We start from the raw sequence: 57671 nt of genomic DNA, 5'->3' as shown, positions 1-57671 counted from the left end.
CATCGAAGGCCTGATGGCATTCTTCATGGAATCGACGTTCGTCGGCCTCATGGCCTTTGGCTGGGAGCGGCTTTCGAAAGGCAAGCATCTCGCCGTCACCTATCTCGTCGCACTCGGCTCGAATCTCTCGGCGCTCTGGATTCTCGTGGCCAACGGTTTCATGCAGAACCCGCAAGGGGCCGCCTTCAATCCCGTGACGATGCGCATGGAACTGCAAAGCTTCAGTGCGTTGATTTTCAGCGAAGATGCGCAAACCAAGTTCGTGCATACGAGCATTGCCGGCTACGTGACCGCCGCCATCTTCGTGACGGGCATCAGCGCCTACTACATGCTGCGCGGCCGGCATATGGAGCTCGCCAAGCGCTCGTTTCGGATGGCCAGTCTGTTCGGTGTGCTCTCGGTAGCCGGCGTCATTACGCTCGGCGATGCGCTAGGCTTCGTGGGCGGCCATGCCCAACCATCGAAGCTGGCGGCAATGGAAGCGCTCTGGCAAACCGAGCCCGCACCGGCGCCTTTCAACGTCGCGGCATGGCCGCTGAACAGCGAGCGCCGCAACGCCTGGAGTCTGCAGATCCCGTATGTGCTCACGCCACTTCTCACGCACACGTTCGATACGACGGTGCCGGGCGTGGACCGCATCGAAGCCGATGCGGTGAAACGGATCAGAAACGGCATTCCCGCTGTCGCCGCATTGAAGGTGTTGAGCGCCGATCCGACCAACGCCGCTGCGCTCGCGCAGTTCGAGGCACACAAGGCCGATCTCGGCTATGGGTTTCTCGTGAAGCGCTATGCGGCTGGCCAGGACGTCGAGCGAGCGACCGAAGCCGATATCGCGAAGGCCTCGAAAGACACGGTACCGAACGTATTCCTGATGTTCTGGATGTTTCGCATCATGGTGGCCTGCGGCATTTCGATGCTGGCCTACTTCGTGATCGCCGTCATCTTGTCATTGCGCGGGGACGTCCATCGCCGGCGCCGGTTTCTCACGCTCGCACCATGGATGATCCCGGTTCCGTTCATCGCGTGCGAAACCGGCTGGATCACCGCCGAGGTCGGACGCCAGCCATGGTCGGTCTATGGTGTGTTACCCACCTGGATGTCGGCGTCCAGCCACAGCGTCGGATACATGATCTTTTCGCTCGCCGGCTTCTTGCTGCTCTATTCGGTATTCATCGTCATCGAGGCGTTCCTGATGGTGAGAGCGATCCGCCAAGGTCCCGACGCGCCACATGGCAGCGATACGGCACCCGCCATCACGGAGCCGGCGGCGGTTCGAACCGGCGCAACCGCTGCGCCGGCACGATAAAAAGGACTGCGAGATGGAACTCTATCTAGTCTTCAAGGTGCTCTGGTGGTTGGTGCTCGGCGTGCTGCTGATGGGGCTCGGCATCATGGTGGGCATGGACATGGGCGTCGGCGCGCTGCTGCGCTATGTCGGGCGCACCGACACCGAACGGCGCATCGCGCTCAATATCGTTGCGCCACACTGGGACGGCAACCAGGTCTGGTTCGTTCTCGGCGGCGGGGCGGTTTTCGCCGCATTCCCGCTGCTCTATGCGACTGCGTTCTCGGGCCTTTACATCGTCATGCTGTTGCTGCTCTGGACGATGATCCTGCGGCCGCTCGGCTTCGAGTACCGCAGCAAACTGCCGACGGCTGCCTGGCGCAACGTGTGGGACTGGGCGCTCGTCGTGAGCGGCACGGTGCCGATGATCGTCTACGGCGCGGGTGTCGGCAATATGCTGCGGGGCGTGCCCTTTCATTTCGACTGGGATCTCACGTCGCACTACACCGGCAGCTTCGTCTCGCTGCTGAATCCGTTCGCGGTGATGTGCGGCATTCTTTCGCTCTCGCTTGCCGTCTATATGGGCGGCGTGATGCTCACAGGACGCTCGGAGCCCGGGCCCCTGCAAGCGCGTGCGCGCCGCGCCGCCACGGTCGGCATTGCGATCGCATTCACGCTGTTCACGATCGGCGGATGGTGGATGATCCATCTGAACGGCTATCGGCTCGTACAGGCACCGGCGCCCGGCTTGGCGCAAACCCCGCTGCAACAAACCGCGGTGCTCGTCAGCGCGGGCTGGTTCGATAACTACCGCGCCGTTCCCGCGCTTTGGTTCGTACCGGCACTCGCGTACTTCGGCATGACGCTGGGCTTTTTTGCGCTGCGCGCGCGCCGCGCGACACTCGCCTGGTGGTGCGGCGCGCTCGCATGGATCGGCGTCATCGGCACGGTCGGCGTCAGCATGTTTCCGTTCCTCTTGCCGTCATCGAGCCACCCGTCGCAGAGCCTCACGGTCTGGAACTCGGTGTCGAGCCGCCATACGCTGATCTGGATGGCGGGCTGGGCCGCTATTTTCGTCCCGGCCATTGTCGCCTATACCAGTTGGGCGTTTTACATCATGCGCGGCAAGGTGAAGGCAGAACATGTCGAAGCCGATCCGCACGCTTATTAATGGGGTAAATCATGAAGACGTTTTTGCAATTCGCCGTGATGCTGGCCGCCGTCGTCGCGGCGATCGTGATCGGTGTCATCGTGGGCAATTATGGCGCGTGGTACTTCTCGTGGATCGTCGGCACGATCATGATCGTGCTCTTCTCCGCCGCGGGCGGTGTATTGCTCGATACTCAGGAGCACGAACGATCGGCAGCCCGACGCTGATCTATGCTTCGTAAAGTTCGAGCGGCAAGCCGTCCGGATCGCTGAAGAACACGAAGCGCTTGCCGGTCAGCTCGTCGAGCCTGACCGGCTCCACCGCTACACCCGCCGCGGTGAGCGACGAGACGCACGCATCGAGATCGTCTGTCGCAAAAGCGAGATGGCGCAATCCCCGGGCCTCGGGATACGACGGCCTCGGCGGAGCCTCTGGAAACGAAAACAACTCGATCTGGCCATACTCGCCGACTTCGAGATCGAGTTTCCACGAACGGCGTTCCCCCCGCCATGTTTCGCGAATGACGCGCAACCCCAACGTCTGCGTGTAAAAACGCTTCGACCGCTCATAGTCCGAGCAAATAATCGCAACGTGGTGAATGCGGGAAAGGGGCAGCGCAGCGGGCGTCATCGCATCTCCTATGGCACCGATGTTTATACACCGTCCGCGCGATACGCTCAATGCGCACGATCGACCGACCCCGTAGCTCAGCGAATAAAAACTTATTAAAAAAGGATCGCGAGCGCATCGGAGCATCCCGCGGTCATGGCGCGAGGACATCGTCCGCCAAAGCATCGGTCGTTCCCTGTCACGACCATGACATAGACATTCTGCGAAATAGCGCTAATTCGATTTGCATGAATCGTACAAACTTTTCGAATAGCCGCTACAAAGAAACTTTATGGATCAGACATTTCGTTTTCTCTCGCAGATTGCAATTCGCCCTTTAGCCGATGAGCGCGTGCACGCGCGCTTTTTGACCGACCGCGACTTACCCGCGCTGCTCGAGTTGGAGCAGGAAAAGTGGACCGATGTGCAGGCTGCGTCGCGCGCCCAACTCCAGGCGCGAATCGACGCGCATCCCGATCTGGCCGTCGGCGCCTTTTGCTCGCGATCCGGCCGACTGCTCGCCTCGCTGTTCATGCGGCCCGTCGCCGACGACTTCCACCGCTGTGTCACGAGCTGGGAAGACTGCACATTACTGCCCTCCCCTGCCACAGGGACGACGCTATTCGGCATCAGCCTCACGAGCCGCGATCAAGCCGGTGTCACTGCATTACTGAAATTTTTTTGGCCCTACGCACTCAAGCGCGGCTGGCGGTACATCTATCTCGGCTCTCCGGTGCCCGGTCTGCGCGACTGGATGGCGGCTCATCCCGAAGGGCACGTCGAAGACTACGTCCATGCCCGGCGCCGCGGCCTGCCCCTCGATCCGCAGTTGCGCTACTACGCCTCGCGCGGCTTCGACAGGATCGTCTCGATCAAGCGGGACTATTTCCCGCATGAGCGATCGCTCGATTACGGGGTGCTCCTGCGAGGAACGGTTCCTTTGTCGATACTGCGTCCGGTTTGGTCTGCGCTTGCGCTGCCTACGATACAACGCATCGCCCACCCGCTCGCCGCATTGCTATGACTCGATCCGCCACGCACTCCACGACCGGACGCGTTCGGCCGCGCACGTACAGCGATTGGCCCAGCGCATTGTTTTTGTCGTCCGTCCTCGTCAATACGATTCTGATTTCGATCTGCACCAACCCGTGGTTCCTCGCTCCGCTGATGCTGCTCCAAGGGCTCCTGCTGACCGGGTGTCAAGAAGCCAAGCATCTGTGCGCGCACGGGACGTTCATCGGTAATCGCAACGTGAGCGACGCGATAGGCACCGCATGCGCGGCGCTGGTCGGGCAGAACTTTTTTGCCTTCCGTTACTTTCATCTGGCACACCATCCCCTCCCCTGCACCGAGGCCGATCCCGAAGGGCCGCTCTATGCTCGAAGCTGGCGCACGCGCTGGATCTGGCTGCTGGCCCCGCTCGAGGTGCCTTGGGTCGCCTGGCATCTGACGCGAACGGGATGGTCGATGGTGCCGCGGGCCAAACGCGCCCGGCGCAACGCAGCCTTCGTCTGGTGGGTCGTATTTGCGCTATCGATTGTGGTCGGGCTGCGCTACGCGCCACGCACCATCGCTGTCGCTTATCTGATTCCGCTCGCACTGTCGGCATGGTTCGATTTCATCCTCACGCAGGCCGAGCACTATGGCGTGGCGATTGCCCCCGCCTCGTGCCGGCGTCCGCAGGGCTCGATCGCGAACGACATTGCGCTTCCGTTCGGCCTCGGCTGGGTCCTGCTGCACCGGTCGCTGCACCGAACGCACCACTGCGAACCTGCCTTGCGATGGTTCGAGGTGGCGCGTCGGCTCGAAACGGATCCCACCGCGGCGCCAATCGGCTATATCGCGTTCGTGCGCCGTTGGCTAACGGACGGCCCCAGGTTGTGGCTGACGGATCGAGGCTCCCGCGCGAACGCGAACGTGCCGATTCGCGCACAACCGGGACGCCGGACATGACGCCGACTTACGATGCTTCCGCCCGCCGCGGCAAACCGCTGTTCTGGAATGGCACACTCGTGCGCAGCCGGTTCTTCGACGCGCTTTCGTTGATCCTCCCCGCCGGCGAGGCCTTTCTCATCGACACGCTCGAAACGTGGCGTACGCGTTGTCCCGCGCCTATCGACACCAGGCTGCACAGCGAAGTCGAGCGTTTCGTTCGCGAAGAGCGCGCGCATCGGCAAGCGCACGTGCGTTACAACGATGCGCTGATTGGGGGCCTGCCAGGCGCGCAGGCCGTCGCCGAGCGGGCAAACCGCGTGACGGCTGAACTCGAGCGGCTCGATTTGCCGATGAAGATAGCGCTCGTCGCCGCATTCGAGCACTTGACCGCCGTACTCTCCGAAGAGGTCGTCTCTCACGGCACCTTGCTGATCGATGGGCAATCGCACGCGGCGAAGCTGTGGCGCTGGCATGCGCGCGAGGAACTCGGGCATCGCGATGTTGCTATCGATGTCGCCGCGCACGCGGGACTGAACCGATGGACGCTGAGGTTGGCCTTGCTCCTCGCTACGGGATATCTTTTGGTCGACGAGTTGCGCTATACGTTCGCGTTGTGCCGCTGCGATATCCGCTCGGGTGCGCTGAGCTGGCGCGCCGCATCGATCGATGCCGCCCGGTTCGCGTTCGGCAGCCTGCCCTCGCTCGTCCGCATGGTGCGGGGATGGTGGCGTTATTTCCGCTCACCGTTGACGAGCGCACGCTGAATATCGATTTCGCTGTCGGGCACGGCGTTTCGCCGCGGCCACCGGAATTGCAATATCACTTTCCTAGCATGGGTCGCGAATCCCCCCCTGCATCGCCAACATGAAATCCGCCCTGCGCCGCATCCTCCCGTCACCCACCTCTCCCACTGCTGCTCCCGCGGCGGAGATCCGGCCACCGCAATCCGCCCGGCAGCCGGAAGGATCGGCAGCGGCGCACCCCGCGCGCGGCAGCGTGCGGGGCCGCCTCGGGCAATTGTTCGACATGAAGAAGGTTCCCTTCGAGCCGGCTGTCAGCGTCGAGCGCTGGGACGAGACGACGACGCTCGGCATCTGCGAACGCTGGACCGAAGGGCAGCGCAAGCAGCCGTCGATCGTCGGACTGGCTCGCCTGACGGCGCTGAACTTCGAGCGCGCACGACCGGATTCGATCCCCGCGGAGATGAGAGATCAGCGCTTGTTGCCGGAAGGATCGAAAGACGAGGACTATTACCGCGAGATGATCGCGACATTCCTTGAAACGGTAGGGCTCGACGACACCGACGCAGTCATCGACAGCTTCAAAAAGACCGGTACCGGTGCGTTGCATCGTCAGCGCCTGACCGTCTCCTCGACTGTCAACGGGGCGGTAAGCGCCGCGCAATTGGCGGCTTCGGCTCATCTGCCGGCGAAGACGGCGCTCTCCGGCGTGCAACTGCTGCTGACGTTGCTTTCGACGCAGTTGGCATTCGATTCGGCCAACATCCGGTTCCGGAATTCGGGTACCGAGGAAATCATGCCGCTTGGCAAGGCCGATGCGACGCCGAGCGCGAAGACAGGTCCGAATGTCATGCGTGCATCGGCACGCCTTGCGTTGGAACTGCGAAAAATCGGCAACGCCGTGCGAAAAATGGAGCGTGCGCAAGCCGATCTCGACGACGCGCGTACTCGGCTGGCGAATCCGAATGCCGCACCGCAAGCGCGCGAGCAGGCCGATCGCGACATGCGTGCCGCCGGCACCGCACTCAGCGTCGCTTATGCGCGGTTTTGCATGCGCATGGAGTTGAAATCCGATTACAAAACCGCGGCCGAAAGCGCAAAGATCGAGTATCACGGCAACAAGCGCGCGTTCGGCGTCAGTGTCGCGTCGGGTGCGGCAACTTATACGGCGACGCTGCTCGGCATCCTCACGCCCGTCGTCATCTCGTCGTTTGCCGCCACCGCCGGCGCGACGGCGGGCGCTGTCGCGCTCGTGGCCGCGCTTTATGTCGGCTACCAGCTCGGTTCGGGTCCAAGCAAGGACGGCGAGGCCAAAGCGAAACGCGCGATCGTGGCGCTTGCCAAGTCGACGGACCTGCTGGCCGGCAACGCCGCCAAGCAGCAAACCGAACGCGCCGAAGCCTATCGCACCTACATCGCCGAAAAACGCGTGACGAACAATCCCGAGGTGCGCAAGCAGGCCAAGGCCAAACTCATTGCCACGCTCGAAGAGATCGCGCGCCGCGATTCGACGAAAGACGATCTCGATCCAGTCAGGAACTGGACCGATTACGCGGCGCTGCGTCGCGGGATCGCCAATGCGGGTACCGATGAAACCGCCGTGAAAGCGCTCGAAGACTCGTTCGCTGAAACACACGCGAGTCAATTCAAAGCGTCGACCGTCTCCGATGCATGGAAAACGCCCGATCGCATGCGCTTCGACAGCATGGGACGGCTGCTGCTGGGCCGCGTGAGCGAATCGCTCGCGTCGCTGCACGACTTCAACACCGAGGTCGAACGGACCGGCGCCCGCGATTCGCGGCGCAAGGCCGCGGCGCGCAACACGTTGCGTGCCGGCCGTCGTGCCGAGGTCAAGGCCTGCTTGCGCGACTGGCTTCATTTCGAACTCGCGCAGTCGCGGATGAAGGCAGCCGTTGCCGAGACCGATCCGGTTCAGGCGCGCAACACCCTGCGAGCAGCAGCCCAGGCGCTCGCGGCCATCGAAAGCGCCGATGCCCGCGCACTGTTCAGCACCGATGCGCGCAAGCAGGTGGATGCGACCAAGCTCGCCAAATCGATGGCGATCGGCGAGCGTGAACGCTATACGGTGACGAACGCCGGAGCGGCCGCATTGGCCGCCGCGGTCAATATCTCCGGCTCGGCGGCGAGCCTGGGGCTCAATATTCACAAGGCCGAGTTGGCCAGTCATGGGGTTCATCAAAAGCCGGCGTTCGGCGATCAGAACGACGCGCGTCTGGTGGCGCAAGGCACCGCGCCCGTTACCGCGCCCTATTCCGCGGGCGAACGCGCGCGGTTCCAGAAGACCAGCATGGCCAAGCTCGTCGAGACGCTCGCAAGAGACGGCGAACCCGTCGTGACGAAGCTCGACTTGCCGGCGACGAATGCCATGCTCGTCGATCTGGGCGATCGACACAGCGACGCGTCGCTCGACCGGTTGCTCGCGAGCATCGAGGCAGCACGGGACATTCCCGACGAAATCACGGTTTCGGTCGGCGGGGCGAAGCTCAGTTCAGGCAAACTGAGCGGCACGACCGGGTATTACAACTGGCGCTATCGACACGCACCGCTTGCGACCCAGGCGAAGTTCAGAACGCGTCAAATGGCGATGCTCGCCGATAGCCTTGCCATCTCGGTCGCCACACCCATCGCTCACGCAGTGGCCCAAGTGCCATTGTCGAAAACGCGCAAGGCGGCCGATCTCGGCAAAAGCCTGAGCCCGGGCGTACGCGAACGGCTGACGAGCCTCGCGATTCAGCCGCCGCCATCCGAGGCACCGCCCCCGACGGACGCGCCGCACAGGAGCGATACGGTTGTAGAACGAGTCGAATCGGCGTTGCCGCCGCCCGAAACGCCGCTTCCTGAAACGCAAACGGGATCGCCCCCAGCGAACGACTTCATCGCTTCGGCCGACGCGGATGCGCACGGGCTGGCAGGCTCATTCGATGCGCAAGCCGCCGCACTCGCACTGCGTGCTATCCCGGAGCTCGGCGGCAGCGCGCGCGTCACGCATCCGGACGTGCCTGCGGCGCGCCCGGAGAACGTGTTCGTGCCGCGTCCCGAGCAAGCGGCGATACCGGTAGCCGAACGCCATGAACCGCTCGAACTCGAGCGGCAGCGCGACATGATGATGGGCGCGGGGCGCGACGAGACGCTGCGATGGTTCGCGCAGCACGGGATTCGCGCCGCCGACAACAGCGGTCATGCCTCGATGGACTGCCTGATCATTTCACTGCTTCAGCACGCGACGGGCCGCTATGACGCTCAATCCGAGCCGCTGCTCGCGGCTCAGGCATCGCGTTACCGCGAAGCGATGGCGCGCGAGTATCCCGAGATCGAAGGCGGCGACCGCATGCTCTACGACGACGAGCCGGCGATCGCGGCGCTGATGCAGCGGATCAACCGCGATTACGGCGCCAGTATGAATCTGCAATTGATCATGCCCAGCATCGACGGTCCTATTCGCTTTCAAGCGTCGCGGCTCGGAACCGATCCCGTCGGCATCGTCATGTTCGGCAATCACTTTCAGGCCGTTCATATGGCGGGCGACATCAGTGAAGAGCACATCGTCGACGAACCTTCGGACACGTCGACATCGTCGAGCGAACAACCGGTCGCCTCGGTGTCGTTGACGCAAGCCACGCTGCCGGCCGACGTCGAACCCGTCAGCAGCCGGCTCGAGGCGTGGTTGTCCGCCATGCCGACCGACCCGCGGACCCTCGGCGCGCTCAGGCGGGCAGCGGAATCGACACAACCCACACCGCGCGGCATCGATGCCGTGCAGGATTCGACGCTTCGTTCGCCGTCCCTCGATAGGCAGGATTCGTTCGCCGGAACGACGGCCGCCGTCGTCGGCGCCGATTCGCGCCGCTGGACGGTGGCCGGGCGGCGCGTCCGGTTCGATGACGATGCCAAGACGAACGACGGCCCAACCCGGCGGGCCAGATCGAATAAACCGGGACGGGAATGAGTCAGCGTCGGCGGTGACGAGCGGGCATCGATCGAACGCCGATGCGGCAGTTACTGCGCCGCGAGCCCATGACGAATCGAATAGCGGAACAACTCCGCGTTGTTACTCACGCCGAGTTTCTGCATCAAACGCCGCTTATGCGTGCTGATCGTTTTGGCGCTCAGCGAAAAGGCCTCGGCGATCTCGTTGATGCTGCGCCCGCTCGCGAGCAGACGCAGCACCTCGAATTCCCGATCGGAGAGGATCTCGTGCGGCGGCACGTCGCTCGAATGGCGTTCGAACACCACCGCATCGACGAGCGTCGGATCGATGAAGCGCCCGCCTGTTGCAAGCTTTCGAATGGCCGCCAGCAGCACTTCGGGATCGCTATCTTTCGTGACGTAGCCGCTCGCACCCGCGCGCAAAGCCCTCGAGACGACCTGCGCTTCGTTATGGATGCTCAGAATCAGAATGGGCATGTCCGGATATTCGCCATGAACGCGGCGAATCAGGTCCACGCCGCTGATACCCGGCATCGTGATGTCGAGCATCAGCAAGTCCACCTCACGGCATCGCAGCTTACTGAGCACGTCGGCCCCGCTCGCGGCTTCGTCGACCACCGTCACGTCGGTGGCCGTCGCCATGATCTGTTTCAAGCCGCTGCGGACTACGGCATGATCATCCGCGATCAGAATCTTGATCATCTTCTCTTCCATTCTCGACAGGAATACTGATCGACACCACAGTCCCCGAACCGGGTGCGCTGTCGATCTGTAATGAAGCACCTATGAGCCGTGCACGTTCGCTCATGCCCAGCAGCCCATAGGAATCGCGCGTGCCGGCGGCGGCCGGATCGAAACCGCAGCCATTGTCGCTGACGTTCAGGACGAGCCCACGTGCGTCGCGCATCATCGTGACGTAGACGCGTGTGGCGCGCGCATGACGCGCGATATTCGTCATCGATTCCTGGACGACCCGGAACAGCGCCGTCGCATGCGCGTCGTCGAGCTCGGGCTCGCCGGCATTGAGCACGAGCTGGCATGGAATGCCCGTGCGCTTGCCGAAATCGTCGGCCAGCCATTCGAGTGCCGAAACGAGACCGAAATTCAACGCCGCGGGCCGCAGGTGATTCGCGACATTGCGCACCATCAGAATGGTCTGCTCGACCAGATCGCGCATGCCGTTCACCTTCCCGAGCAGATCGGGCGCGCCACTCAATCGCATTTTGAGCAATGATACGTCCATCTTCAAAGCCGTCAGCAATTGCCCGAGTTCGTCATGAATCTCGAGTGCGATCCGCTTGCGCTCTTCTTCACGTATCGCCTCCATATAGGCGCTCAGTTGACGCAACTGCTCGCGCGATTCGAGCAACGCCTGCTCGATGCGCCTGCGCTCCGTCATGTCGCGTATGCCGATATACATCGCGGGCTCGTCCTGGAACGTCGCGAGCCGGGCCGTCATGGCGCCCCAGAACGTGGTGCCGTCGAGCCGGCGCAGGAGCACGTCGGTGTCGCACGACATCCCCTGGATCCGCGCACGCTCGATGATTCTGCGTCGACCGCTTTGTTCGGCGTAGAGCAGGTTGCAGTCGACATGGCCCTGCTCGGCCTCGCTCACGCCCATCAATTGCCGCCACTGCTCGTTCGCATACAACACGCGCGGTTCGGCGAGCGAGCCGATGCAAAGCGGCACCGGGCTTGCCTCGACGATCTCGCGCAAGCGCGCCTCGCTGACCTTCAGCCGCGCCTGAGCGCGTTCGCGCTCCTCGATTTCGGCGCGCAGATCGTCGTTCGCACGCGCGAGTTGCTCGGTACGGCGCGCCACGCGCAATTCGAGCTCGTCGCGAATGCGCGAAAGCTTGAACTCGGCCTTCTGCCTGACCCTCACCTCCTCCTGCAGTTGCCGGTTCTGCCTGACGAGCGTCATCTGCATTTCGCGCATGGCCAAATGCACGTTCATTCGGGCAACGACTTCGTCGATACGCACGGGCTTGGTCACATAGTCGACACCGCCCGCCATAAAACCTTCGACCATATCCCCCAGGCCATCGGCGACCGTCATGAAAATGACGGGGATGTCGCGCGTGGGTACGTCGGCCTTCAATCGCCGGCAGGTATCGAAGCCGTTTATGCCCGGCATGTTGACATCGAGCAGGATCAGCTCGGGCTGGGAGAATCGCGCGCGCTCGATCGCTTCCGCACTGTCGAGCGCGATCAGCACGCGAAAGCCGCGCTCGCCGAGCGCATCGACCACCACGCCCAGGTTGGCGGGGTTATCGTCGACGATCAGCACGGTCGCGGTGCGCGGCTGGAGATCGGCAAACTGATTCAAGGCGCGCCTCCCGCGTGCAGATGCCGCTCGACGAACGCGAGCAGCGCCTTCGATTGATAGCCGCGCGCAAGCGCGCGCAACGCCGAAGCGAGCGGCGCATAGCGGGTGTCGCGCGCACTCAGCGCATCCGCCCAGCCGCGCACGGCCCGCATATCGCCCATGCGCGCAAGCTCATGCAGCTCGCGCATCGACTCCGCCGGCGGCGTCGGCAGCAGGACGCTCGCGAGTTGCGCGAGATCGAGCGCGCGCCCCGCGGGCTGCGATGAATAAGTCCACTCGAGTCCCAGCAGCGCCGCCATTTCCGCCTGCAATCGTTCGAAGTCGACCGGCTTCGGTAAAAACACATTGGCACCGGCCGCGAGCGTTTTTTCGACATCCGCGGCCGAGGAGCTGGCCGAGAGCGCCACGATCGGCACACTGCGGTATTCGCTCAATGCGCGCACGCGCTCGATGAATTCGAGCCCACTCATGCCGGGCATCACGATATCGGTCAATATCAGCGAAACAGGGCTCCCGCGCCCTTGCGATTGCATCAGCGCGGCGAGGCCGTCGGCGGCCTTCTCGAGGGAGATCACCTCGAAGCCGAGGCTGCCGAGCAGATCGGATACGATCGCGCGGTTGACAGCGATATCGTCGAGCACGAGCACCGTACGGCGCGCCCCGGTATAGCCGGTTGCGACCCGCTCGATTTCGCACGCGATCGCGTGCGTACCCGCCTGGATCGCGGCAGGCAGCTCGAAGCGAAAGACACTGCCTCGGCCGAGTTCGCTCTCGGCGGCAATTTCGCCGCCCATGGCGCGCACGAACTGCTGGCTGATCGCGAGCCCGAGCCCCATGCCGCCATCGTGGCCGCTCCTTTGCCGGCCTTGCTCGAACGGCAGGAAAATGCGCTCGAGCTCGTCGGCGCCGACGCCGCAACCCGTGTCGCGCACCTCGAAGGTGGCGCCGCCCGCGGTGCCGCGCCGCACGCGCAGCTCCACCGTCCCATGCGCCGTGAACTTGATCGCGTTCGTCAGCAAGTTCAACAGCACCTGCCGCAAACGGCGTTCGTCCGCGCGTACACCGAAGGGCACATCGGGCTCAATGTGGCAGACGAATCGAAGCCCCTTGTCGGTGGCCTTGACCACGATCACTTCTCTGATCGCGCTGACGGCCTCCACCAGAGGCACATCCGCGACTTCGACACGCATGCGGCCCGCCTCGATCATCGCGAAGTCGAGCACATCGTGAATCAATGCCAGCAATTGTTCGCCGCAACGCTGAATGACGCCGACGGCCTCGCGTTGCGTCGCGCCGAGCGAGCCGTCGCGGCGAAGAATCTGCGCATAGCCGAGAATGCCGTTCAGCGGCGTGCGCAGTTCGTGACTCATGCTGGCGAGAAACGCGCTCTTGGCGCTGTTCGCGGCTTCGGCCGCGTGCCTTGCCTCGCGCTCGGCCGCGGCGTCGCGCTCGTCGAGATACGCGCCGTAGACGCGCAGCGCCATGGCATTGGTGGCCAATACGACGCGATCGAGTTCGTCCGGTATCGTGCGCTTGCCACGCTCGAGTATCAACGGCACCGGCAGCTCGCGATAATCGTAGCGGGCAACGGCCCGGGCGATCGCGGCCAGATGTCGCGTCACGAGCCGGTTGAGCAGCCACGTGATGAAAAGCGCGACGAGAAACGTACTGGCCGCCTGGTTCACGAGAATCAGCGCCGCCGTTCGCGCGAGCGAACGGTAAAGGCCGGCGAGCGTCGCCTCGACGTGCAGCGTGCCGATCTGCCGTTGCGCCCCGTCCTGCCCCCTGCGCATGATCGGGTAGTCCCGCGCAAGCGTCGCCGTCGCGCCGACGGAATGGCCGGCCGACACGATCAACGGATCGGCGCCGGCCTCCCGCACCTGGACCGCACTGATGTCGTCGAGCCGAAGCATGCCCTCGAGTTCGAGGTTCAGTTGCGACCGGTCGAGTCGCCACAGCGCTTCCGCGAGGCTGTCGCGGTAGATGCGGTCCACTTCGGAGAGGCGGTCTTGCACGTGCTCGACCCCCAGCCAGTAATCGCGGCACAGCTGCGCGGCGGTCAGCGCGAGCGTGACGACGCAACTGAACACGAATACGATGACGAACAACCGCAAGACGACACTGCCGCGCACGCGATCGAGGGGGCGCCACCCGAGAATTGACGCGTTGAGATTCATATCGACTTCAGAAAAACCCTGCCTTCATGCCACCGGCGGCTCAGTTAGCCATCCAGTATTCCCCCGGGATGTCGCGGTCCGCATCCGACAAATACCGATTGTCGAGATGGATGACCGTACGGCGGGCCAGTTCGGCGCGCTCGAGCGCGGATCGGATATCGGGCTGCGAATCGAACAGCCGTTTGTATGAACCATCGCGATAGGCCGCGCGCAAGCCGGTCTCGATCGTGTTGGCGAGCGCATCGTCATGCTTGCTCGTATAGAAAATGAAATCCGAGCGGTAAGCGAGCAACAGATGACGTTCGACGACGAGATCGGGATTGGCTGCCCCACGTGCCGCCAATTCGGTCCACGCTTCGACGACACCGCGCGGGAAATAATCGATGCGACCCGCCTCCGTCATCGGAAACAGCGAATCGTACGTCGACGTTTCGATATTCAGGCCCGCATCGCGCAGAATGCCCGTATCGACCCACCCGAAGCCCTGCCCGCCCGTCAACGTCTTCAGTTGGGCGAGCGAATCGATCTTGTCGAACTCGGCCTGGCGGTCCTTGCGAATCAGCAGGACACGATAGCCGATCAACCCGCGATAGATCGGTATGCGCACCGGGCGCAGCATCGCTTCGTCGCGCGCCGACATGCTGACCCACGCCAGATTGATCGAGCGTCCCGCCGCCAGCTCGCGCAATGCCCGCTCGCGCTGCATTACATCGCTCGAGCGGCGAATCGTGTAATCGGCATGCGCCTCGCGCATCGCAAGATCGAGTACGGCTTTCGCGAACAGCGCGCGCTGATCGTCGATGACCGTGAGCCGCGGATAGACGATGTCGAAGTGCTCGGCGCGCGCAAGGGGCGCGAACAGAGCGGTCAGCACAATCATCGCCGCAGTGACGACAGCGCGACACGAAAGCCGCGTGCCCGGCATCGCCTCGGCATGGCGCCGTAGGCGCGGGAGAAGCGTCTTGGCAGTCCTCAGCGGCACAACGAGACTTTCCGTTCAATATGTGGGACAGATGGAGCGCGCTGGCGACCGTCAGCGGGCCAGAGGCCATGCCGGCATGGACCGGACGACGCTGAGCATCGCACGATTGCCGGGAGTTTGGAAGCAGCCCAAACCCGGTCACCATTGTAAACGTCCTGCCGCCTCGCGGCCGATTCAACGGTCTGACGAAACGCTCGTGCGTCACTGAGCGCTGCGCACTCCGTCGACGGGCTCGACGAAACGCACGCCGCGCGCCGCGCGCAGTGCCGCGACGTCCTTTTCGATGTCGTGGCCTTGGCCGAGCGCGCCCAGCGAGTAGACGCCATCCTCGTTCGGGCCGCCGACGATCTGCAGATTGCGGGGCACGAGCAGCGCCTGGAGTTCGCCGGCAGTCATCGATGCGTCGATGACGAGCCGTATCGATGCCTGCGGCAACAGGGCGTCGGGCGATGACAGCGTGTGGTAGGCGGCCGGCTGATGGGATACGCCAAGCGCGAGGAACCCACCCGCTTCGAGCAGCACCATGGCGGCCAGACCGCAGGCGACCCAGGCCCAGCGGCTGCGGGCCGCGCCACCGGCCGCGGCGGCAACGTGCGGGACCGCGGGCTCGTCCCGCGCCTCGACTTTTCGCATCAATCGGTCGAGCCCGCGCTCGACGGGCAGCTCGACGCCGCCGCCGGCATTCATGCCCGCATGCACACGCCGTTGACGAACGAGTTCCTCGCGACAGTGGATACACTCGCGCAGATGTTCGTCGACCTCGCGTCGAACGGACTCGGAAGCAGTGCCGTTGACGACCCAAGGGAGCAAATCCCACACGCGCAGGTGAGTACGCTCGCAACCGTTGTCGGTCGATGTATTTTTCACTGGTCTTCCTCGGCAAAACCGGCCAACGCCGGCATGACATTGCGCAACTTGACACGGGCATGGAACATCCGGGCCTTCACCGTACTGACTGGCGAGCCCGTCATGTCGGCGATCTCATCGAGCGAATATCCCATCACGTAAGCCATTTCCATCACGAGGCGCTGCTCGGGCGTGAGCCTCGTCAACCCCTTGTTGAGCCAGTCGATCAACTCGTGATCGACACCGGGCTCGCCCGCCAGCGCCTCATGCTCGCCTTCCAACGATTCGGTGGGCAGCAAGCCTTGCCGCAGCGCCTTGAGCGTCACACGATAGGCGATGCCCATGAGCCAGGTCGAGACGCGCGAGTGCCCCTTGAACTCGTGGGCCTTTTGCCAGACGACGAGGAACGTATCGTTGACGACCTCCTCGATCAGGTCCTCCCGCCGCGTGAAGCGCGCCAGGAAACGAACGAGCCGGCGGTGGTACTCGCGGTAGAGCGAGGCCAGCGCGGCCTTGTCGCGCGTGGCGATGCGCGCCAGCAACGCGACGTCGTCGGCGTCGTTGCTGCGCGAGGCCGCCGCCTTGGGCCGCCCGATCGAAATCTCCACGACCGGCAACATGCAGTTCAGAATCCACCCAGTTCGATATTTCACTGTAGGTACCCGCCAGCATGAAAAAAGTTGCGACGTTTCGAATATCGAAAGCCGATGCAGGCCTCACTTTGCCGTCAACGCTCACAGGATTTAGATCGGGAAAGACGGATTCGGCTGTAGGGATTTCCTGATCAAGACGCCCCACGGGCCGCTGGAATCCTTTACGGCCAGCCGTTTCGCGGGGTAAGGAGTTCGGCACGCATACTGTGAAAAGCCGCAAAACGGGCATGAACCTGACGCATCCGAGTTCCCGAGAGCCGGCACTAACGGACAACAAGACTTCATTCATGAAGCCGGGCGCGACGGGAGCGCGTCCTACTTGGAGGTGACACCGCAACAACAAGCGAGCGTCTTATAAACGAAACATCTGTCATGAGAGACCAGTATGTTCACCGTCCGGTCGAACCACGCCGATGCCCCATGGCGCAGTGGCGGCGCCGTTATTACACGAAACGCTTCGTCGACGAAGCGCGCTGAAAGGAGGATAAAGTGCGATTCGCTCTTGTAACCGAGGACCCCCAGCTCACGGCCAGCGTGGCCGACTGTTTCGCCGACGAGGCGATTGCGGTCGACCCGTTCAGCGCCGAGCTGCCGCTCTTTCGCGCAATGCGCACGACGGCGTTCGACGTCGTGCTGATCGATGCGAAGAACAATTCAATGCTCGTCAATTCGCTGCTGTCCTGGCGCAATTGCAACGCCGACTTATGCACGCCGGTCATCGTGCTGACGCCATTCTCGAACTGGTCGGCGATGCTGCGATGGATCAATGCCGGCGCAACCGACGTCGCCAGCCGTTTCGACCTCGAGCAAGTGCGGCTGCGTGTGCACGTCGCCCTGAGCCGCCGGACTCAGGAACGCGTCGACGACGTGATTGCCGTGGGGCCCTATACGTTGCGTCGCGACATCGGCACGCTCACGATCGACGGCGAAGAGATTCCGCTGACGCCGCGCGAGTTCGCCATGGCCTGGCTCTTCTTTTCGAGCCCCGGCAAGTTTCTGAGCCGTGCGCAGATTGCAAGCAGCGTCTGGGGTGCCTGTGAGGACGTCGCGGGTCGTTCGATCGAACAGCACGTCTACAAACTGCGCAGGAAGCTGCGGCTCTCGGGCTGCACGGGCGCCAACCTGAAGACGGTCTACGCGCTCGGCTACAAGCTCGATCTCTCGGCGTCCGACGCGCCGGACGAGGAGCCGATACCCACGCCATCCGATTGCAAACCCCCCGCTTCCGGCTCGTCGGAACTGCCTGGCCGCCGTCTGCTGTCGGCCATGAAAGTGGCCGAGCTCTAAGAGCGCGGCTGCCCGCCTTTTTTCCTTCCGCTGTCCGTTACCGCATCGATCGTCGAAACCGACGATCGATGTTTGCGCATCGGCGCTTGCCGGCCTGCTTCATCGCTGCACGTGTATCGGGCCACGTTCGTTCAGTTCGTTTCGCCGAGGTCCAGTGGAGTTCGCCGCTATCCGCAAGCGGACGGCCGGCCGCCGGGTATCGTCGATTCCGAGCGATGCGCCGTGCCCTTGCGTTCCGAGCCGGAACTCGGGTGGGCGCTTCGTCGCGCGGCGAAACACCCCGCATTGCCGGCAGGCAGTGCGCATCCACCATTCATGACGACGAGGTGACTCATGAGCGTATCGATCGATAATTCATTCGGCTCGGGCATCAATTCACTCGATTTCTCCAGCCCGACGGGCTCGGGCGGCAACAAGGTTCAGCAACTCGAACAAATCCTCGCGGAAGTGCTGCAGATGATCGAGGACCTGCTCCAGCAGGCCATTCAAAAGCAGAACGCGCAAACCGGCATGGATACGAAGGGCGGCGGCGGCAACTCGTCACCCGGTACGGGCGGCGGCGATGCACCGTCGGGCGCGGGCGGCCCCTCGGGCGGAGGCGGCGGACCCTCGGGCGCAGGCGGCCCGTCGGATGCGGGCGGCCCATCCGATGCGGGCGGCCCGTCGGATGCGGGCGGCCCGTCGAATGCCACGGACGGTGGCCAGTCGACGTCGCTCGACTCGATGCTTCAGCAGATTCTCTCGATGCTGCAACAGCTCCAATCGCAAAACGGCCAGTCGGGCAACGGTCAGAACAACGACCAGATGATGCAGATCCTCAGCGAAATCCTGAGCATGCTGAAACAGATGATCGATGGAGCCGGCGGCGCGGGTGGCGGTGGTGGTGGTGGTGGTGGCGGCGGCGGCGGCGGCGGTCCGTCGAGCGCGGGCGGCGGCTCGGGCGGTCCCTCCGGTGCGGGCGGTCCCTCCGGTGCCGGCGGTCCTTCCGATGCGGGCGGTCCTTCCGATGCAGGCGGACCCTCCGATGCGGGCGGACCCTCGGACGCAGGCGGGGGCAACCAGCCGCAATCGATCGAATCGATGCTTGCCGAAATCACGCAGATGCTCCAGCAACTGCAATCGCAAGGCAGCCAATCGGGCGGCAACGGAAACGGAAACGGAAACGGCGGCGGGACGAACCAGGAAGTGCAAATGCTCGGCGAAATCATCCAGATGTTGCAGCAGATCATGCAGCAGCAAAAGGCGTCGGGCGCGAGCGGCATCTGATCCCCGCGGAAGAGGCCGGCGCAACGCCGGCTTTTCACATTTCACAGGCACCGTTCGAAAGGATTTGCCATGAGCATTTTTTCGAAAATCAAGCACGGCTTCGAGCATCTGGGGCACGACATCAAGAACGTCGCGAAAGACGTCGGCCACGGGCTCGAAACGGCAGGTAAAGACATCGCCAAAGTCGGCGAAGGCGTGGTCAAGGGCGCGGAGGACGTGGGCAAGACCATCGGCAAAGACTTCGCGCATGTCGCCGAGCACACGCTGGCGGCAGCGGACGACATGATTCACGGCCACATTCAAAAGGCCTTGAATCAAGCGATGCAGGCCACGCAGGACCTCGCCAAGACCGCTTACGACGCCGGCACGGCCGGCGAACAGGCCACCGTCGATTCGCTCGCTCACATGCACCTGAGCAAGAAGATGGACCACGTGATGGGCAAGGCCGAAAAAGGCATGCAGAAAGTGGGCGAAGGCATCAAGACCGGCGTCGGGATGGTCGGCCAGCAACTCGGGAAAGACGTCAGCACGGTCGGCAAGGACCTCGCGAAGACCGGCGGCGATGTCATTCACGGGCATTGGCAGAAGGCGCTCGACGATACCGTGAAGACCGCGCAGGACGGCTTCAATACGGTAGCCGACGCCAGTACCGCCGTGGGCCAAGCCACCGTCGATTCGCTCGCCAACATGCATTTGAGCAAGGGCATGGACCACGCGATGGGCAAGGTCGAGAAAGGCTACGACACCGTCAAGAACGATGTGAAATCGAGCGTCGATCAGGTCGGTGCCGAGGTGGTCAACGGTACCGAAGGCATGATCAAGGATACCGTTCAGGCCGGCAAGGATGCGGTGCATGGTCATTGGGGCACCGCGTTCGGGGACCTCGGCAAGGCAGGCATGGATGCGATGGAAGTCGCCTCCGATCTGACGCCCGAAGGGGCGATGGCCGCCGTCGGCACGCAAGTGCTGGTCAATGCGCACATCGGCAGCCAACAGCTCGACGAGGCTATCGGCGGTGCGCTGCATGGCAATGTCGCGCAAACGGTGAAAGGTGTCGTCAAGAACGTCTCCGAAATGGAGATCGGCAACCAGGTGCAGGACAAGCTCGGCTCGCTGGAGTCGAAGGTCATGCCCGAAGGCGCTTCGGGCTCCGGCTCGGGCTCGGCCTATGCCGGCGTCGCGGCGGGCGCAGCACTCGGCATCGCCGGCAGCGGCGGATTCTCGATGGGCGGCAAGCGCTCGCATACTTCGTTCGAAGGCAGCGCGGGCGGATCGTCCAAGATGAAATTCAGCGAACGTCTGAGCGCGATGACGGGCCGCGGCGGCGGCAGTTCCGCGCAACGCAACGAAAGCCCTGCCGGGGGACGCGAAACCAAGGAGGAAAAAGAGCAGCGTCGTGCCGATAACGCGCAGAACGCCTCCAGCAACACGGCCAATCAGGCCAACGGCGGCCAGGCCGGCGACAACGGCCAGGAAATGCTCGAGATGTTCCTGCTGCAGGCCGGCATGACGCGGCGCGACGATGCGAAGAAGCGTCGGGCGATGCTGACTGGCGACGCATGAGCGGCGCTCGTTAGCCCTCCCCGCTTCGAGCAGTGCAAAGGACCGGCCCGCCGGTCCTTTTTTATCGATGGCGTTTCGCCCCTGCAACGACAAAGGGACCGGCTCACCGCCCGGTCCCTTGCGCCGACTTGCGTTTTCCTCCCAGCGCTTCGGTCTTATCTCGTTGGCAGTCCTAAAGGTGGGCCAGGCTGCCACGAAGGTGTCGTCGGCTGACCGACGGACGTCATCGGATGGCCGACGGAAGCCGTCGGCTCGCATCCCGCATCGCACGGCGCGGCATCGTCGGGCGAGGCCGATACGACGCGCGGCGTGAGCAGAAACAGCCGTTGAAACTTCTGCCCCTGATGATGCTTGAAGCGAAAGAGGCTCCCGATCACGGGAATCTTCGATAGCACGGGCACGCCCGATTCGCTGCGATCGTCCTGGTTGACGGTATAGCCGGCGATGAGCAGGCTTTGCCCCTGATCGATCAACGCCTGCGTATCGATCGTGCTCTTGCTCACGACAGGTAGATTCCCCACACTCTGTCCTGTCAGATTGCCGTCTTCGATGTGCACGTCGAGCCGGATCTGCGGCTTGCCCTGATCCGAGACGATGCTCGGCAACACCCGCAGCGCCACGCCGGCCGAAACGCTGAAGAGACTCCCCGATTCGAAGCCCTGGACCGGCACGTAAAACGTCTGCTTGTTGTCCATGATCGCTTCCATATTGTCCAGCGTGGCCACCTTCGGGCTGGCTGTGATATGGGCGTTGTCCGTTTGCTCCAGCGCGCTGATGCGGCTCAGCAGATACCGCCCGGTACCGCCGATGACGGCCGTCAACACGCCGCCCACCGGCGTCGCGGCCACCGCGGCGCCCGTTGCGGCCGTGGTCAGCGACCCGATGGTGCCGGGACTGCCCGGCGCGGGGAATCCTTGCGGATTGACCGAACCCGGGAAACCGGTCTGCGTGTTCTGGCCGTTGCCGGTCTCGATGTCGACATGACCCGAGTGCAGGCGCCAATCGACCCCGAGTTCCTTCAACCCCGTCTCGGTGATCTCGATGATGCTCGCGTCGATTTCGAGCACGCCGGGCCGGCGATCGAGCGAAGTGATGAGCTTTTCGAGCGCCGGCATCGCATCGGCGCGAGCGCGCACGAGAATCGCGTTGTTGCGTGCGTCGGCTCGGATGATCGGTTCGTCGGAGTGACCGGGGCTCGACGACGAATCGGCACTCGTCGGACCGGGATCGTTGGGAAGCGGAGATACGACGGTGTTCGCGTCCGTACCGCGCATGTTCGCGGGCAGCGGCGGGTTGATCGCTGTGCGCGCCGAGCCGTTGCCGCCGAACATGTTGGCCATGGGGGGGAACGAACGGTCGCCCGCGCCGTAGCCAGGGTTCGGATTGGCGCCCGAGCCACCGATATCGCGCAGCCGATAGGCATCGTCTCCAGGCGCCGCCGTGGTGTCGGCGGCTCGCGCACCGGGGCTGTCCGGATAGAGACTGCGCAAGGTCGACGCGACACCGGCCACGACGACAGGCTGCCCGTTGATCGTCAACGTGCGATCGGTGGCCCAGGCATAGTGCAGTCTGAACGAGCGCACTTCCGGCGCATCGCTGCGCGCAACGTCATGATCGATCAGACGGGCGACATCGGTCACGAGCTCGACGAGGCGCGGCGGCCCCGAAACAACGGCCGTGCGCATCGCATCGTCGTAGAGCACGGGAAAGCGCGGATCGGTGATACCGAGCCTCGACAACGCGCCGCGCAGATCGCTCGTCGTCGCGTGGACGAGCCCGATCGTGGCGCTGCGCGCCTCGTTCGGCCCCGACACGCGCAACACGGAGCCATCGTAGTACCAGACAAAGCCGAACGAATCGGACAATCGGTCGAGAAAGCGCTGCGGCGTCTCGTCGAACCGCCCCGTGACGACACCGTCCACGTGCGGGGAAATCCAGGTCATGACGTTCTCGCTCGCACCGAGATCGCGCAGGACCTCCTTGATGTCCTTGTGGTCGGCCACGTACTGGAAATGGTTCGACTTCCAAGGAATCGCTCTTGCCGATGCGTCAGGGCTGGCGACCCCCGCGCCGATCAGCATCGCGAAGACGAGCGCTTTCAGGCGCAGCTTGCGTCCGGGCATATTCATCGTTTTTGCGTTCCAGGCGGATAAGGGCTTCAGCGCGTGTGGGTGACGATCGTCTCGGAAGGCGACTCGTTGAAGTGCCGGCGATACCCCTTCGCCAGCGTCGAGCGGCTCTTGAGCCCCCACCGCGCCGCCGTGTCGTAGATCGACGGTGCCGGACCGTTTTCATCGAGCAGCGCCTCGCGAATGCCTTCCATGCGCAGCGACCGGATCAGCCCGCACGGGGTCACGCCGAGCGCGCGTTTGAACACGAGCTGAATCGTGCGCATCGTGACGTTCATCTCCGCCGCGACCTCGCGTGTGGTCAGATCCTCGCGGTCGATGTTTTCGATGATGTATCGATAGGCGCGCCGATATTTGGCGGGCAGCCGGGCGGAGACGTCGTCGTTGATCGTGGCGGCCGCGGCGCGCGGACGTGCCGTCGTCGCGCTGCGCACGGTCGCGGCTTCATTGCGCAGGCAACGCAGCGCTTCGGTCGTGTACTGCGAGTAGAACTTCAGCGCGCGTACGAAATCGCCGCGTTGCGTGGCGACTTTCGCCATGCAGTAGAGGTAGTCGAAGTCGCGCCGCGGCTGGTCGCCGATTGCCGGCAGGTTGTCCATGATTTGCGCGGCGATGTCGTCGAGGCCGCCCGCCAATGCCGCCAGCGCGGTGTCGAGACATCCACGGAAGGTCAGTTGAGCATTCGTGACGCCCCGATTCAAGCGCGCATTGAGCAACGATGCGGGCGTGCCGCGGTCTCCCTGCGCGAGGCGCTCCATGCAGTGAAGCTCCTCCAGGCGCAGCGACAACAGCGCGGGGCTGGCCGCCACGACGCAGGCCGGCTCGATCTGCGCGCGACCTCCGGCCGCCAGCGATACCGTCGTCAATGCCGATTGCCAGAAGGCATTGTCGTCGAGCGCGCGTGAAGCGCGGATCTTCAGGCGTACATCGAACTCCCGGGAAAGCAGCTCGACGATCAGGCGAAAGCGTGGTTCATCGAGATGGTCGGCAATTTCGGCGGCCTCGAGGAGCGCATCGTCGGCGGCCTGCTGCTGGGCCAGTTGATGATGCGAAAGCGCCATGCCGATATGGGCCTCGATACGCTGTTCGGCATGCGCCTCGGCCTCCGAAGCCATACGGGCGAAGCTGCGCTGCGCGACGCTCAGGCGGCCGTGCAGCAGCGAGAGCCAACCCGTGTTTCGGCAAGACTGCACGCGCAGCTGATCGTCGTTTTTCCAAACCATCTTTTGCGCGCGGCGGTAATAGTCTTCGGCTTCCTCCCAATTGCCCAGCACGAGCGATACGTCGGCCAATGCCGTCAGTTCCTCATTGCTGCGGTTACGTGCCTGGGAATGCACGCGCTCGCTCAAATCGGCCGCGTCGTCCACCGCGCAATAGGCGCGCGCGAAGTCCCCGTCGAGGGTGGCGGCGCAATAGCGGGGCAGACTTTTGCGAAATTTCAACGCGGACAACAATGCCAGATAGACGGTCGGATACATTGCTCGACACTCGCTGTGTTCGCCCGAATTTCCACGGCCGATCGGGCGTTAGGCCGCGCACCGCATCGCTCGCGAAACCGTTGAGTCGATGCAGTGCTGACATTGATATTAGCGAGAGCTGTTCCGCGCAATCTCAACAATCTCAGCGCAGTACACAACAATTCTCAATCAGAAAAAACAATCCCTCGCATAAGAAATTCCGATGTTTTAGATCGCGATGCTCATCGCGTTCCATGGCCCGCACCCGGCGCCGCGAGCGCGGCCGCTTCGCGCCCGAACTCGTCGAGTCGCAGCGAACCCAATACCTGCTGCGCGAACACTCCCACCAGGAAAATCAGCATCAACAAACCGATCGCACCGCGCATCGGTTGGCTCAGCGCCGAGGGTTCGAGCTTTTCCGCCGCACGCGCCAGTATGCCGATCGAAAGATCGACCAATATCAGCGCGAGCATGATGGGCGTGCCAAGCTTGACGGTGGCGGACATGATCGAATCGGTGCGCGCGATGATGAAGCTTTGCGCGACATCGGTCATCGATGGCGTCAACGAAACGAGCGGCCACCATTTGAACGATTCGAACATCGCGCCCAGCAAAAATGTCATCCCGCCGCCCACATAGAACAGCGCAACGGCCATTTGCAAAAGCGTATTCGAGACCGGCGTGCTCTGATCGCCCCGCAGCGGGTTGTTCATCTGGACGCTGTTGTAGCCGGCCAGGTCGTCGATCAGCGTGCCGACGCACTGCGCGATGAAGAACACCGTCGAGGCGGCGTAGCCCAGCACCGCGCCCAGAAACATTTCCTTCAGCGAAATCATCAGCAGCTGCGCGGAATTGACCGTATCGAAATAATGTTCCGGTTGCGCGGCGGCCACGAAAAACGCCAGCACATAGATGATGCCGTTGCGTGCGGTACCGGGCAGCATGTCGCCGCTCGTGGGCGGGAAGATCTGGAACGCCACCGCGATCCGGGCGGCGCTGATCGCCAGCGTCATGAAAAAACCTTCGTATTCGCCGAACAAATCGGCAAGCGCACGCCCTACGTGCAATCCATCGACCATCCTAGGCTCCTCGGTGCATACGGGCGGCCGCGGTTTCGCCCGCTTCTTCGTCGTTGCGTTCCTCGACACGGCGTTCGGCCGCCGCAATCGCCTTCTTCAATTGCTCGCGCGCAGCCTCGAGCGACGCATCCGCACGCCGCACGGCAATGCCGAGCTGCTCGACGGCTTGCTGCTGCGCCTCGGCCGCCTCGATCGCGCGCGTGAGTGCGGTGCGCGCCTCGTCCACCGCCTGTCCAAGCGGCTCGCGATAGCGGTCGTGATCGAGATAGGCCAGCGGCGACAATCCGTCGGGACTGCTGAGTAACTGAGCAATCCGTTCTTCGTGCGCGAGCCGTCGGGACTGCGCTCCCTCGAACACCTCGTTGGCCTGCTCCGTGGCTTCGATGAGCTCCTCGCGATGGCGACGCGCATCGGCCAGCTCTTGCTCGAGCCTTTCCTTGGCGCGGGTCTTCGCGGCCACCACGATTTTCCAGACATGCAAGGCGGCCTGGGTCATGATCGGCGCATGTGGGCGTCCTACGCCTGTCCGAAGCCGCTGAGCAGATCGCGGGTCTCGTTCAGATCGGCCAGTTCATCCGTGCGCTGACGCACGAACCCTTCGATGTCGTCGTGCATCGCGATGGCCTCGTCGGCGAGCGGATCGCTGCCGCTCTTGTACTCGCCGATCTGCAGCAGCATCTCGATCTCGTCGTACTTGGCCATCAGACGACGCACGCGCGACGCTCCCGCGCAATGCTCGGGCGAAGCGATTTGCGGCATGACGCGGCTCAGGCTGCCCAACACGTCGATCGCGGGGTAGCGATTGCGCGCGGCGATCTTGCGCGAGAGGATCAGATGGCCGTCCAGAATGCCCCGCACTTCCTCGCTGACCGGGTCGCCCCCCTCCTCGTCGTCGGCCAGCACGGTATAGAGCGCCGTGATCGAGCCCTCCCGTCCCATGCCCGCGCGTTCGAGCAAGCGCGGCAGTTCGGCGAATACCGAGGGCGGAAACCCGCGCCGCGTCGGCGGCTCGCCAGCGGACAGACCGATCTCGCGCTGCGCGCGCGCAAATCGCGTGAGCGAATCCATCATCAGCAAGACGCGCTGCCCGCGGTCGCGAAAGTATTCGGCGATGGCCGTGCCGACGTGCGCGGCCTTCGCGCGCTCGATCGACGATCGGTCGGACGTGGCGCACACCACGACGCTGCGCGCCATGCCCTCTTCGCCAAGGATCAACTCGATGAACTCGCGTACTTCCCGCCCCCGCTCGCCGATCAGCACGATTACGTTGACGTCGCAATCGGTACCGCGTGCGAGCATGCCGAGCAACGTACTCTTGCCGACCCCGGCCGCCGCGAAGATGCCCATGCGCTGTCCTTCGCCGAGTGCCATGAGCCCGTCGATGACCCGCACGCCGGTGCCGAGTTGCGTCTCGATCATGCGCCGCTCGAGCGGATCGGGCGCCGGAGCATAGACCGGCACGCGGCACTGCGCGAGCACGGGCCCGAGCCCGTCCGCCGGTTCGCCGAGCCCGTCGAGCACGCGCCCGAGCAAGCTGGGCCCCACGGGGACCGACAGCGGCTCGCCGCGGCCCGTCACGCGCGTGCTGCGCGACACGCCCGTCATGCTGTCGAACGGTGCAAGCAACGCATGTTGCCGTCCGATACCGACGACTTCCGCCCGCTGCATCAATGTGCCGTCGGGCCGCCAGAGTTCGCACAATTCGCCGAGCTGGGCATCGATCCCGCCCACCTTGATCAACGTACCGACGGCCTCCAGCACCTTGCCGTACCGTTCGAACGAAGCGCTCGCGCCTAGCGCCGTCTCGAGGCGATCGGCGAGGTGGGCGATCGTACTCATATCCTCGCCCCGTTGGCGTCGGGGCCCTCGAACCGGTCGTGGCGGTTCGCACGCGCCGCGTCGTCGCGCGATTCGAGCCGGCCCGCTGCGTCATGGGGGTCACGACTCCCGTGCGAAGTATCGAACTCCCAGTCGTCATCGAGCGCGCCGCCGGCCGGCGGCGCTTTTGCGGCGGTCAAGGCAGCACCGTTGGCCAGCGCGCGTTCGAGACTTGCCAACTGCGCGCGCAGACTCGACTCGACGACGCCGTAGTCCCATTCGCAGACACAGGTGCCCTCGTCCATGTCGTCGTCGACGATGACCTCGAGATTGAGCGGCGGCGAAGCGCCGCGGGCAAGCTCGCCGAACAGCCGCTTCGCACTCTCGGCATCGGCAGGCGCAACGCTCACCGTCAGATGCGTCGCGTCGTCGATCGATCGTGCCACGGCAAGCGCGACGCGCCGCATCAACGCATCGCGGTCCGTCTCGGCGACCACTTGCTCGACCGCTTTCATCACGAGGCGCGCGAGGCGATCGGACGACGCCTGCAGCTCCTCATGCTCGCTACGGGCGCGCGCCGCGAGCCGCGCGTGCGCCTCGGCCAGCGCGCGCCGATGGCCGGCCGCATAGCCGAGCCGCGAGCTGTTGTCGAACTTGCGTCGCGCCGCCTCGACGAAGGCGTCGGCTTCGCGACGGGCCGCTTCGATGAGCTCGCGCGCGTGTTCCGTGGCCTCGCGCATCGTCGCATGCACGACTTCGTCGAGTGCTCCCAGCGCGTCGTTCAATTCGGTCACGCGTGCAAGCTCGTCCGCGCGCACGACATCGGTATCGAAGGCGAGCACTTTCGGTTGTGCTTTCAACCAAATAACCATTGAAACTCCGGGAACAAATCGCCTGCCATGGAAAAGAATCGGCTCGTGTCGCTCTCGCCCGCGGGCGGCTTCGCAGCACTGGCCCGGCTCGCCCCGCCAGCCCTGGCTGTCCGGTCGGCGCCGGGGCGCAGCATCCGTTGCCAGCGCTCGCCTCCCGCGACGCGGGCGAGGCTCAACTCGACGATATTACCGAGCGTTGCGTTGCCGCACGCCCCCTCGCCCGAGATCATTTGCCAGCCGCGATCCGCCAGGATGTCGGGTGCCAGATCGTCGGGCAACGGGTCGGCGCTCGCCATCGCCGCTGGCCGATCCTGCAGCTGGGCAAGTGCTTCATCGCCGAGCGCAAGCGCGAGCGCGCGCCGCCGATCGCGGTCGATGCAACGGCGAATGCCGTCCTGGCAACGGATCAGCGCGCGTGCCGCCAGTACACGGCGCAGCGCTGCGGGCGCCAGAATCGCGATGCGATTGCCCGGCTGCAGGAATGCGTCGAGCGGCACGGGCTCGGAAAACCATAGGCGCCGGCAGGCCGCGATCCTCAGCGCCATTGCGCGCGGCTCCGATGTTCGCGGCTCACTCGCGTCGCCGGCCGTTGACGTTTGCGCGAGCGCCGAGGTCAAGTCCAGCACCCTCGCCTCGAAGCCGGCCAGCATGCGGATGAGCGGATGATCGGCACTGCTCATGATGCGGCCGCGGGCTTCCGGACCTTGCCCTTGACGCGCTGAAGCCAGCGCGCGGGCGCCCCGTTTTTCAGTGCTTTCGGCAGAAAGAACGCGCCGAAAGCGAGCGCACTCGCGAGCGCACCGAGCACGGCCGCGCCGACGGTCCAGACGACAGGCAGTCCGCCCGCCGCACTTCCGCCCGCCGAGTTGCTCGATTGCGGCTCGGAGGCCTGCACCAGCGTGACACTGACATTGTCGTAGGACAGTCCCTCGACGCTGTGAACGACCAGATTCTTGATGCTCGGCACGAGCGCCTGCACATCGGTGCCGGACTGATACTTGATGAATACAGCGGCCGACGAAGGCTTCACGGTACTGGACAGCGGATCGTTATTCGGCAAGACGATCTGCACCTGAGCGAACGCCACGCCGTCGACGCGCGAGAGCGTCTCCGACAGTTGCTGCGACACGCCGTAAATGAAGCGCACGCGCTCTTCGGTCGGCGTGGAGATCAGCCCGTCCTTCTTGAACAGGTCGCCCAGCGACGTGTATTTCTGATGCGGCAAACCGTGTGCTCGCAGCACCTCGGTCGAACGCGCGAAGTCCGCGCCATCGACCGATACCGTCCAGCTCTTGCCTCCATCGGGCGACGATTTGCTCGCATCGATACCAGCCTCGATCAACACGCGCATCAAATCGTTGGCGTCCGGCTCGGACAGCTGCGCATACAACTGCTTGCTGCATCCTGCCAACAATGCGGCAGCCAGCGCCGCAATCGCCAGCGCGCGCACTAGAGTTGGAACACGGCGCATCGCGCTCTCCCGTCATTGATTCTTCATCAGTGTTTGCACAGTGCTCTTGCCGCCTTGCGCGACCGCCGTACCTGTGTAGATCTTCACCATTTGCTCGGTGATTTCGTGCTGAATCTGAAGCGATTGGGCCTCGACTTGCTGCATCGACATCGAGCCGCTCGACGCCTCGAACGCGTCGATCTTTTCCGTCAGGGCACCGAAGGCCTCGTCTTGTGCGGTGACGGCCTCGGATACCATCGACGGGCCTTGTATGTGCGCACCCTGCTCGGGCACGAGCCGCGCCTGCGCGAGCGCGTCGCGAAAGCGGTCTCCGAGGCCGGCTGGGGCCTGCGCGCCCATCGCGGCTTGCGCGGCGCCGGTCACGCCGCCGGCAGGCTCCGCAAACGAAACGGACGGCGGCGGAGCAATGGCTGCAATTGCGGAAGTCATGAGCTGTCTCCTCAGGCGCGCATGTAGCTGAACGACATCGCTTGTCGAAGCAGATCGGCCGCCTCGGTTTTGCTTGCCGTCTGCGTGTCGTCGCGTTCGGTTTTCTCGCGCTTGCCCATCAGCAGGTTCATGAGGCCGACCGATTCGGCGTCCTCGTCGCGCGTGAGCACCTGGTTGGCATAGATCCGCCAGCCCGAATCGCCGAGCGACGAAAGGCACACGGCCAACAGCGCCGTGACGTAGGGACCGAACGGCGGCTGCAGCTCGCGGCCCTCGAGCTGCCGCAGCAGTTGCGCCGCGTCTTCCATGCGATTGCGCCGAATCAGGAGCCATGCATCGTACGCATTGAGCTCGACGAAGTTCGGACGCATCAGGTGTAGCGCCGCCAGCAGGCGGTCCGCCTCGTCCAAGTGCCCCTTGCGTGCCGCCCAGGTCAACAACTCGACCAGTGCAGACACCAGGCGATTGCTGCATGTCGTGAGATTCATCGTCACACCTCGCGAAGTTCAGATTCGTCAATCAGGGCGACAGCCGTGCCGCCCTCATCGGAAGCTGCGCCGCCGACGTCCGTAACGTATCCGGGCCGAACCGGCGCCCTTGACACAGACAGCGAATTCCGTGGCCCGCCAGCGAACCCGGAGCGCGCCAGCGGCACGGCCCACGTGGATTTCGCCGGCCGACGCGCGGTTTCGTCGCAGGTGTCGCCGCCCAAACGCACGCTACGCGAGACTTCGACCATTCCCACTCACCGCGCGCATACGGAGCGTCAGCCGATGTCCGACGAGAAAACCGAAGAGCCAACAGACAAGAAGCTTCGGGACGCGCGTCGCGATGGCGAAACGGTCAAGAGCGCCGATCTGTCGTTTTCGATGCTGTTGATCGCCGCAGCGCTCGGGCTGTCGTTGGCGGGACCGGTCATGGGCCAACATCTGCGAGCCCTCCTGGGCTTCGCGCTCGATATGCGGTTCGCGAGCGGCACGGATGCGGATTTGCGGCGGGCCATGGGCCGCATCGGCATCGAGGCGCTGCTGCTGTCGATACCGGTATGGGTCGCGATGGTGGCCGCGGTGGTCGCCGTCGCGTCGCAGGTGGGTTTTGCGATCTCGTTCAAACCGCTCGAGCCGAAGTTCAATGCGATCAACCCGGCCTCGGGCCTCAAGCGGATGTTTTCGCTGCGTTCGTTCATCGATCTCGCGAAGATGCTCGTCAAGGCGGTCGTGCTGGCCGCGGCGCTCTACAAGACGATGATGGGCCTGGTGCCGCTGATCGTCGGCGTGGCCTATGAACCCGTGCTCGACCTCATCGAAATTTCGTGGTCGGCGCTATGCCGGCTGTTCGCGGTGGGCGGCGTGCTCTATCTCGTGCTCGGCGTAGCCGATTACGGCATTCAAAAATGGCTCTTCATTCGCGATCACCGCATGAGCAAGGAAGAGGTCAAGCGCGAGCACAAGGATTCGGAAGGCGACCCGCATTTGAAAGGTAAGCGCAAGCAGGTGGCCAAGGAAATCGTGGAAGGCAATCCCGAGAAGGCCGTGGCCGGCGCGCAAGCCGTCATCGTGAACCCCACGCACTACGCCGTCGCCGTGCGTTACATGCCCTCGGAGTACGAGCTGCCGCGCATCGTCGCGAAAGGCGTCGACGCCGATGCGCTCGAGATTCGACGGATGGCCGAGCGTCACGGCGTGCCGATCGTCGGCAATCCGCCGCTCGCCCGGGCGCTGTATCTGGTGCCGCTCGACGATGCGATTCCCGAATCGTGCTTCAAGGCCGTTGCCGCCGTACTGGCCTGGGTCGAAGACATGGCTGCGGCAAGGCGCGGCGATGCACCGAACGCACCGCCGGACGCGCCGAATCCGCAAGCTCAACCCCATCGAGGCTTACCGTCATGACCAAGAACGCCACCATGTCGAGCGTGTCGCAGTACAGCGGGGAGGTCGGCATCGCCGGCGTCATCGTCGCTGTCGTCGCGCTGATGATCCTGCCTCTGCCGACGTTTCTGATCGATACGCTCCTCGGGATAAACATTACGACGAGCGTCGTGCTGCTGATGGTGACGATGTACATCCCGAAGGCGACGTCCCTGTCGGCCTTTCCGTCGCTGCTGCTGTTCACGACGCTCTTTCGCCTGTCGCTGAACATCGCCTCGACCAAGTCGATTCTGCTGAACGCCGAGGCCGGTCACATCATCGAAAGCTTCGGCGAGCTCGTCGTCGGGGGCAATCTCGTCGTGGGTCTCGTCGTCTTTCTGATCATCACGACGGTGCAGTTCATCGTGATCGCAAAAGGCTCGGAGCGGGTCGCGGAGGTCGGCGCGCGCTTCACGCTCGACGGCATGCCGGGCAAGCAGATGAGCATCGACGCCGACGTGCGGGCCGGCAACCTGAGCGCCGAGCAGGCGCAAAAGCGCCGCGCGCTGCTCGCGATCGAAAGTCAGCTCCATGGGGGGATGGACGGCGCGATGAAGTTCGTCAAGGGCGATGCGATCGCGGGTCTCGTCATCACGATGGTCAATATTCTCGCGGGCATCGTCATTGGCGTCAGCTATCACGGCATGTCGGCCGGCGAAGCGGCGAACCGTTTTTCCGTGCTGTCGATCGGCGATGCGATGGTCTCGCAGATCCCGTCGTTGCTCATTTCGGTCGCGGCCGGCGTGCTCATCACGCGGGTGGCCGACGAAGACAGCAAGCCGCGCTCGCTCGGCGCGGAGATTCTCGAGCAGCTTTCGGGCAATGCGCGCGCCCTGTTCAGCGCCGCGGCACTGCTATGCGGCTTTGCGCTCGTGCCCGGCTTTCCGTCGATGCTGTTCGTCGTGCTCGCGGCTGCGCTGGCGGCTGCGGCGTTCGCGCTGCGTCGCAAGCAACGCAAGGATAACGAGCCGGCCGGCCCCGAGCTGCCCGCGCTCACGCGCGAAGGATCGAAGGAAAACGCGCCCACGATTTCGGCGAAAGCACCGGCGTTCGCGGTGCCGTTGGCGATTCGATTCTCGCCGAAACTCGCCGCCCTCATCGATGCGGCCAAGCTCGACGAAGCGTTCGAACAGGGGCGCCGCGCATTGACCGCCGACCTCGGCCTGCCGTTTCCCCGCACGGCGCTCTGGGTGGACGACGCCTTGCCCGATCACTGCTATCAGCTGCTCGTGCAGGACGTGCCCTCGGTTCCGCTCGACCTTCCGCCGAATCTGAGCGTGGTGCGCAACGTACCTGATGCGTTGCGCGACGCGTTCGAAGTGCGCCGCGATGTCGCCGGGCTCGACGAGAGCTATTGGATCGACACTGCCCGCCTGCCCGCTGAGTTGAGCCGCGACGTGGTGAGCCGCGAAGCGTTGATTGCCGGTCATGCGGTGGCGCGCCTCGGCTCCGACGCAAAGCTTTTCATCGGCCTGCAGGAAACGCAGTGGCTGCTCGAGCGCGCAGGCACCGACTATCCGGGCCTCGTGGCCGAAGTGCAAAAGGCGCTGCCGGCTCAGCGGATCGCCGAGGTCCTGCGCCGCATGCTGGAAGAGCAGGTGCCGATTCGCAACATGCGCGCGATCCTCGAAAGCCTCGTCATCTGGGGCCCCAAGGAAAAGGACCTGCTGATGGTGACCGAATACGTACGCGGCGATCTGGGCCGCTTCATCGCCCACCGGGCGACGGGCGGCACCGGTGAATTGCCCGCGATCGTACTGGACCCGGAAGTCGAGCAGACCATACGCCAGGCCATCAAGCCGACACCGGCCGGCAACTTTCTCGCACTCGAGCCTGCCATCGTCGATACGCTGCTGCGCAATCTCGAAGGCATCTGCGGCGCCGAGCCCGTCAAGCATCTGGCCGTCATCGCGGCGATGGACATTCGCCGTTACGTGCGGCGGATGATCGAGCAGCGGCTGCCCTGGTTGCACGTCTACTCGTTCCAAGAGCTCGGATCGGACGCGCATCTGACGCCGGTCGGGCGCCTGACTTTCTGATTCGGGAGCCGTCATGAGCGAGCGCGTACGCCAACCCCAGGATATTCGCATCGTGCCCGCGGGTGCGGCCGCCGGAAGTGCGATATCGCCACCCTCGCCGTCCCCGAGCGCGACCGCGGTACAGATCTTCCGCCTACTGGCAAGCCAGGCGCAAGGACAGCCGCTATCGGCGAACGCTGCGGCAGGGGACGGGGCGTCGGTCGACGAATCCGATGCTCAAGCATCGTCTTCGACCGATCAGGGAGCAGCCACCATCGTATCGGCCGAGCCGCGCGAACAGCAACCGCCATCCGTTCCAGCTTCGGCCCCCCACGACCAGCCGAAACAGGACACGTCGCGCGGCGGCGCCTTGTCGGGCTTGCGATCCACGGCTCAGCGCGAAGCGCAAAAACCCGAACCGCCCGAACACGATGCCGCGCTCGGCAAGCAGATCGTGCATGCGTGCGCCACGGCCGCGCATGGCGAGCTCTTCACCCGCGAGCTGGCCGATCGCATCACACGCTTTTGCTCGATGTCGGGTGCGTCGGACGATGCATCGTGGGCCGTCACGCTGCCGATGAATCCCGCGGTGCTGCCCGATACGCTGTTGCATCTGCAACTTTCGCCGTCGTCCATCGGTATTCGCTTTGAAACGTCGAGTGCGCGCTCGACGCAATTAATCTCAGATAACGCCGACGCCTTGCGCACCCGATTGAGCGACGCCCTGGGCCGCCACATCGACGTCGAGCTCGCCGCGTGACATACGCCCGAAACGCACCTGCGCCACGAGGATATCCAGCAGACCATGAACGACGCCCTGCCGACATTGCTCGAAGGCAAGCTACCCCGCTACACGAGCGCGCTCGCTCAGCTGACTCGCGCGCTCGCGCTCAGCCATTCGGCGCATCCGGCGGCTCAGCTCGGGCTGCGCGTACGCGGGTTCGAAGCGAGTGCGTTCGAAGCGCCGCTGACGGTCACGCTCGATAGCACGCATGGGCCGATTTCGGTCGTCGCCGACGCTGCAGAACATTCCGCACTCCTCAGCATTGCGCTCGATAGCGAACCCAAGCGGGCGAGCGCACTGGCCAATATGTGGCTCTCCGAGTGGCTCGCGCGCCTCGATGCCGGCGACGGCATCACGCCGTCGGTCAAATCGATCGCGTTGGGCGCGCATGCCGCCGACGTGCATGGGCTTCAGCTCTCGGTCGATGCGGGCGGCGGCCACGTCAAGCTCGCCGTCGTCGACCTCCCCGCTGCTCTTGCGGACGATTACGAACGCGCTTGGGCGCGCCCGGGCCCGCAGGTGCCGCACGATACCGTCAACGACATCGTGGTGCCGACGGCCATTCGGCTGCGCAGCCGCCTGTGCTCGCCGGCGACGCTCGCGTCGCTGCGACGCCACGACGTGCTGCTCGGCTGGCAACCGGGCCACCCCTACATCGAAGGCGGCGCCATAGAACAAGCCTCGCTACGCGTGGGCGCCCCTCGCGGCCGCCAACTGCGGGCCGGCGTGCGCGTCGATCCGCATACCGTTACTCTGGAGACCCCCGTGACCCTTGCCACCGCCGCCCAACCCGACGATTTCGATCCGCTCGCGGGCGCATCGATCGATCCATCGAGCGAGCCGCTCGTCCCGGTCGGATCGATCGAGCTGCCGGTTCATGTCGAGCTGCTCAGCGTCAATCTGAGCGTCGCCCAGCTCGGTTCGCTGCAGCCCGGCTACGTGCTCGACCTTCCGCTGCCGCTCGCCGATTCCGCGGTCCGACTCGTTTCGTACGGTCAGACGCTCGCGTTCGGCAAGCTCGTCGCAGTCGGTGACAACCTCGGCGTGCAGATCAACCGCATGGCGGCCAGCGATGAACGGCAATCTTGACGTCGCCTCGCTGCTCGTCGCGCTGCTCGCCTTCGGCCTGCTGCCGTTCGCAGCAATGGTGGTCACGTCCTACACGAAGATCGTCGTGGTGCTCGGTTTGCTGCGCAACGCGCTCGGCGTACAGCAAGTGCCGCCGAGCACTGTGCTCAACGGCATCGCCATGATCGTGACCTGCTTCATCATGGCGCCCGTGGGCATGGAGGCCGTGCATCGCGCGGAGCTTTCGAGCGACCAGACGGCGACGAGCCAGGTGATGCCGATTTTCGATGCTGCCCGCGAGCCGTTCCGCCAATTCCTGCTCAAACATACCGATGAACGCGAGAAGGCGTTTTTCATGCGCTCGGCGCAGCAGATCTGGCCGGCGGATAAGGTCGCAAGTCTCAAGCCCGACGATCTCGTCGTGCTGGCCCCGGCGTTCACGCTGACCGAGCTGACCTCGGCATTCAAAATCGGTTTCCTGCTCTACCTCGCGTTCGTCGTCATCGATCTGATCGTGGCGAACCTCCTGATGGCACTCGGACTCTCGCAAGTGACGCCGACCAACGTGGCGATTCCGTTCAAGCTGCTGCTGTTCGTGTCGATGGATGGATGGTCGACGTTGATTCACGGCCTCATCTCGACGTACAAGTGAAGGAGTGAAGCATGGATGCCGACGCAATCACGCGCCTGACCACCGATGCGCTGACGTTGTGCCTGCTCGTCTCGCTGCCCGCCGTCGGCGTGGCGGCCGTCGCGGGCCTCGTCATCGCGTTCTTGCAGGCGGTGACCTCGCTGCAAGACTCCACGATCTCCCATGGCTTCAAATTTCTGATCGTCACCGTGGTCATCATCGTGGCGGCACCCTGGGGTGCATCGGCCGTCATGCACTTCGCGCAATCCGTCATGCGGAGCGTCTTCCCATGAGCATTCATATCCGAGGCATCGGCCCGATCCCGGCGCCCGCCGATGACGGGGCATCGTCGCAAAACCCGCAGGGACCGTTTGGCCCGCAAGGCCATCATCACCACAAGCATCAGGTTCATCAAGCGCAGAAGAGCGGCGCTCGCTCGCGGTCCAAGCGTAAGCGCGGCGCCGATTCACAGGACGGTATCGACGAATCCGGCGCCAGCGAAGAGCTGCTGATGATGCTCACCGAGCATCTGCAAAAAGAGGCGGACCTCGTCATGCGCGTCGCCGAGCGACACGGCGGCGAGCGTGGCGAATCGGACGCCGATACGCGCGAGGGCGGCGACGAAAACGGCAGCGCCGCATCCTCCCGGCTCAAACGCACGGGTTCCGGCAAGCGTTTCTTTCGCACCACGGAGCATCCCGAGCAGGCAATCGCGGCTTTCGATGCCGCGGAATCGGCACTGCTCGAAGCACGCCGGGCGCAAGGCGAGTCCGGCGCCACGATGAGCTCGACTTATCGCGTACTCGCTGTGATGCGCGACTTTCTGGCCGTACCCGGCACCGCGGCACGCGCCTCGGCAACGCTGGCGCTGATCAAGGAGCGGCTCGTCGCGGCTGTGGGCACCCCGACGAAACGGGCGCCCGAGCAACAGGAGTCGATCAATCAGCTATTGCCGCTGATGCTGCTCAATCTCGAACGCACGCGCACCGATACGGAGCGCGCGCTGGCGGTCGCGAAGATCACCTCGCTGATCGAGCGGCGCAGATCCTACGTTTGAACGCATACGCGCGACGCGCAACGCAACAAAAAGGAGTTCGTTCATGACCAAGGAAATTCGTCTGCTCACCGGGCGCCACGCAGGAGCCCGCATAAAGTTGACCTCAACGCACACAGGCATCGGCAACGATGGCGAAGCGGAAATTCAGATCAGCGATTGGGATCAGCCCACCATGCAATTGAGCCAACACGACGACGCAAGCCTCACGATCGCCGACGCGGACGGTCATGGCGAGCCCATCGTGCTCGAGGACTTCAAACCGCACCGCTTCGGCAACGTCGTGCTCTGCGCTGGAGACGCCGATGCGCCCTGGCCCAGCGACATCGAGTTGCTCGAAACGCTGCTGGCGCCCGCTATCGCGCCCGTGGAGGAACCGGAACCCGTGCTCGTCGACGAGGTCGTGCCCGCCGCCCCGCCTGCCTCGCCGAAGAATCGCAAGACGCTGCATGCGCTGGGGATTGCGGGCGTCGCGGTTCTCGCGATCGGCGGTGCCGGCATCGCTTTGCCTGCCGTGCTCCACCCTCGCACCGGCGCCTTGGCGGGCCTCGGGGGACCGACCGAGCCGCAACGCGCCATGGCACCGCAGGCCGGTCTCGAACAGCTTCAGCGTGCGCTCGATCGGCTCCATGAGCCCGACGTCGCCGTCACGCAGCAAGGCGGGCGCTTCGATGTCGTCGGCGTAGTACCCGACACCGGGAGCGAGGCACTCGTGCGAACGACGCTCGAAACGATGGCGCCGGGCCGCATCATATGGCACCTCGGCTGTGTCGACCAGATCGAGCGCGACCTGCAGGAGTCGCTGCACGACCCGGCTTTGCAAGTGCACTACCTGGGCCACCGCGAATTCGGTGTGTCCGGCGTGGCGAAAGACACGCGCGCAGTGCGCACGACGCTCGCGCAACTGAGCGCCGACCTGCAGCCGATGGTCACGCGTGTGGCGCAGGAGCTCACGCCCGATGACCGCATGGCGATGCCGAGCTCGGTCGAGTCGCTGCTCGCCGTCGACGATCTCCAATACGTCGAGGCCGGCGACGGCACCAAGCAATTCATCGATTCACGCGCAGCCGCGCATCCACTGAACTGAGGACGATCATGTATGACACCGTGACCCCCGAAATGATCGATGCGATCGACAGCGTGAAGACGCTGGCCGACCAGCCCCCGCAACAGCGGCAAAAGCTCGGCGAAGCGGCGCGCGGGCTCGAACGCCTCGCGACCGAAATCGCGTCGCAAGCGCTCAAGCTGGCCGATCCGATGCTTCGGCAATCCGCGACGACCGTCGCGGACGGCCTGAATGCCGCGGCGCAATTGTGCCGCAACACGATCGAATCTCCATCGTGACCCGTTAGGCCAGTACCGCATTGCATTAGTCGTTCCCCGTACGAAAGTACGAATCCGCAGTATCCGCGTCCATCCGGTCGCGGCAACACCATCGCCCTGTAATGGGTTTTTTCTGATCGTTAGGAGTGCTTAAAATGGCTATCAATACGTCTGCTTTCTCGTCCGGCGCAACGGTTGGTCAAAACGCTTCGACCATCGCCGAAATGTCGGCCAGCACGGCCAGCTCGATCGCGTTGCAAGACGCGGCGACGCAAATGGAAAACGCGCTCAACAACGACGCGGCCAAGGATCAGCTCGAAGAAGCCGGTCCGAAGAACGCGAAGAGCCTGACGCAAGGTTAAGCGTAATCCGAGGTGCGCCTTCGTGCCGCGCGGGGCGCACCCCCTTTTCGTTCCGAAGACTCCTGCTCATGAGCCTCGAACGCCGAAATCAGTTGATCCGCGAGTTATGCGATTTACGCGGCATCGGCGATGCCGATCGCGCCATCGAGCGCGGCGTGATCAGCATCGACGATTTCGACATCGCCATCGACTTCTACGAGGAAGACCCGGCTGCCATCTACGTGAATTTTCAATTCGGCATTGTCTCGGGCGGACGCACGTTGCGTGTGTTCCGGCTGCTGCTCGAAGCGAATCTTTCCGTCTATGCGCAGGACCAGGCCCAGCTCGGCGTGGAAGCCGAGACGGGCGGCGTCATCCTCGTCGTCCGTGGGGTGCTCGAAGCGAATTCGGACGGGCAATGGCTCGTCGAGATGATCGAACATTATGTCGAGCATGGCCGTTATTGGCGGGAAAACATCCTGCTTTCCGATGACGAAATGTTTCGCCATCTCGCGGATGGGAATTATTTATGGATTAGAGCCTGATCGAAATCGAATGCCAAACACATGAATAGACATTTAAGAGAGTTCGCCGACGCCTCATAAAATTCGTTCTAATACAGGTTGAAAATCGGCAGCAGTAGCAAAATATCTCCTGACGCCGAAGCCAATCGACTGTTTTGCAAAAACGCTGCGTCAAGCGTGAGAGCGGTACTTATAAGCAAGCCAATTCAATGAATCGTTGTAACCGTGTCCACCAGGCCGCGGCATTACTCTGGCCCATCATGGGCCCAACCTTGATGATTGGGAGTACTACAAATGGCAATCAATACGTCCGCTTTCTCGTCCGGCGCAACGGTTGGTCAAAACGCTTCGACCATCGCTGAAATGTCGGCCAGCACGGCTAGCTCGATCGCGCTGCAAGACGCGGCCACGCAAATGGAAAACGCGCTCAACAACGACGCGGCCAAGGATCAGCTCGAAGAAGCCGGTCCGAAGAACGCGAAGAGCCTGACGCAGGGTTAAGCGATTATTCGGTGCGTCCTCGCGCCGCGCGGGGCGCACCCACCGAGTATATTCATGACCAAAGTCACCTCCGCAAACCGTGCCGGCGATTTGCCGGTCGAGCGATCGGGCCGCGAAACGAAGAAGACTTCGTCGCAGCCCTCCTCGTCCTCCGGCCCCACGCGCGACGCCAATCTCCAATCGTTGAACCGGCGTTCGGCAACGAGCGGGGGGCCCAACCCGGAAGGCGCTCGGCGCCGTCGCGCACGCTTGCCCCAAACGGGTGACGCTGCGCCCGCCGACGAGCGCGCTCAGCCGGATCAGGCCGCACCGGCCGCGGCAGGCGGAAATTGGATGCGGCATCTCTGGAAGGCCTATGTCGGCGCACTGGCCGTCGGCGCGGGCTACGGTGTGTATCAAGGAAGCAGGCAAGCGTCGTCGGGCTCGGAATCGACCCCGGGCACGAGCGCCAATCGTCCGCCCGCGGCAGCGCCGAAGGTCCCCAGTCCCCGAATCGATCTACCCACTGTCTATCAAGCTCGCGAGAATGTACTGCAGCGGTTCGGCACTCATATTCCGGCCGATAGCGATTGCCATTCGATCGAACCGCAACTGGATCAGTTGCCGTTCGGCATGCCGGGCATAACCGATTTGCAGTACGTACCGGGGCTGCTCGGCAACGCAAAAGTCGTCGGCATGCATTTGGACAAGACGTTGCCGCAGGAACTCGCCACCCATATCACGCAGCACGAATACATTCACTGCTATAACAGCCCTGCATTTCAGGAGTTGCTTCTGCGCAGCGGTACACCGTCGATTTCGGAAGGGCTTGCCCAGCACTTCACGGAGAAATTCCCGGACGGGACGCGCTTTCGCGGCACCGTGCTCGACAATGGATCGGCGGCGGCACGGCTCGCCAACGGCAAGTCGGGCGTCGAGCTTGCGGCGGAACTCGAGCTCACAGTGGGTAAGGACACCCTCGAGCGCGCCTACTTCGGCGGGGAACCCGAGGCCATCGCGAAGGTTGCCGATGCGATCTACGGCCTCTGGCCGAAGGCGCCGACACCGAATGCCTGGCTTCACACCTCGCGTTGGCGCGGCGCTGGCCAGCAAGCGATGGCCGAATCGTTCGTTGGCGCGACTCTGCTTCATACCGGATCGTTGCCCAAAGAGGAGCTCGGCCAAAGCTATCCGATACGCTTCGCGCTACCCGTGGGCAGCTTCGCGGAAATCTCCGCCGAGCAAGCGGCCGCGCTGCGCGCGCAGGCTTCGAAGGTGCGCAAGGCGCTCGGCCCGAATGCGTTCGATCGCGCGTTTTGCGCGACCAATCCGGCCAAGCAACAGAAAGCCATGAATAAGCTCGCCGACGAATTGCAGAGTCTTTGGCGCCCCGTCCTTGGGTAATGGCGCAATGTGCGAGCTCGCACGCTCGCGCGGGCCCGTTCCTCGATCTCACGTCGAATAGCCCTTTGCGTGCGGCAAGTGCGCTTGCTCGTCACCTCGGCGCGCTCGCGCTCGATCGGTCTGCGGGGTGCGCCGCGAGCGCCACCGAGTCGAGCGTCAATGTCCGGTACAGTCGCGCCAAGTCGGCGCTGCCTCCTCCTCCAGCGGCAATTCGCTCGTGAGCCCCATATAGGTCGCGTCGCTCATTCCCCTTCGGAGCGGTTGCGAGCGCCTGCTTTCTCGGCGCATACGCCCCATCGAGTTGTGCAAATTTCGACCCATGCCGTCTGCGCAAGACGTTTTGCCAACGGCCGACCTCGGCCAGCCGTTCGGCCATCTCAGTTCCGGGTGATCGAAAGCAATGCCTGTCCCGAGTGCTGCACGAGTCGCTGCAGGATCTGAGAGATCAGGATGGCGAGTTGCTGCAGCTCGGCCATTTCCTGCTGGAACAGGTCGTACGGCGGTTGGGCCGGATGAGCCGCAACTGCGTTGTGCATGGCGTTGACATGGTCGTGGACCTTGCCTTCCAAGCCGGAGAGCTCTTGATGAGCGTCGGCAATGGGGCTTGCGACGCCTTCGGTTTTCGGTCCTTCCGCCTCCGGTCCTTCCGCCTCCGGTCCTTCCGCCTCTGATCCTTCCGCCTCTGGACCATCCGCTTTCAGGTCTTCCACCTTCGGAGCATCCGCCTTCGGCTCTTCCGTCTTCGGCTTTTCCGTCTTCGGCTCTTCCGTCTTCGGCTCTTCCGTCTTCGGCTCTTCCGCCTTCGGACCTTCCGCCTTCGGACCTTCCGCCTTTGGCTCTTCCGCCTTTGGACCTTCCGCCTTTGGCTCTTCCACCTTTGGCTCTTCCGCCTTTGGCTCTTCCGCCTTCGGAGTTTCCACCTCCGGAGTTTCCACCTTCGGAGCTTCCACCTTCGGCTCTTCCACCTTCGCGCCGTCCACTTCGTGAGCGTCCGCGTTCGTAACCGATGCCGACAACGACACGTTGACCTGGACCGATACGGCCGCCGACAACCCGCCGTTGCGCTTCTCGCCTGTCATCGGCGGCTTGCGCCCGGCCGGGGCGTTTCCTCCGCCCGCCTTGGGCATGCTTGCCTTGAGTGCATCGAACCGCTTCTGAAGATCAATTGGCAACGCCGGGCTTGGCAACGCCTGGATGCGTGCCACTTCGCGCGCCGTCGCAAGCACTTGTGCACGCGCCCGGGGCGTGGCGCCCGCGCGCGGCAGATCGCGAGCCGATAATCGCGGCCGAGCCGCTCCACTCAAGAGCGACGCCGCCGCGGACGACGACGTGTTCAGCCGCGCAAGGTTGCTCAACGCTCCATTCAAAGCGGGCCGCGTCGTCCCTGTCTTGGCCGGCGCGCTCGCCGGCTTGCTCGCGCCGCGCGTCAGCCCCGAAAAGAACGACAGCGCTTTCGTGATCTTGCTGTTCACGGCATGTCCCCCGACGCGATTCGATGCAAGTCGAATCCGGCCGCCCGCAACATCGTCGCGTCGGCACGCTGCCATCGCGCGAGCAGGTCATGTCTGTCCGAACGGATCGGCCCCGAGAAGAAAACGCCTAGACATGCGAGTGCAAACAGCAGCACGCGCGACACGCGCCTGCCATGGACAGTATCGGTTCTCATCGCCTTCTCCGGGTTTCGCGTCGACAATGCCGCACGAGCGGCAGGATGAATCGATTGTCATGGCGACCGAACTGCGCTCACATCGGAAGTGGCGAATATCGGCGTCCCTCGACGAATCGATTGGCCGTTACGATTCGCGCGCCGAAAAACGCGATTCGCCCAATACATCCGGGCGCGAGGAAACGAGAGAAGCGGGTTGGGCGGGAACGAGCGAGCGCAGAGAAGGGCCGGCTGGACGGCCAGCGCTCAGTGCGGTTGATTTACGGCGTCGGCGCATGCGATGCCGACTGCGGCCGACAGCGCGCCGCAGGCATCGACCGTTTGGTGCGCCGCGTCGCCATGGGCGCTGCTCTTGAGCGCCGCATAGATCTTGTCCGAATCGAGCCGCGGATCGACGGCGAGCAGCAATGCTGCCACGCCCGAGACGAACGCCGTCGAAAACGAAGTGCCCGAAAAGAAATCGTAGTGACCGCCCGGCGTCAGGCTCAGCACGTCGCGACCCGGCGCCCGCACGACCGGCGCGGCCGTCTTCGCGCCCGGGTAGTCTGCCGCGATCACGTGCGCGATGCCAACCGGAAAAGCATGCATGTCTCCACTGGGAGGGACCGCACCCACCACGACAATGCCGTGCCGCAGCGAATATTCGACGAGTTGCGTCAAGAGCGGATCGGGCGGACCGCTCAAGCTCAGATTGATGACGTTCGCGTGCGCTTCGATCGCCGCCGCAAGTGCCTGAGCAAGCGTCAGCGAATTGCACACCGATTGCCCGGCCGCATGACCGCCCGAAGACGCCGGCTCCTGCCAGCATGCCTTCAATGCAAGAATGCGCGCACGCGGCGCGACACCGACCATGCCGCGACCGCCGTTGAGATTGGCTGCTATTACGCCGGCCACGGCGGTTCCATGCACGTCGTGGCCGAACGTCGCCAAGTTCTGTTCGACGAAATCGCGCCTCATGGCGATCGATCCCGCGAGGCCGGGATGAAACGCGTCGACGCCCGTGTCGATGACAGCGACTCGGACACCCTCGCCTTGTGAAATGCGCTGCGCGGCCAGCGCATCGATTTCGCGCAACCCCCGCTCGAAGTCGACATAGTTGGCGCGATATGCACGCTCCGCGGTACTTTTCGCGTCGGCCGCCGCGGCCGTCTCGGCCATCGTCGCGCTATCGCCACCGGGTTTGCTCAACGTGCCGACGGTGCGAAAGGACTGCAGCGGCTGCACGATCTTCACGCGCCGATCATGCGAAAGCTGCTCGATCACCTGTGCACGGGTGCGCTCGTCACGTACCTCGAGCACCGCGCAATGGGCCTTGAGCGGCACGATCGGCCAGGCCATGACTTGCTCGAGTTTGTAGTCCCGGGCAATGGCATCGATCGTTTCCCGCGCGCTGCCGTAAGCCGTATAACCGGGACCGCCGTCATAGCCGCCAATCGTCGTGCCTGCCAGAATCGGCACAGATTCGGTCGGATTGGCAACGGCCACGACGATCATCCGCTCGCCCTCGTCGTTGATCTGACGGAGCACATCGGGATCGATATCGGCATTCGAAGGCGGGACGAGCGAAACGTGGCTGCATGCCACGACGAGCGGGACGATGGCCGCGACAAGCGCGACGAGACGCGGCCTTGCCGTGCGCCGGACCGCTTTCGTCCATACCGCCATCCAAAGACGGACGACGTGCGCGCGGGCCGGCCGTTTCAGGGCCGCCTCCCGCGCAAACGGTGCACGGCCGGCGCGTGGCGTGCTGGGCTGACAATGTGTCATCTGATTGATTTCTCCGGGTTGCTGATCGAGAGGCGAGACATGGCAACCCGTGAGTACCGCAAACAGTGAAAAATGTTGCAGCCCTGACGCACGAACCGTGAAACCGGACGAACCGCTCGCCGGACAACGCGCCATGCGTGCCCGTGAGCGCCTTTCGTCAGACGTTATCGAGGCCGCCCTGTGCCGCCCAATCGAAATTGCTCACACCGGAAATGCCGTCGCCGCCCGCGACGTCGTGCGTTTCGATCCGGTTGTAGGTATCGGGATTCGAGAGCATGAACTTGGCGGCCGCGGAGACTTCCGAAGGCGTGCCGCTCGCCGGATTGTAAGCCATCTGATACAGCTTGTTCGGATCGAGCTTGGGGATTCCCTGCTCATGCAGGTAGGCGCCGAGCGCGCCCGAGGCGCTTTGCGCGTCGAGCGACGCATCCGAGGCGTCGAGCGACGCACCGGAGGCACTTTGCGCGCCGAGCGACGCACCCGTATCGCCAATCGTTGCGCTCTCATCCAGGAAATCGGCCTCGCCCGCCGAAGAGGCATCGCCGGTGTTCGACGCGTCGCTCAACCCGCCTTGCGCCGCCCAGTCGAAATCGTTCACGCCGGCAATGCCGTCGCTGCCCGCGACGTCGTGCGTTTCGATCTGATTGAACACATCGGGGTTCGAAAGCATGAACTTGGCGGCGTCGGACACTTCCGACGGCGTGCCGGCAGCCGGAGAGTACGCCATCTGATAGAGCTTGCTCGGATCGAGCGAGCCGATCCCGTTCTGATGCATATAAGCAGCCAGCGCACCCGATGCGCCTTGCGCCGTCATGCCCGAATCGGGCTGACCGCCGTTGTCGATATTCCCTGCGTCGAGCGAGCTCTCCTCCGCGAACACTTGTTGCAGCATCTGCTGAATCGATTGCAGCGCCGATTCGTAAAGTGCTTCGTAATTCGCCACAGCGGAATCGACCGGGGACGATGTCGTCGGACTCAGGTCGAGTGGCTCGGACTGGACAGTGCTATCGAGAGAAAGGTTGACGCTCATGGTATTAGACTCCGCATAGATGAGAAACCGCCGATGCGCATCGTGCGCGAAAGGCCCCGCCGCGTAAGCGCCGCACTGACCTGCATCCCCGCGTCGCTCTGCGCGCCACGATATCGAAGCCGCCTTTCGATCTCATGGCTCGCGGCGAAATCAAAAAGCCATCGGCGAATCGTCGAAAGATGCAAGCGTCGCGCATCGCCCCCCAATCCGCCGTTCGACGATTATTGTTTTTGAGGTAGCATCGTCCCGCTCGGGGTACCTTGCCCTGCCCGCCGAAGTCGTTGCCGCAGCCTGGCGATACTTCGGCGCAGAGTCTGATCGAAAGGAAAGCGGTACGAGTCATGAGGGGGATTCAGGCGTTGCTTCGAATACGAACGGCATTGCGGTTGCGGCAGCGGTATTCGCATTTGTCCTTCGGGCAGCGCCTCCCAGTCGGGCGTCGGTTGGCCCTGGCGCTCTCGATGCTGGTGGCCTCGGTTCCCGCCGCTCGCGCGTCCGATACCTGGCATTTTCAGTTAGGCGCGACGACCGACCGCATCAACCGCGGCCTCGATATGAGCCACAACGAGCCCTCGGTCGACGCGGCGGTCAGTTGGTACCCGGGCACGGGGCCGTTTGCCGGCGTTTCGGCATGGACCGTCAGGCCGATGAGCGGTAGCCCGATGGGCGCAGAAATCCTCGCCAACGCAGGCTACGGATGGCGCCGCGGCGATTGGGGTGCGAAAGCGATGTTGCTGCACTATCAGTTCGCCCACATCCCTCGCGCAACGAGGATCGAATACGACGAGGTGGGGTTCGCGGGAAGCTGGCGCGAGAGCCTCTTCGCTTCTGTCACCGTGTCGCCGAATACCGCTTACGGAGGATCGCCGCGAACGCTGGCGCTGACCTACAACCTCGTCGGGCATCTGCCGCTCGCCCACGGATTTTCGGCGACGGCCGGCGTCGGCTATTACGACCTGCACGCCGGACTCGGCTCGGGTTTCGTCTATGACGACATCGGGCTGATCTACCAATACCGTTCGCTGCAACTTCAGCTCGCCTACTTCGGCACACAAGGTCCGGAGCGCATCAAAGCGCGGTTGGGTCCAATGCTCGTGCATCGCTGGGTCGCGCAAGTCAGTTGGTCTTTCTGAGGTAGCACGGCGAGACGCCCAAGCGCATCCGCTCTCGCTCCCGCTCGTCACCCCCCCCCAATAGGGCATCGCCGAACACGCGCCATCCACGCCTGCGATTCGATTCGCCGCGGTACGAGCAATTTCGCCGCGAGACGACGCACCCTCATATTCGCCTCCCGATACTGAGCACGCGCGCTCTTCCTACGAACCACGTAACGAAGCCGCGCATACCGAGCGGCCGTTGCCGTTATCTCGGCGCGCTCGATTACTCCAACCCTATCGAAGCAAGGCAAAATGACCACTGTCCAATCCAGCCGTGCGTCAACCTCGGCACCCAATCCCTCCTCGCCGTCCGACAACGCTCAAAGCGCCAGTCCAAAAGCGCCGACGGGTACCGCGAAACGCCGTAATCCCGATTCGCCGACCGGCAACCTCGCCAAGCGTGGCAAAGGCGAGAGCAGCGAAGCGGCGTCCACGCTGCAAGCGCATACACGTTTTTTCGAAGACGGCAGCAGCACGACAACCGGTTCGCGCGTTCCGTCGCGTGTTCCGATTGCACAGCGCGCCGGCCATATCACCGCCGCGCTACGCGGCCGGCAGATCGACGCGGTGACCCACGGCACCGACAAGGCAGCGCTCGAACGAGGCGCTAAAACCACGCTGGGCAGCTGGACGTCCGATTCGCATTTCCATCCGACCCAATACACGCAGCAAGGCATTCTGCCGGAAGAAATGCTCGCGATGATGGATAAGGTAGGCGTGTATCGCAGCGTGATCATGCCGATTCCAACCGATGTCATTCCGTGCGGCCACCCCGACAACAATCACATTCCGCCCGAGGACTATTACGTTCCGAAGGAAGACATGAGCATGGCGCGCCACGAGCTGACCGCGGAGCGCGAAGACAAGATCGCCAAGAGCGCACATCTCGTCGTCAACCAGCAAGTCGACGCGGACACGGCCGATTTCATGGACATGTCGGGTCTCACCGATGCTCAGCGCGACCGCCTCGATCCGATGGTGACGGGCCTGCATCTGGGCTCGCCGCTCAGTTCCGAAGCGCTGCTCAAAAAGCTTCACAAGGACCCCGGCACGTTCACGGGCATCGGTGAAGTAACGATTCACAAGGAGCTCGTCGAGCGCCAGTTCGACGGTGCGCGCCAGGCCAATCTGACCGACAACGTTCAACCGTTCAAGGACCTCATCGCAACGGCAGGGGTCGTCGGCATGCCGGTGGTTCTGCATTGCGACGTGGACTCGACCGATAACCAGCGCAAGAACGGTCTCGGTGCTCCGCAGCATCTCGACGGTATCAAAAATCTGCTCGGCTCGCCCGAAGCGAAGAACACGACGATGGTCTGGGCGCACTTCGGCGGCATCGGCCGCTTCGTCGCGAAGCCCGACAATCACATGGAAAACCTGCGCCAGATTCTGCGCGATCCCGAGATGAAGCACGTTCACGTGGACATCTCGTGGTCGCGTGTGGCACGCCAGATCGTCATGAAGCAAAACGCGCACGGTGTCGAGGAGCCCGATCCGGCCTCGATCGACGCGGCCGCCAAACTGATCACCGAGTTTCCCGATCGCTTTCTGATGGGCTCCGATGCGCTCGATCCTAAGAAGGAAGAAACCTGGGCCGAGACCGGCAACATGTATAAGCCGTTGCTCGACAAACTGTCTCCCGAAGTACGGCATCAGGTGACGATCGGCAACTACGAGCGCGTCATCGTCGGCGCGCGCGCGAAGGTGCGCGCGTTCGAGAAGCATGTGCTGACGAACGAGTTCATGAAGCGCAACGTTCGCCCGTCGGGACCGACGCCGCTGCGCAACGGTCCGCACATCGAACCCGAGAAGCTGCGTGCCGCACGCGATGCGGCGTTCGCCGCCGCGGGTGTCGATGAGCGCGGCGAACCGGTATCGAACGCAGCGCGTTGATTGAAAGCGAGCCCGCGCGAGCCGATGCGGTTGGCTTCGCGCGGGTACCCCAAGACCCGGTTTGAAGGACGGCGCGTGGTGTTCCAGCGCCTTATTTCATTCGTCTCCCTGAGCGAGTCGAGGCTATGAAACTGTTTGGAACCAGCGCGTCGTCCACCGCCGCAAATCAACACCCTGCTCAAGCCGCAACCGATAGCGGCAACCGTACCCGTGCCTCGCGTTCGAGCGGGCGTCGATCGTTTGGCAGTATGCTTTCGAAGCTTACCCGGCTTGGGCGATCGCCGAAGGCGCAGTCTTCACTGGCGACGGACGGGAGTCTTCAGCAACCCGTGTCCGGAACGGTTGGCGCGGCAGACAACCGGCGCTCGGGCACCGCCCCTTCTAACGACGACGACGTGCGCGAAATGGTCGCACGCATCGTCTCGCAAAAAGACTCGCGCCGTCCAGGCGCCGCCGGTACATCGAGCGAAACCGAACCCCGCCCCACGATCGCGCACTTCCTTGCACCGGAACTCGGCGTCTCGCCGAGCGCACCCGAGAAACGTTCCAAGAAAGGCTGGAGCGGGCTTTTCCATCGCCGATCCAGTTCCAAAAAGACTCCTGCCGCCACGCAAAAGGCGCCGACGCAAGCCCCCCCCGCCACATTGTCGACGGTCACCCATCGCGAGGATCCGATTGGGGAGACCGTTAGTTGGATCAAAGCCAAGCACGCCGCGGAATCCACCGCGCAGGAAGATATCCAGGAGCCGAGTGCCGCGGTTTTCTCCTCGACAGGAGCCGGAGACGACGATACCGAGGTTCGGCACGAGAGCCCTCGTAACTCGAACACATCGGAGCATTCGGCGAAAGACGTCACCTACGACACCGGCCCCATCTTCGACGAGTCGGGCGACGAACATGAAGAGGACAATCTGTTCGATCTCGACATCGGCCCGTTGCATCCACCGCCGGTGGAAAATGAAATCCGTACGGTCACGCCATCGAATTCGGAAACGGGTTCGGCACGGCACGACGTCCCGCCGCAGCAGAACGAAGTGTTGACTACGACCGCACCGCTCCCTCAACCGGACCCCGTGCCGAGCGCCAACCCGCAGCGAAGCAGCCTGGGCAAGTTGAAGCAACTCAAGAACGCGCTCAAGGGCTGGCAGACCTATGCCAAGGACGAAGCGTATATTCACGGCTTCGGTTTTTCGTCGACGAGCCTGTCGCTCACCCCGATCTCGACCAATACAAAAACCGCACGCGCCAAACCGTTCACGGGCGTCACGCGCGAAGGCGATGCACCCGTCGAGCTGCACAGGCGCCTCGCGAATCTGCCCGGCAGCACACCGCCGGCCGTGCTTCATGAAAGCCCCGTCGTGCAGGAACTCGAAGCGCCGAACGCACTCGATCGATTGTTTCTCGACGCGAGCATCCTCCCCGGGACCAACCGCCGCCAGCTCTTCGATTCGATCAAGCAAGTCGCCGCGGAAAAGAACCTGACGCCGTTCGAGGCATCCAGCCTTGCCCAGGCACTGCATATCGCGTTCAGCCGCACGCCCGATCGTTCGAGCGACGCCGCTTACGATCCGGCCTACGACGCAGCGCACGATGCGCAGATCGCACTGCAATCGCTGCCGCAGACGAATCTGCTCGATGCGCTGCGCGATACCGCCGAACCGCAGCGCACCCCCGATTACGATGCCGACAAGGCGTGGGCGCTCGCACAAGAGCTCGTCCACATTCCAGGCGGCGTCGGCACGAGCCTCATCGAAAAGCTCACGCCGCAGACGCCCCGTCCGGCGGGCACACATGCCTCGGTCGTGGAAAAGGATCGGATGCTGTTGAGCGTGTTGCTGAAAGCCTCGCAACAGGTCGTGCGCGAAGCACGGCAATCGGCCGCGACGAAGCCCGAAAGCAAGATACTCGGCGTGTTTCCCCGGGCATCGCGGCAGGTGGGCAATGCCGCCTCGCCCGAGCCCGGCGGTCCTCGCATGCTCGCGCACGATCCGGCTTCGATCTTCGCCGACGGTGCGCTCCACGCCGCCATCGCGCAAGCGGGCGAAGACCAGTGGCCGGGAAGCAACAACACGTCTGTGCCGAGCAATCTCTCGCTCGCGCAAAAGGCGATGCTCGCCGTCAAAGACGAGTTGCAGACGATCGATGCGCACGTCGCCGACGAAGCCACGCGCGGCACGGCCTTCAGCCAGGGCACGCACGGTTGCCGCTTCGCGATTTCGATGATTCGCGGCGATATGCTGACCGACCAGGCGCGTGAGCCGAGCGGCGTGCGCAGTCAATTCCAGCTCGCCGAATCGCGCCTGGGCAAGAGCGTTGGCAAGCACCTCGACCGCGCAATGCGGCGCCCGACCACCTGGACGCGCTTCCTGGGCTCGCTCGAAGCGTTGAGCCGGCACGTCGGCGTCTACAAGAACAAGAGCCCCTTTTACACTTACAACCGCATCGCGGAGAGCGACGGCGGCCGCGGCATGGGTGTCGCGAACCGTGGCGGCACACACGCCGGCCGCGCGCTCTACGACATGCAGCACAAGGTCCAGACGACGATCGACGAACGCGCCAATCTTGGCGAGGACGCGGCCGCCGGCGACGAGGAAGCGCTGCGTCTGATGGTGCGATCGTCGATCATTCAGACGTCCAAGGCGGAGACACTGATGTTGCCGCGTTTCGCGCAGCCCGTGAGCCTCTCGGACCTGTCGCAAGGCAAGGTCGTGGATGCCGTGATGCAGAAACTTGGCGGCGCCGGTGCCGAAGCCGATGCGGAAGCGAACGACGCGTTGCGAGCCAAAGTCGCCGCGATGGTGGCCGACGAGAACAAGCCGTTGACGACGCAACGTTTGCTGCAATGGGCCGCCGCTGTCGGCGGGCCCGATAACGCGGGTTCGGCCAAGGAGATAGCGGGCGCGGCACCGGCCGACCACCCATGGCGTGCGTTCGCGGAAGCGTTCGAGCGCGCGGAACATCCGGACGAGATCGCCCCGATCGCCACCCCTTCCTTACGCGGCAAATCGCGCGACGAAGTCGCTGACATCCTGGCCAAAATCGTCGCCGCGGAGGAACTGGGCTCGGGTTTCGCGCTGGATAGCGCCGGCAACGTGCAGGGCACCACGAAGAACGTTTCGGGCATCATCTCGAGCGTTCCGCTGCACTTTCTCGGCAGCGTCCACGCGGACCTCGGCGGCGGCAAGATCCGCACCGTGCGCTTCGAATCGGTGACGAGTACCGATCGCAGTCAATTGCGCGTCAGCGTGACGACACTGAAGCGCGGTCAGGCCGGCTTCGGCGGCAGCGTCGGCCATTTCACCTCGGGTGACGCACCGATCACGGCGGGCGGCGGACTCGATGTCGGCGGCGCGTACGAAGTCGTCCATCAGGAAGGCGCGGTCCTCGGATTCCCCCGCAATCTGTCGGGCGGCGTGCTGGGCGATCGCGCCGTCAACGAGAAAAAAGCGCAGCTCGTCAAACTGCTCGTGCAAGGCGGCGCACTTGAAGGCCACGCGCAGCCGGCCAACGAGGAAGACCGCAAGTCGCTGATCAAGTGCGCCTATCAGGCTTTCGGCGACGATCTGTCGATCGGATTTTACGAAATGGATCAAACCGACAAGCAAGGCACGCTGAGCGTCAACGGCAACGTCGGCATTCGATTCGGCGATTTCAAGCTGGGCCTGCCGACGGTCGGCGCAGCCGGACGCACGCAAGGCACGACGATCCGGTATCGGGACCAATCGGGATTCCTGAAGACCGAATGGGAGACGGACTCGAGCGCCTACAACGCGTCGTTCCAGGGTTCTTTGGCGTCGCTGAATGGCTACGACGAGCTTTCGGCGGGCACTCACGACCTGCACAGCTCGATCACCACCGCCATCGCCCCATTCGTATCGGGCTCGGCGCAATTCTTCCGCTTCGGCGTGGCCGATCGTCGCGTCCAGATCGTGCAGGACGGCAAGGAGCTGCCGACGAGCTTCGCGACACGCACGTTCCAGGCGCCGATTTCCTTCCTTCACGAATTCGGGCAAAACGTCGACAAGTATGCCGACGACAAGGCAAAGAAGTTTTTCCCGAAGGAGTACAACGCGGGCGGTCAGGCACGCGAGAACGTAGTGCAGCGCGAGAAGACCCGCATGCTCGAGTTCGTCAACCACTACCTGAAGGAACGCGACCTGACGTCGACACCGCAGCTGTACACGGAATTCGGCGACAACGTGGATACGGCCAACAAACTGCGCGCAGCCGCTTACATGGCCGAGCGGCTGGGCAAGAAAGAGACGGCAGGTACCGCGCGCGAAGAGATATCGGCGATACACGGCGACGAGAAGTATCGCGAGGGCCGCTTCCTGACCAACCTTCAAATCGAGCAGGAAGGCAAGCAGGTGGGGATCAACGGTATCGTCGGCGTGACCTATGCTCGCAACGATAACCGCGCGCAGCAGGTTCTATCGTTCACGTAAGCGGACTCGCCCGCTCGGGCACATAAGCGGACGGCGCGGCGATCCTCGTTTCGCCGCGCGCGCTGTCAGAGCCGCTGCCGCTTCGCTGACGGCTCAGCGGAGGAGGAAGATGGGCCGGGCGCCGGGGGTGAGCCCGGCGGCGACGCTTGGGGACTGTCGTCGCTCCCGCTTGCCGAGTCGGAAGCGTCCTGCGAGCCGTCGTCATCGGAGCTCTCCGATGACGATGCACCGGCGGCGCGCAGCAAGTCGACGATTGCGATATGCCCGTGAGCTTCGGCGAGCGCCAGTGGCCTCCAACCGCCCGTGTCCCTAATGCTTGCGTCGGCACCCAGGCGCAGCAAAAAGGCGACCGCTTCGGTCTGGCCTTGCTGTATCGCGTGGTGCAGCGCGGTGCGCCCCGCGGCGTCGGTACGATCGACTTGCGCGTCGTGGTCGATCAGGACTGCGATCATATCGGCGTCGCCGTCCCGAGCGGCCAGCATCATCGCTGTCTGACCCAGCGCGTTCGCATGTTCGACATCGGCGCCGTGGGCAATCAGCGTCTCGGCCAATTCGGTATCGCAAGTCCTGGCAGCCGCCAGCAGTGCCGTCATGCCTTCATTGTCGGTGCCGCGGATATCGCCGCCCAAGGCCAGCAGCGCATTGACCGCCGCGCCGTGACGTTGCGCCGCCGCGATGATCAGGGCGGTTCGGCCATTGGCGTCGCGCTTTTCGATTTCAGCCCCCCGAGCAGCAAGCATGCGGACAGAATTGTGACTATTGCGAGCCGCAGCGACCATCAGAGCGGTCTGCCCCGACGCGTCGGTCCGGTCGATCTCGGCGCGCGCCGCCGCCGCCAATGCCTCGATTGACGCATGAGCGTCGATCGAGGCCGCAACCATGAGCGCGTCCCGCCCATCGAGCGCGGTGTGACGGATGTCCGCGCCGGCATTCAGGAGGGCCGTCACAACGGCCGGTCCTCCCCCGTTCGCCGCGTGCATCAGCGCGCTCCAGCCCTTGCTGTCGGTCCGTGCCACGTCGGCGCGCTTTGCGAGCAGCGCGTCGACGATTTCGATGTGTCCCGAGGTTGCCGCATACATCAACGCGGTGGCGCCCAGTATCCGGTCGGCGCGATCGATGTCCGCACCGCTTTCGATCAATGCCTCGGCGACGGTCAGCTTGCCGCTTCCCGCGGCCGACATCAGCGCCGTCATGCCCGCGGCATCGGCATGATCGACGTTCGCGCCGCGCGCCGCAAGCGCCCGGACCGCCGCTGTCTTGCCCATCATCGCAGCCAGCACCAACGCGCTCCAACCGTGCGCGTCAGGCAGCTCGCGCGCCGCGCCGCGGTCGATCAGCATCTCGATGGCTGCGACATGTCCGTGCTGCGCCGCCATCATCAGCGCGCTCAAGCCTCCGTCGCTGAGCAGATCGAGGTTGGCGCCGCGCGCGGCCAGCGCGTCGATCGCGGCGGCCTGCCCTACCTGTGCGGCGAACATGACAGCGGTAAGACCTTCGCCGGTTACTCGGTCGACGTAGACTTCCGCGTCCGCCAACGCTTCGATCATCGGCACGCGACCATGCGCCGCGGCAAGCATGAGCGCCGTGATGCCTGTCGCGGTGGTTTGCTCCGGATCCACGCCGCGTGCCATCAACTCGGCGACAACCCTCGTACCGCCGTTCGAAGCGGCCACGTGCAATACGCTCCAGCCGTAATTGTCTTGATGCTCGACGTTCGCACCGCGCGCAAGCAGCGCCGCCAACGCTCGAGGCTGGTCGTGTGCCGCGGCGATCAGCAGCGCGCTCCAGCCGACCACGTTCGTTCGCTCCAGGTTCGCCCCGCTCTCATGCAGCGCCTCGATCGCCTCGACGCGGCCCTTGCGCGCGGCAATCATCAATGCGGTCTCGGCTGCCTCGTTGGTCAATTCGACATCGGCACCGGCCGATTTGAGCGCGCGAATAGCTCCGGCTTGGCCGCTTTGGGCAGCCAACATCAGCGCGGTCCAGTTATCGCGGTTACGCATGTTGACATCGATCTTCCCTGCCAGCCGTTCGATCGGCCGCACCATCCCTTGGCTCGCGGCGTAATGCACCACCGCGTTGCCGCGCTCATCGATTCCGCGGATCGGCGTAAATGCCTGGACCAGAAAGGCCGTCAAACGTTCATCTCCGGCCTTCGCCGCGCCGAGCAGTACAGCATCGCGCTGCGCACTGCCGAGCAGATTCAGTTTGTCCACGATCGGCCTTGTGAGGATTTCACCCGTATCGGATCTGTTCTCCCAATATCGGCGCACGACCGGGTCGCTCAGTTGCGCGAGCCATCTCACAGGCGCTCGTTCCGCATCCAGCAGCGCGAGCATACGCTCGGGTGCCAGCGCAATCAGCTCGTCGTGCGGCGTATTGTTCAGGGCAGCCATCACGATCGCTGGCGTCAAGGCGTCATGCATATAGCCCAGATCGCGCAGCACCAGCGAACGATCTTTCTTTTGAGCCTCGTCGTGAACGATAAAGGCCTGGTACCCGAGCTCGACGATCTGCTCGCTCGGCCCCCCACGTACGACACGCACAGGAAAGTCATTCAACAGGTCGCTTTTGACGAGGTTGGCGCCGATCTGCGGCATCAGCAGCACCGGATCCTGCGTCATCCGATAGCTGGTTTCTCCATCTTCGTCTTCCCCGCTGACGAACAGCGCCTCGGCCTCGATCGGTCCGAAGCGCTCGCGCAGTTCGGTTTCGGCCCATGGCGCGAACTCCCGATAGAAAGCCCAAACCTCGTCGGCCGACAGCGTCCGATCGCTAAAGCCGTTGAAGCGTCCGCGAATCTCCGCCAGGCAGTTTTCGGCGACGTGGCGCACTAGCCGCCCCGGCGTGACGCGCTCGATGACGTGTTGTTTGCACGCGGCGAGATCGCCGTCGGAAATGCCGAGGCTCGGAATGAATGTGTCCTCACGTGGGTCCGTGCCATAGTCGGACACGAGATGATTCCAGCATGCGTTGTGATAATGGACCTCGTTGGGCTGGTAGTGCTGACGCATGCCGAACGATCTCTGCGTGAATTCGAGAATCGCTTGCGTCAGCATCCGTTCCCATTCGGTTTTCGCGTTGAAGCGCAGCCCGCCGGCGCCTTCGAGATCGATCTCTCTTGCCGAATTGATCAGATGCGTGATCGCGCCGTCGGCACACACGATCAGCCCGGGCGCCAGGTTCCTGACGATTTGCCCGCGCTTGTCCTCGTCGATTGCCGGATCTTCGATTCGATAGGCGAGTTGCTCGAGTGCCTCCTTGCCCTGAGTATGCGCAAGTACGACGCGTGTCGAAAAATAACCGGAAGAACCGGCTTCGACGCGCCCCGCAAACGTTTCGATCTGCGCCGACGCATCCCGGTGTTCGGCTGTTTGCTTGCGTTCGAGGAATTGCTTCAATGAATCGACGTTTTTGCGGATCTGTGCCTTGGACACGGCGTACTCGGGCGATTGCTCGAAAGCCGAGAAACTGCCGTGCTGCAGCGCGTTGAAATAGACCGGTCGCTCTCCGTAGCGTTGCGCGGCCTTCTGCGCGACCGCCTCGCGCCTACCGGCTGCGTCGTCGTCATGTTTCTCGACATGAAAGCTGCTGCCTTCGGTAAAGTTGATTTTCACTTGACGGACCCATTGATTCGCACCCTGCGAGCTTGCCGGTAAAGGGCATCAGGCACGCAGCCGTGCGACGAAACCGCGCCGCGCGCGGCGAATGGGGTTCCGGGTCAGCCGTTTCCACAAGACAAGAAATGTTTATCGAGCGCCATAAGGGATGTTTATGGTGCTTTTCTCGAGTGACGAATCTATATATATTCATCCGCGCTTCAACCACCCATTCCACCAGCCTGAGAGGGAAAGATGTCGAAATCGAAAATGACCTGGATAGCGCTGTCCATTGCCGCTGGCCTTTGGTCGACGCAAGCGTTGGCCAACCCGCAACTGTCGACGCTGGCCGACATCGAAGCGGCGCTCGAGCGAGGAGCAACCGTATCGGTGGCGGTCGATCTCACCCGGTGCGCCCCGAGCGGCAGCACGACGCGGCCCGGGACGACGCGTGGCGGGCTCAAGATCTCGTCGTACCGCATCACGCCCGACGGCACGCTGAGTTTCGCGGACGAGCATGCGAGCGTCGGACAGGACGGTTCGCCGCTGTGGCAA

The 57671-nt window shown here is 63.9% G+C and carries 49 protein-coding genes (2 of these 49 running past the window's edge); 27 read left to right on the top strand and 22 right to left on the bottom strand.

Annotated elements, in window-relative coordinates; genetic code table 11:
- The 3 genes in view from ACO1XS_RS05635 to ACO1XS_RS05625 are tightly spaced (at most 13 nt apart) and all read left to right on the top strand, a layout consistent with a single transcriptional unit that may run on beyond the window.
- Positions 1-1306 carry the 3' portion of a cytochrome ubiquinol oxidase subunit I gene (locus ACO1XS_RS05635; protein WP_331568488.1) on the top strand. 296 nt of this gene lie to the left of the window's left edge, so the window shows 1306 of its 1602 coding nt (coding positions 297-1602); the start codon falls outside the window, past its left edge; it ends in the stop codon at positions 1304-1306.
- A 13-nt stretch (positions 1307-1319) separates the two neighbouring features.
- Positions 1320-2456, top strand: coding sequence for a cytochrome d ubiquinol oxidase subunit II (cydB, locus tag ACO1XS_RS05630; RefSeq protein WP_331568487.1), 1137 nt, complete (start codon positions 1320-1322; stop codon positions 2454-2456).
- 11 nt (positions 2457-2467) lie between these two features.
- The gene (locus ACO1XS_RS05625) at positions 2468-2662 is read left to right on the top strand and encodes a hypothetical protein (RefSeq protein ID WP_331568486.1); all 195 of its coding nucleotides are present in this window, start codon (positions 2468-2470) and stop codon (positions 2660-2662) included.
- Position 2663: 1 nt separating this feature from the next.
- Here the strand turns inward: ACO1XS_RS05625 and gloA2 are convergent, their stop codons facing one another.
- Positions 2664-3065: an SMU1112c/YaeR family gloxylase I-like metalloprotein gene (gloA2, locus tag ACO1XS_RS05620; RefSeq protein ID WP_331568485.1), complete on the bottom strand. Its 402-nt coding sequence runs from the start codon at positions 3063-3065 to the stop codon at positions 2664-2666.
- A gap of 271 nt (positions 3066-3336) precedes the next feature.
- On the opposite strand from gloA2, the gene ACO1XS_RS05615 reads away from it, so the two are divergent.
- From ACO1XS_RS05615 to ACO1XS_RS05600, 4 genes are all read left to right on the top strand, one after another.
- A complete protein-coding gene (locus tag ACO1XS_RS05615) occupies positions 3337-4068 on the top strand; it encodes a hypothetical protein (protein ID WP_331568484.1) in 732 nt (243 codons plus the stop codon).
- A complete protein-coding gene (locus ACO1XS_RS05610; protein WP_331568483.1) occupies positions 4065-4997 on the top strand; it encodes a fatty acid desaturase in 933 nt (310 codons plus the stop codon). Before ACO1XS_RS05615 ends, ACO1XS_RS05610 begins: the two co-directional genes overlap by 4 nt.
- Complete coding sequence (locus tag ACO1XS_RS05605; protein WP_486390189.1) at positions 4994-5743, top strand: metal-dependent hydrolase; 750 nt, start codon at positions 4994-4996, stop codon at positions 5741-5743. The genes ACO1XS_RS05610 and ACO1XS_RS05605 overlap by 4 nt, the downstream gene beginning before the upstream one ends.
- Before the next feature lie 100 nt (positions 5744-5843).
- Positions 5844-9686 (top strand): type III effector protein, encoded by a 3843-nt coding sequence (locus tag ACO1XS_RS05600; protein ID WP_486390188.1) that lies wholly within the window; start codon positions 5844-5846, stop codon positions 9684-9686.
- A 50-nt stretch (positions 9687-9736) separates the two neighbouring features.
- Here the strand turns inward: ACO1XS_RS05600 and ACO1XS_RS05595 are convergent, their stop codons facing one another.
- The 6 genes from ACO1XS_RS05595 to ACO1XS_RS05570 all read right to left on the bottom strand — a co-directional run bounded on the left by ACO1XS_RS05595 (position 9737) and on the right by ACO1XS_RS05570 (position 16654).
- Positions 9737-10369 carry a response regulator transcription factor gene (locus ACO1XS_RS05595; RefSeq protein WP_331568480.1) on the bottom strand — a complete coding sequence of 211 codons (633 nt, stop codon included), beginning with the start codon at positions 10367-10369 and terminating at the stop codon, positions 9737-9739.
- Positions 10344-11996 (bottom strand): response regulator, encoded by a 1653-nt coding sequence (locus ACO1XS_RS05590; protein ID WP_331568479.1) that lies wholly within the window; start codon positions 11994-11996, stop codon positions 10344-10346. The genes ACO1XS_RS05595 and ACO1XS_RS05590 overlap by 26 nt, the downstream gene beginning before the upstream one ends.
- Positions 11993-14173 (bottom strand): hybrid sensor histidine kinase/response regulator, encoded by a 2181-nt coding sequence (locus ACO1XS_RS05585; RefSeq protein WP_331568478.1) that lies wholly within the window; start codon positions 14171-14173, stop codon positions 11993-11995. The genes ACO1XS_RS05590 and ACO1XS_RS05585 overlap by 4 nt, the downstream gene beginning before the upstream one ends.
- 40 nt (positions 14174-14213) lie before the next feature.
- Positions 14214-15155, bottom strand: a complete 942-nt coding sequence (locus ACO1XS_RS05580) for a hypothetical protein (protein ID WP_331568477.1) — start codon at positions 15153-15155, stop codon at positions 14214-14216.
- Between the two features lie 201 nt (positions 15156-15356).
- Complete coding sequence (locus ACO1XS_RS05575; protein WP_331568476.1) at positions 15357-16022, bottom strand: anti-sigma factor; 666 nt, start codon at positions 16020-16022, stop codon at positions 15357-15359.
- The gene (locus ACO1XS_RS05570; RefSeq protein ID WP_331568475.1) at positions 16019-16654 is read right to left on the bottom strand and encodes an RNA polymerase sigma factor; all 636 of its coding nucleotides are present in this window, start codon (positions 16652-16654) and stop codon (positions 16019-16021) included. Before ACO1XS_RS05570 ends, ACO1XS_RS05575 begins: the two co-directional genes overlap by 4 nt.
- A gap of 489 nt (positions 16655-17143) precedes the next feature.
- Between ACO1XS_RS05570 and ACO1XS_RS05565 the strand changes: the two genes are divergently transcribed.
- The 3 genes from ACO1XS_RS05565 (at position 17144) to ACO1XS_RS05555 (ending at position 20770) form a co-directional block, all read left to right on the top strand.
- Positions 17144-17941: a response regulator transcription factor gene (locus tag ACO1XS_RS05565; RefSeq protein WP_331568474.1), complete on the top strand. Its 798-nt coding sequence runs from the start codon at positions 17144-17146 to the stop codon at positions 17939-17941.
- 333 nt (positions 17942-18274) lie between these two features.
- Complete coding sequence (locus ACO1XS_RS05560) at positions 18275-19207, top strand: hypothetical protein (protein WP_486390187.1); 933 nt, start codon at positions 18275-18277, stop codon at positions 19205-19207.
- Positions 19208-19276: 69 nt separating this feature from the next.
- The gene (locus ACO1XS_RS05555) at positions 19277-20770 is read left to right on the top strand and encodes a hypothetical protein (RefSeq protein ID WP_486390186.1); all 1494 of its coding nucleotides are present in this window, start codon (positions 19277-19279) and stop codon (positions 20768-20770) included.
- A gap of 155 nt (positions 20771-20925) precedes the next feature.
- Here the strand turns inward: ACO1XS_RS05555 and sctC are convergent, their stop codons facing one another.
- The 10 genes from sctC to ACO1XS_RS05505 all read right to left on the bottom strand — a co-directional run bounded on the left by sctC (position 20926) and on the right by ACO1XS_RS05505 (position 30513).
- A complete protein-coding gene (gene sctC / locus ACO1XS_RS05550; protein WP_486390185.1) occupies positions 20926-22899 on the bottom strand; it encodes a type III secretion system outer membrane ring subunit SctC in 1974 nt (657 codons plus the stop codon).
- 29 nt (positions 22900-22928) lie between these two features.
- Positions 22929-24377, bottom strand: coding sequence for a helix-turn-helix transcriptional regulator (locus tag ACO1XS_RS05545; protein WP_331568470.1), 1449 nt, complete (start codon positions 24375-24377; stop codon positions 22929-22931).
- Positions 24378-24598: 221 nt separating this feature from the next.
- Positions 24599-25435: a type III secretion system export apparatus subunit SctT gene (gene sctT, locus ACO1XS_RS05540; protein ID WP_331568469.1), complete on the bottom strand. Its 837-nt coding sequence runs from the start codon at positions 25433-25435 to the stop codon at positions 24599-24601.
- 1 nt (position 25436) lies between these two features.
- Positions 25437-25931, bottom strand: coding sequence for a hypothetical protein (locus ACO1XS_RS05535; protein ID WP_440562588.1), 495 nt, complete (start codon positions 25929-25931; stop codon positions 25437-25439).
- Positions 25932-25951: 20 nt separating this feature from the next.
- Positions 25952-27274, bottom strand: a complete 1323-nt coding sequence (locus ACO1XS_RS05530) for a FliI/YscN family ATPase (protein ID WP_486390184.1) — start codon at positions 27272-27274, stop codon at positions 25952-25954.
- Positions 27271-28125, bottom strand: coding sequence for a type III secretion system stator protein SctL (gene sctL / locus ACO1XS_RS05525; protein WP_486390183.1), 855 nt, complete (start codon positions 28123-28125; stop codon positions 27271-27273). Before sctL ends, ACO1XS_RS05530 begins: the two co-directional genes overlap by 4 nt.
- Positions 28110-28805 (bottom strand): type III secretion protein HrpB4, encoded by a 696-nt coding sequence (locus tag ACO1XS_RS05520; RefSeq protein WP_486390182.1) that lies wholly within the window; start codon positions 28803-28805, stop codon positions 28110-28112. Before ACO1XS_RS05520 ends, sctL begins: the two co-directional genes overlap by 16 nt.
- Positions 28802-29596, bottom strand: a complete 795-nt coding sequence (gene sctJ, locus ACO1XS_RS05515) for a type III secretion system inner membrane ring lipoprotein SctJ (protein ID WP_331568464.1) — start codon at positions 29594-29596, stop codon at positions 28802-28804. Before sctJ ends, ACO1XS_RS05520 begins: the two co-directional genes overlap by 4 nt.
- 12 nt (positions 29597-29608) lie before the next feature.
- Entirely contained in the window at positions 29609-30025 is a 417-nt protein-coding gene (locus ACO1XS_RS05510; protein WP_331568463.1) for a hypothetical protein, read from the bottom strand.
- 11 nt (positions 30026-30036) lie between these two features.
- Positions 30037-30513, bottom strand: a complete 477-nt coding sequence (locus tag ACO1XS_RS05505) for an HrpB1 family type III secretion system apparatus protein (protein WP_331568462.1) — start codon at positions 30511-30513, stop codon at positions 30037-30039.
- A 285-nt stretch (positions 30514-30798) separates the two neighbouring features.
- Here ACO1XS_RS05505 and sctU point away from each other — a divergent pair, with 285 nt between their 5' ends.
- The 13 genes from sctU (at position 30799) to ACO1XS_RS05440 (ending at position 41559) form a co-directional block, all read left to right on the top strand.
- Positions 30799-31914 (top strand): type III secretion system export apparatus subunit SctU, encoded by a 1116-nt coding sequence (gene sctU, locus ACO1XS_RS05500; RefSeq protein WP_486390181.1) that lies wholly within the window; start codon positions 30799-30801, stop codon positions 31912-31914.
- Entirely contained in the window at positions 31911-33971 is a 2061-nt protein-coding gene (gene sctV / locus ACO1XS_RS05495; RefSeq protein ID WP_486390180.1) for a type III secretion system export apparatus subunit SctV, read from the top strand. The genes sctU and sctV overlap by 4 nt, the downstream gene beginning before the upstream one ends.
- Positions 33972-33984: 13 nt before the next feature.
- Positions 33985-34710 (top strand): type III secretion system protein SctP, encoded by a 726-nt coding sequence (gene sctP / locus ACO1XS_RS05490; protein WP_486390179.1) that lies wholly within the window; start codon positions 33985-33987, stop codon positions 34708-34710.
- Positions 34711-34755: 45 nt separating this feature from the next.
- A complete protein-coding gene (sctQ, locus tag ACO1XS_RS05485) occupies positions 34756-35823 on the top strand; it encodes a type III secretion system cytoplasmic ring protein SctQ (RefSeq protein ID WP_486390178.1) in 1068 nt (355 codons plus the stop codon).
- Positions 35807-36454: a type III secretion system export apparatus subunit SctR gene (gene sctR / locus ACO1XS_RS05480; RefSeq protein ID WP_331568457.1), complete on the top strand. Its 648-nt coding sequence runs from the start codon at positions 35807-35809 to the stop codon at positions 36452-36454. The genes sctQ and sctR overlap by 17 nt, the downstream gene beginning before the upstream one ends.
- An 11-nt stretch (positions 36455-36465) precedes the next feature.
- Positions 36466-36726: a type III secretion system export apparatus subunit SctS gene (sctS, locus tag ACO1XS_RS05475; RefSeq protein ID WP_331568456.1), complete on the top strand. Its 261-nt coding sequence runs from the start codon at positions 36466-36468 to the stop codon at positions 36724-36726.
- Positions 36723-37490, top strand: coding sequence for a hypothetical protein (locus tag ACO1XS_RS05470; RefSeq protein ID WP_486390177.1), 768 nt, complete (start codon positions 36723-36725; stop codon positions 37488-37490). Before sctS ends, ACO1XS_RS05470 begins: the two co-directional genes overlap by 4 nt.
- 43 nt (positions 37491-37533) lie before the next feature.
- Positions 37534-38574, top strand: coding sequence for an HrpD5 family protein (gene hrpD5, locus ACO1XS_RS05465; RefSeq protein ID WP_486390176.1), 1041 nt, complete (start codon positions 37534-37536; stop codon positions 38572-38574).
- An 8-nt stretch (positions 38575-38582) separates the two neighbouring features.
- The gene (locus ACO1XS_RS05460) at positions 38583-38831 is read left to right on the top strand and encodes a hypothetical protein (RefSeq protein ID WP_440562608.1); all 249 of its coding nucleotides are present in this window, start codon (positions 38583-38585) and stop codon (positions 38829-38831) included.
- Between the two features lie 134 nt (positions 38832-38965).
- On the top strand, positions 38966-39172 hold the full coding sequence (locus tag ACO1XS_RS05455) for a hypothetical protein (RefSeq protein ID WP_173256253.1): 207 nt from the start codon (positions 38966-38968) through the stop codon (positions 39170-39172).
- 68 nt (positions 39173-39240) lie between these two features.
- Positions 39241-39696: a CesT family type III secretion system chaperone gene (locus ACO1XS_RS05450; protein WP_173256254.1), complete on the top strand. Its 456-nt coding sequence runs from the start codon at positions 39241-39243 to the stop codon at positions 39694-39696.
- Positions 39697-39969: 273 nt separating this feature from the next.
- Positions 39970-40176 (top strand): hypothetical protein, encoded by a 207-nt coding sequence (locus ACO1XS_RS05445; RefSeq protein ID WP_173256253.1) that lies wholly within the window; start codon positions 39970-39972, stop codon positions 40174-40176.
- Positions 40177-40230: 54 nt separating this feature from the next.
- On the top strand, positions 40231-41559 hold the full coding sequence (locus ACO1XS_RS05440) for a hypothetical protein (protein ID WP_486390175.1): 1329 nt from the start codon (positions 40231-40233) through the stop codon (positions 41557-41559).
- 377 nt (positions 41560-41936) lie between these two features.
- Here ACO1XS_RS05440 and ACO1XS_RS05435 read toward each other — a convergent pair whose 3' ends face one another.
- The 4 genes from ACO1XS_RS05435 to ACO1XS_RS05420 all read right to left on the bottom strand — a co-directional run bounded on the left by ACO1XS_RS05435 (position 41937) and on the right by ACO1XS_RS05420 (position 46022).
- Positions 41937-42764 carry a prolipoprotein diacylglyceryl transferase gene (locus ACO1XS_RS05435; RefSeq protein WP_331568451.1) on the bottom strand — a complete coding sequence of 276 codons (828 nt, stop codon included), beginning with the start codon at positions 42762-42764 and terminating at the stop codon, positions 41937-41939.
- 263 nt (positions 42765-43027) lie between these two features.
- Entirely contained in the window at positions 43028-43225 is a 198-nt protein-coding gene (locus ACO1XS_RS05430; protein ID WP_331568450.1) for a hypothetical protein, read from the bottom strand.
- Between the two features lie 246 nt (positions 43226-43471).
- Positions 43472-44992 (bottom strand): S8 family peptidase, encoded by a 1521-nt coding sequence (locus ACO1XS_RS05425; protein WP_486390174.1) that lies wholly within the window; start codon positions 44990-44992, stop codon positions 43472-43474.
- A gap of 157 nt (positions 44993-45149) precedes the next feature.
- Complete coding sequence (locus tag ACO1XS_RS05420) at positions 45150-46022, bottom strand: hypothetical protein (RefSeq protein WP_486390173.1); 873 nt, start codon at positions 46020-46022, stop codon at positions 45150-45152.
- A 461-nt stretch (positions 46023-46483) separates the two neighbouring features.
- Between ACO1XS_RS05420 and ACO1XS_RS05415 the strand changes: the two genes are divergently transcribed.
- From ACO1XS_RS05415 to ACO1XS_RS05405, 3 genes are all read left to right on the top strand, one after another.
- Complete coding sequence (locus tag ACO1XS_RS05415) at positions 46484-47155, top strand: TorF family putative porin (RefSeq protein ID WP_486390172.1); 672 nt, start codon at positions 46484-46486, stop codon at positions 47153-47155.
- Positions 47156-47431: 276 nt separating this feature from the next.
- Positions 47432-49072: an amidohydrolase family protein gene (locus ACO1XS_RS05410; RefSeq protein WP_486390171.1), complete on the top strand. Its 1641-nt coding sequence runs from the start codon at positions 47432-47434 to the stop codon at positions 49070-49072.
- Positions 49073-49320: 248 nt separating this feature from the next.
- On the top strand, positions 49321-53517 hold the full coding sequence (locus ACO1XS_RS05405; RefSeq protein WP_486390170.1) for a hypothetical protein: 4197 nt from the start codon (positions 49321-49323) through the stop codon (positions 53515-53517).
- Between the two features lie 65 nt (positions 53518-53582).
- Here the strand turns inward: ACO1XS_RS05405 and ACO1XS_RS05400 are convergent, their stop codons facing one another.
- Positions 53583-57134 (bottom strand): ankyrin repeat domain-containing protein, encoded by a 3552-nt coding sequence (locus ACO1XS_RS05400; RefSeq protein ID WP_486390169.1) that lies wholly within the window; start codon positions 57132-57134, stop codon positions 53583-53585.
- A 237-nt stretch (positions 57135-57371) separates the two neighbouring features.
- Between ACO1XS_RS05400 and ACO1XS_RS05395 the strand changes: the two genes are divergently transcribed.
- Positions 57372-57671: the 5' portion of a VirK family protein gene (locus tag ACO1XS_RS05395; protein WP_331568442.1), read on the top strand. The gene runs 147 nt beyond the window's last position; 300 of the gene's 447 nt are visible here — the first part of the coding sequence; it begins with the start codon at positions 57372-57374; the stop codon falls past the right edge of the window.

This window comes from Trinickia sp. (assembly GCF_057351765.1).
This window is presented reverse-complemented; position numbering and strand designations above follow the sequence as displayed.

What these genes read in the sequence shown, in the direction of transcription:
- ACO1XS_RS05450 (WP_173256254.1), top strand. Translation starts at nt 39,241, where the DNA reads ATGAGCCTCGAACGCCGAAATCAGTTGATCCGCGAGTTATGCGATTTA.
- sctC (WP_486390185.1), bottom strand. Translation starts at nt 22,899, where the DNA reads ATGAATATGCCCGGACGCAAGCTGCGCCTGAAAGCGCTCGTCTTCGCG.
- cydB (WP_331568487.1), top strand. Translation starts at nt 1,320, where the DNA reads ATGGAACTCTATCTAGTCTTCAAGGTGCTCTGGTGGTTGGTGCTCGGC.
- ACO1XS_RS05425 (WP_486390174.1), bottom strand. Translation starts at nt 44,992, where the DNA reads ATGACACATTGTCAGCCCAGCACGCCACGCGCCGGCCGTGCACCGTTT.
- sctT (WP_331568469.1), bottom strand. Translation starts at nt 25,435, where the DNA reads ATGGTCGATGGATTGCACGTAGGGCGTGCGCTTGCCGATTTGTTCGGC.
- sctU (WP_486390181.1), top strand. Translation starts at nt 30,799, where the DNA reads ATGTCCGACGAGAAAACCGAAGAGCCAACAGACAAGAAGCTTCGGGAC.
- ACO1XS_RS05420 (WP_486390173.1), bottom strand. Translation starts at nt 46,022, where the DNA reads ATGAGCGTCAACCTTTCTCTCGATAGCACTGTCCAGTCCGAGCCACTC.
- sctJ (WP_331568464.1), bottom strand. Translation starts at nt 29,596, where the DNA reads ATGCGCCGTGTTCCAACTCTAGTGCGCGCGCTGGCGATTGCGGCGCTG.
- ACO1XS_RS05585 (WP_331568478.1), bottom strand. Translation starts at nt 14,173, where the DNA reads ATGAATCTCAACGCGTCAATTCTCGGGTGGCGCCCCCTCGATCGCGTG.
- ACO1XS_RS05535 (WP_440562588.1), bottom strand. Translation starts at nt 25,931, where the DNA reads ATGACCCAGGCCGCCTTGCATGTCTGGAAAATCGTGGTGGCCGCGAAG.
- ACO1XS_RS05440 (WP_486390175.1), top strand. Translation starts at nt 40,231, where the DNA reads ATGACCAAAGTCACCTCCGCAAACCGTGCCGGCGATTTGCCGGTCGAG.
- ACO1XS_RS05430 (WP_331568450.1), bottom strand. Translation starts at nt 43,225, where the DNA reads ATGAGAACCGATACTGTCCATGGCAGGCGCGTGTCGCGCGTGCTGCTG.
- ACO1XS_RS05595 (WP_331568480.1), bottom strand. Translation starts at nt 10,369, where the DNA reads ATGATCAAGATTCTGATCGCGGATGATCATGCCGTAGTCCGCAGCGGC.
- ACO1XS_RS05610 (WP_331568483.1), top strand. Translation starts at nt 4,065, where the DNA reads ATGACTCGATCCGCCACGCACTCCACGACCGGACGCGTTCGGCCGCGC.
- ACO1XS_RS05530 (WP_486390184.1), bottom strand. Translation starts at nt 27,274, where the DNA reads ATGAGTACGATCGCCCACCTCGCCGATCGCCTCGAGACGGCGCTAGGC.
- ACO1XS_RS05510 (WP_331568463.1), bottom strand. Translation starts at nt 30,025, where the DNA reads ATGACTTCCGCAATTGCAGCCATTGCTCCGCCGCCGTCCGTTTCGTTT.
- gloA2 (WP_331568485.1), bottom strand. Translation starts at nt 3,065, where the DNA reads ATGACGCCCGCTGCGCTGCCCCTTTCCCGCATTCACCACGTTGCGATT.
- ACO1XS_RS05410 (WP_486390171.1), top strand. Translation starts at nt 47,432, where the DNA reads ATGACCACTGTCCAATCCAGCCGTGCGTCAACCTCGGCACCCAATCCC.
- ACO1XS_RS05445 (WP_173256253.1), top strand. Translation starts at nt 39,970, where the DNA reads ATGGCAATCAATACGTCCGCTTTCTCGTCCGGCGCAACGGTTGGTCAA.
- hrpD5 (WP_486390176.1), top strand. Translation starts at nt 37,534, where the DNA reads ATGACCAAGGAAATTCGTCTGCTCACCGGGCGCCACGCAGGAGCCCGC.
- sctS (WP_331568456.1), top strand. Translation starts at nt 36,466, where the DNA reads ATGGATGCCGACGCAATCACGCGCCTGACCACCGATGCGCTGACGTTG.
- ACO1XS_RS05415 (WP_486390172.1), top strand. Translation starts at nt 46,484, where the DNA reads ATGCTGGTGGCCTCGGTTCCCGCCGCTCGCGCGTCCGATACCTGGCAT.
- sctV (WP_486390180.1), top strand. Translation starts at nt 31,911, where the DNA reads ATGACCAAGAACGCCACCATGTCGAGCGTGTCGCAGTACAGCGGGGAG.
- sctL (WP_486390183.1), bottom strand. Translation starts at nt 28,125, where the DNA reads ATGGTTATTTGGTTGAAAGCACAACCGAAAGTGCTCGCCTTCGATACC.
- ACO1XS_RS05615 (WP_331568484.1), top strand. Translation starts at nt 3,337, where the DNA reads ATGGATCAGACATTTCGTTTTCTCTCGCAGATTGCAATTCGCCCTTTA.
- sctP (WP_486390179.1), top strand. Translation starts at nt 33,985, where the DNA reads ATGAGCGAGCGCGTACGCCAACCCCAGGATATTCGCATCGTGCCCGCG.
- ACO1XS_RS05405 (WP_486390170.1), top strand. Translation starts at nt 49,321, where the DNA reads ATGCTTTCGAAGCTTACCCGGCTTGGGCGATCGCCGAAGGCGCAGTCT.
- sctR (WP_331568457.1), top strand. Translation starts at nt 35,807, where the DNA reads ATGAACGGCAATCTTGACGTCGCCTCGCTGCTCGTCGCGCTGCTCGCC.
- ACO1XS_RS05555 (WP_486390186.1), top strand. Translation starts at nt 19,277, where the DNA reads ATGAGCATTTTTTCGAAAATCAAGCACGGCTTCGAGCATCTGGGGCAC.
- ACO1XS_RS05460 (WP_440562608.1), top strand. Translation starts at nt 38,583, where the DNA reads ATGTATGACACCGTGACCCCCGAAATGATCGATGCGATCGACAGCGTG.
- ACO1XS_RS05545 (WP_331568470.1), bottom strand. Translation starts at nt 24,377, where the DNA reads ATGTATCCGACCGTCTATCTGGCATTGTTGTCCGCGTTGAAATTTCGC.
- ACO1XS_RS05505 (WP_331568462.1), bottom strand. Translation starts at nt 30,513, where the DNA reads ATGAATCTCACGACATGCAGCAATCGCCTGGTGTCTGCACTGGTCGAG.
- ACO1XS_RS05600 (WP_486390188.1), top strand. Translation starts at nt 5,844, where the DNA reads ATGAAATCCGCCCTGCGCCGCATCCTCCCGTCACCCACCTCTCCCACT.
- ACO1XS_RS05455 (WP_173256253.1), top strand. Translation starts at nt 38,966, where the DNA reads ATGGCTATCAATACGTCTGCTTTCTCGTCCGGCGCAACGGTTGGTCAA.
- ACO1XS_RS05560 (WP_486390187.1), top strand. Translation starts at nt 18,275, where the DNA reads ATGAGCGTATCGATCGATAATTCATTCGGCTCGGGCATCAATTCACTC.
- ACO1XS_RS05605 (WP_486390189.1), top strand. Translation starts at nt 4,994, where the DNA reads ATGACGCCGACTTACGATGCTTCCGCCCGCCGCGGCAAACCGCTGTTC.
- sctQ (WP_486390178.1), top strand. Translation starts at nt 34,756, where the DNA reads ATGAACGACGCCCTGCCGACATTGCTCGAAGGCAAGCTACCCCGCTAC.
- ACO1XS_RS05625 (WP_331568486.1), top strand. Translation starts at nt 2,468, where the DNA reads ATGAAGACGTTTTTGCAATTCGCCGTGATGCTGGCCGCCGTCGTCGCG.
- ACO1XS_RS05520 (WP_486390182.1), bottom strand. Translation starts at nt 28,805, where the DNA reads ATGAGCAGTGCCGATCATCCGCTCATCCGCATGCTGGCCGGCTTCGAG.
- ACO1XS_RS05470 (WP_486390177.1), top strand. Translation starts at nt 36,723, where the DNA reads ATGAGCATTCATATCCGAGGCATCGGCCCGATCCCGGCGCCCGCCGAT.